Raw genomic sequence first — 57,316 nt, forward strand, 5'->3', positions numbered from 1 at the left:
CTTTTGTAACTTTAAAAATTTAAAAATGAAGAAATTTTTGCTCTTGTTTTTCGCGGTTGTCTCTCAACTCTTTTTTTCACAAATAGAAAAACACGTAAAGCTGAATTATGATATAAAATCTATTGGTGAAAACCAGTATGAAGCCATTATTACCGCCAAAATAGACAACGGTTGGCATATTTATTCCAAAGACATAGACCCTGAAGTTGGCGCTATTCCTACGGAAATAAAAATCACTTCTAAAGACATAGAATTGATAGGAAAAGCTACCGAAACTGGCAAAAAAGAAACCTCTTTTTCCGAAGCTTTTGGTGCTGATCTTACCACACTATCTGGAAATGTAATTTTTAAGCAAAAATTTAAACTCAAAAATCCTGAAAAAGGAAGTTCTGTAGCCGCAGAATTTACCTATCAAACTTGTAATGATAAGGTTTGTCTAGCGCCAGAAACTTTAGAATTTGAGAAAAAAATAGAAGGTACAGTTGCCACAACTACAGAAACAAGCACCGAAGAAACCCTTACAAAAGACAGCACCAAAACTACAGAAAATGTAAGTCTTGCAACTACATTAAAGGAAGAACAACACGACGGAATTAAGGTAAATAGTTTGGATTTCAAAAATCCATTAACAGACTGCGGAACCAAAACTACAGAAAATAGAGAAAGTAATCTTTGGATTTTTATTTTAGGCTTTATCGGTGGATTGATAGCATTACTTACACCGTGTGTTTTCCCAATGATTCCTTTAACGGTTTCGTTCTTCACCAAAGGACAAAAAGACAAAGCAAAAGGCAAAAGAGATGCCCTACTTTATGGATTTTTCATCCTTTTAATTTTTGTTTTATTAAGCGTTCCTTTTCATATCATTGATGGAATTTCAGGGAACATTTTTAATCAAATTTCCACCAATATTTGGTTAAATTTATTCTTTTTTGCTATTTTCTTATTCTTTGCATTAAGCTTTTTTGGGTACTATGATATCACATTACCAAGTTGGGTAGCCAATAAATCTGCAAAAGCCGAAGAAGCTGGCGGTTTGATTGGGATTTTCTTTATGGCACTAACTTTAGTAATTGTTTCATTTTCTTGTACCGGACCTATTTTAGGAAGTTTATTAGGTGGCGTAGCTTCTAGTTCACAAAATGTTCCATTATTGTTAACCTTTGCATTAGCAGGATTCGGTTTGAGTTGGGCTATTGTTTTTGGCTTGTTGGCATTATTTCCTCAAGCTTTACAAAGTTTGCCAAAATCTGGCGGTTGGATGAATACGGTAAAAGTAGTTCTAGGTTTCATAGAATTAGCTTTAGCACTCAAATTCTTATCAAAAGCAGATTTGGTGTCTAAAACATTCTTATTAAAAAGAGAACTTTTCATAGGAATATGGATTGTAATTGCCATAGCTTTAGCCTTGTATTTATTCGGGAAGATTAAGTTTCCTCACGATGATAAAAACGAAAAAATTTCTACGACTAGAAAAATTTTAGGAATTCTAAGTTTTGGATTTGTAGTGTACTTAGTTCAAGGATTAATACCTGCGGAAAGACCAAAATTACAATTGCTTTCTGGGATTTTGCCTCCAATTAATGTAAGTTATTTCCACGACGAAAAAGATGGAATCTTGGGAATGCATCCTGAACACGATTTCTACAAAGCGATAGAACTTGCAAAAAAAGAAAACAAACCTGTTTTGATAGATTTCACTGGTTACGGTTGTGAAAACTGTAGAAAAATGGAAGAATTTGTTTGGAGTGAACCAGATGTGCTGCCAACTCTGCAAAACGAAGTGGTTTTAGCATCACTATATGTAGATGATAAAGAAGAATTGCCAGAAACCCAGCAAACCAAAATTGATATGGGCAACGGACAAATGAAAAAGGTAAAAACCATTGGTGATAAATGGAGTATGTTTCAACAAGTGAATTTTAATAATAATTCTCAGCCGCATTATGTTTTGGTAACACCAGAAGGAAAAGTGATTAACACGCCTGTTTCTGGTTATATGCCAAAAGAAGATTTCAAAAAATTCTTAGATTGCGGAATTCAGTTTTATAAAAATCAGAAATAAAAACCTCCAAAAAAAACATAAACAAACCCTTGCAGAAATTTTGCAAGGGTTTGTTATTCTAATATTTTGGCTTTCACTTCTTTGGTAAATTTTCTTCCGATTGGGATTTTATAACCCGAAATATTCAGTAAATTTCCTTCGATAGAATTAATTTTATTGAGCGAAACAGTAAAAGATTTGTGAACTCTAGAGAACAAATTTTCTGGCAATTCTTCTGAAATAGACGTCAAAGTTCTGTGAGTAATATATGTTTTTTCTGCGGTGATGACCTTTACATATTCTTTCATTCCTTCCACAAAAATGATTTCGTCTAGTCCTAGTTTCACCATTTTTTTATCTACTTTTATGATGATATAATCATTTTTTTGAGGCGTTACTATTCCTTTTTTAAGTTCATTTTCTATTTTAGAAATTGATTTTATGAAACGTGACATCGGAATAGGTTTTACCAAATAATCTAATACATCTAGGTCATAACTTTCTGCGGCAAACTCTCTGTAAGCTGTAGTGATAATGATTTTGGTATTGTTTTTATTGCTATAAAGCTTTATCAGCTCAAAACCTGACATTAAAGGCATATTGATATCAATAAAAAGAACATCTACCACATTTTTATTGAGAAAATCTAAAGCTTGGACAGAATTATTAAAAACACCTAAGACTTCAAAGTTTGAATAATTTTTAAAATAATTAACAAGAACTTCGATAGCCAAAGGTTCATCATCTACAATTATGCATTTAATTTTCATATTTTATTGGCATTTTAAGTTCTATAATATAATAGTTAAACTTGCTTCTCTGTTTAAAACTAAAGTCATTTTGGTATAAAAGATTCAATCTATTGACCACGTTTTCTATTCCTATTCCGCTGGTAATTTTGTGATGCGGTGAATTTACAAAATTATTAATAACTTCAAAAATCAAGTATTTTTTATCTTCAACAGTACAATTTATTTTAATTCTTAACTCATCATTATATCCTCCGTGTTTCAGAGAATTTTCAATAAAATTGATGAAAATCATGGGCGGAACCATTACTTTATCAATATTTGCATTGATATTGGTAGTTACTTCTATATTTTTAAACCTTAGCTTTTCTATATCTATATAATTCTGGATATAATCAAATTCTTTTATTAGTGGAACGGACTCATTATCCTTAATATCATACAAAACATACTTCATTAATTTAGAAAGTTTGATAATGGTATTAGGCACTAAATTAGACTTAGACAATGACAAGGAATAGAGATTATTAAGTGTATTAAAAAAGAAATGTGGCTGAATTTGAATTTCAAGATTTTTGACTTTCATTTTCAGTTGTTCTTCGTTTAAGGCTCTGTTGCGTTCTCTTTCTCTCAACCATTTTAAGGTAAGATAGACAGAAGATGCCATCGCCAAAACGTATAATTCTCCTATAACAACCGCTACAATATGGTTAACATCAAAAGGATGGTACTCTCTATTGGCTTCTGGCCAAATGTACTTGGTAATCAAAACGTAAGTTAAACCTGTTTTTAGTAAATAGATAACTGCTAAACAACCTAGCAATGCCAAAACATAAGTTTTATATTTTGATTTTAAAAGAAATTTTGGGATTAAAATAAAGAGATTAACATAAACAAATGGAATATGAAGTGAAAACTCTAACAAATTTGACTTAAAAGAATACACATAGTCATTAAAATAAGCACCCCATCTCAAAAAATTTAGAAAAAAATAAGCTAACCAAAAGAAAACGTGATGTTTTGGCCTGATATCGAACTTGAGTAATCCGGTGTCCATTGTTGAATTTTTTTACAACATTACTTAAAATTTGGTTAACAAACATAATTTCTTGTTAATGTTAAATTCAAAACAAGTCATTTTAAGACGATAAAAAGCTATTTATTGAAAGAAAATTAGGCAGTTGATTTAACATAAATTGTCGTTGGTTGAAAAAACAACACTTTTTGTATAATAAATTTTTTTAAGATTTTTTTAACAAATACATTTAGACAACAAGAAAAAGATATTTCGGTTTGATAGAATTTTGTCAATTTAATAATTGCTTTTTTTTTAAACTGAATAGGAACTAATAAATAATCTAATTTATATGAAAAAACTAACAAATGCTGTCTTGATTGTAGTTTTATCTTCATCCTTTGCGCTAGTAAAAGCACAAGAAGAGAAAAGAGATAGTCTTAAGACCAAAGAAATTCAAGGTGTGGTAGTAACTGCATTAGGAATTAAGAAAGAAAAAAGAGCACTTACTTATTCAACACAAGAAATTGGCGGTGATGCATTAGTAAAAGTAAAAGATGCTAACCCAATGAACAGTCTATCTGGTAGAGTAGCGGGTGTAAACATTAGTAGAAGTTCTTCTGGTATTGGTGGTTCTGTGAAAGTAACCCTTAGAGGACAATCTTCTTCTAGAAATAACCAACCACTGTATGTAATAGATGGAGTTCCAATCACCAATTCTACTCCTTCTCAACCTGGTTCTATTTTTGGTGACGAAGGAGGAAGCAGAGATGGTGGTGATGTTCTTTCATTAATCAATCCTGACGACATTGAAAATATTAACGTATTAAGAGGTGCCGCTTCTGCTGCATTATATGGTAGCCAAGGTGCTAATGGCGTTATCTTAATCACAACTAAAAAAGGTAAATCTGGAAAAGTAAGTTTAAATTTCAACTCTAATATTACTGCAGAAAGTGCAGCTTACTATCCAAAACTACAATACGAATACCTAGCAACCAATCCTGGCCAAGGAGGAACAAGCTGGGGAGCAAAAGGAAGCACAGAAGATTATGCTAAAAAATTCTTCAAAACTGGTCTTACAAGCATCAATTCAGTTTCATTGAGTGCTAGTAACAATATTTTTTCAAGCTATTTATCTTATGCTAATACTTCTTCTAATGGTGTAATCCCAACTAGTAGAATGAATCAAAATAACTTTACCTTCAGAGAAACAGTAAACTTATTTGGTGACAAATTAAAAGTAGATGCATCTGTAAATGTATCTGAACAGAGATTTCACAACAGACCAGGGAATGGTTTATATCTAAGTCCTCTAGTAGGATTATACGCTTTCCCAAGAGGTGAAAACTATGATGATTACACCACTAATTTTGAGCGTTTAAATACACAAAATTATATCAAAGAACAGAATATTTTCAATAATGCTGCTTTTACAAGTGACATAGAGCAAAACCCATATTGGTTACTTAATAGAGCTGCAACAGACGAAAACAATAAAAGAGCATACATGAAAGGCTCTATCTCTTATGTTGCCACAGATTGGCTTACCTTCCAAGCTAGAGCTTCTTATGATTATGTAAACAGAAATTACAAAAGAAGATTATACGCTGGAACCACTCCTGTTTTGGCTCATAAATTCGGTAGATATATCAGCGAAAATAGCGTAGATACACAGTGGTACACCGATATCATTGCCACAGCCAATAAGTCTTTCGGCAAGTTTGATGTGAGTGCTGTTTTAGGAGCAAGTAGAAATGATTTTAAACTTGGAGATTTAACTTTTGCAGATTCTGGCTTTGACAAACCAGGGCAAGGTCTTAAAATTCCTAATTATTTCGTTCTTGGCAACTTCGTAGGAACAGAAGGAATAGGTAATTCTATTGGAACTGACAAAGAAACTAAGTCTGTATTTGGAAGTGCACAATTTGGTTTTGATAAAGCTATTTATTTAGATGTTTCAGCAAGAAATGACTGGTCTAGTGCCCTTTCCGAAAGTTTCTTTTATCCTTCTGTAGGTTTATCTACTATTCTTAATAAGTACATAGACTTCGGAGATACTGTAAAATTTTTAAAATTGAGAGGTGCTTATGCACAAGTTGGTAATGACATTCCTTCTTTTATTCAAGGAAATTTATCTAGTACTTATGGTAAATTAACTGGAGGAGTTATTCAGGAACCAGCTGTTTCTAGTTACCCAGGAATTGCTCTAAAACCTGAACTTAAAAAATCTTGGGAAGCAGGTCTTGAAGCTAGATTATTTAATAACAGAGTTAATTTTGATTTTACTTATTATCTATCAAACACCACCAATCAATATTTTGAAATCAATGCAGGAAGTAACATCTACGGGGTACAAAGATGGGCTGTAAATGGTGGAGATATAGAATCTAAAGGTATAGAGGCATCTCTTAACGTAATTCCTTTCAAAGATGACAATTTCGAATGGAGTTCTACCATTAACTTTGGAACCAATAAGAGTTATGTGAAATCACTTTCAGACTTCTTAAGACAAGCAGATGGTACTGTAACGGCAACCCTTACTCCACTTGATAATTCTTTCCAATACATCTTGAAAGAAGGTTCTAGATTTGGAACCATTATGGTAAAACAATTGGCAAAAGATGCTAATGGTCTTGCTATTTTTGATAACAGTTCAGGCACTCCTACTCCTGTTAGTTTAGGAATGCAAGAAGCAGGTACACCATTCCCAGATTGGAATGCTGGTTGGGTAAACACCTTTAATTACAAAAACTTTACACTGAATGTTGTAATTGATGGTAAAATGGGTGGTAAAGCGGTTAGTACCACACAAGCAATGCTAGACCAAGCAGGTGTTTCACAAGCCACTGCAGATGCTAGAAATACCAATAACGGTCAAATATTAGTAAGTGACGGAAAAGGTAACAATTACAACATTAGCGCTAAAGAATACTACAATGCTGTAGGTGGAAGAGATGGATACACTAGCGAATATGTTTATGACCTAAGCAATTTCCGTCTTGCAGAATTCTCTTTGGGTTACAATTTTATTCCTAAAAATAGTTTTATTCAAAAAGCCAATATCTCTATTGTAGGTAGAAATTTATTCTTCATCTACAAAAAAGACAAAAACATACCATTTGATCCAAACGTAGTTTCTAGTACTGGTGAAGCTTTCCAAGGAATAGAAGTATTTTCTCAGCCTTCTACCAGAAGTATTGGTGTTAATCTAAGTGTAAATTTCTAAAAAAGAAAAAGAATGAAAACAATAAAATTTAAAACAAACATATTAAAGTACGGGCTTATTTTGTCTGCTTTAGTTTCGGCTTCTTCTTGTTCTGTAGATGAAAGCAGAAACATAAATGATGAGTACGGACAAACTCCAGAGCAACTTTTACAAGATTTATCAATCGTTAAAGGACCTCTAGTAAATCTTATGTCAAATATCGTAATTGTTACTCCAGAATGGCAGTACCAATTACAACAAAACCTAATGGGTGATGTGTATTCAGGTTATATGACACCTCCTACTCCATTTGCTGGTGATTCTAACAATACCCACTATAACTTAATTGATGGTTGGAATCAATTCCCTTGGACTATTGCTTACCAAGGAGTAATGGCAAATGCTTGGAAAGTAGAGGGTAGAGCTACAGACTTAAAACTACCTCAGTATGTTGGACTTGCAAAAATCCTAAAAGTAGCAGGTATGCATAGGATAAGTGACATCTATGGTCCAATTATCTACACCCACCTAAATGAAAACCCTGGTTTTGATAAATTTGACTCTCAAAAAGATGCTTACTATGCCTTTTTTGCAGATTTAGATGCAGGAATAACTACATTAAAAGACGCCAAAGCTAAAGGATTAAAAGTAGACCCTAGTGGTGATATCACAAGTTTTGGTGGTGATTTAGACAAGTGGATCAAATTTGCAAATTCTTTAAGATTAAGATTGGCTATTAGAATTTCTAACATAGACCCTGCCAAAGCAAAAACAGAAGCAGAAAAAGCAATCGCTGATAACGGAGGTTTACTTTCTAGCAATGCTGATGATTTAATGGTTTTAAAACCTCACCCAGTTGGAGTAATTGCTAACTCTTGGGGTGATACCAGAATGGGGGCTTCTATGGAGTCTATCTTAAACGGTTACCAAGACCCAAGAACAGGTAAATATTTTCAAAAATCTGCTATTAATGGAAACTATGCAGGGATAAGACAAGGGATTGATATTGCTAATAACGGTGGAAAAGATGCTTATGCTAAATTCTCTACACTTACTACTTCAATCACAGAAAAAATTCAGATTATGACCTCTGCCGAAGTACAATTTTTATTGGCTGAAGCTAGCCTAAAAGGCTGGAACACCAATGGCGCTACAGCAGAAAATGCATACAACAAAGGTATCCAACTTTCATTTCAACAATATGGTTTAGATGCTACAGCTTACATTGCTAATTCTACCAATTTGCCAACTGATTATACAGACCCTAATAATGCTGCAAATAATACAGCAGCAGTATCAAAAGTAAACATCGCTTGGAACAATGGTGATACCAATGCTGTAAAACTAGAGAAAATCATTACTCAGAAATGGATTGCTATTTTTCCAGATGGACAAGAAGCTTGGTCAGAATTCAGAAGAACAGGCTATCCTAAACTTTTCCCAGTAAAACTAAATAAAAGTGGAGGCACCATCAGCACAGATAAATTCATCAAGAGAATTAATTTCCCTGCAAGTGAAAAAGCTGCTAACTCTGCTAATGTAGCGGCGGCTGTAGGATTACTTGGTGGCCCTGATAACGGTGGAACTAATCTTTGGTGGGATACCAATAAATAATTAAAAAAATAATTGATTATTCTAAAAATGGTATAAGTGTACTTATGCTTATACCATTTTTTTAAGAACAGAATTTATCAATTTTTATCTACAAAAAACCATTTAAAGCAGATTATCTATTAATAATTGCCGTTGGTATAAAGAATAAAGCCTTTAGATTATTTTATTTTTTTTAGACTAAAAACACCTCTAACTTTGAAATAAAATAATCACAAAAAAGTAAATGCTAAAATCTTTCTCAAGATGAAAAATAATTATACCCAAAGAGACATCACATATAAAACTGCTGGTCAGTTTGAGGAAACTCGTTTCGAAAAAATCCATAATGAAATTTTTGATAATTCTGTAGAAGCATCAAAGATTGTAGCGTGGGAAATTGCTGAATTAATCAGAACTAAACAAAAAGAAAAAAAGAATTGCGTCTTAGGCCTTGCTACCGGTTCTTCACCGATCAAAGTGTATGAAGAATTGGTAAGAATGCACAAAGAAGAAAATCTTAGCTTCAGTAATGTAATCACCTTCAATCTAGATGAATATTACCCAATGTCTAGAGACAATAAGCAGAGCTATCATTTCTTTATGCATCAGCATTTGTTTAATCATATAGACATTCATCCTGATAATATCAATATCCCAAACGGCACCATTCCATTTGACGAAATTAATCAGTACTGCATCGATTATGAAATGAAAATCAAAAATGCAGGTGGACTAGATTTTCAACTTTTAGGAATTGGTAGAACTGGGCACGTAGGCTTTAATGAACCTGGCTCACACATCAATTCCGGAACCAGAATCATCACCTTAGACCACATCACTCGTGTAGATGCTTCTTCTGATTTTAATGGTTTAGAAAATGTACCGAAAAGAGCCATCACAATGGGTGTTTCTACCATTATGCGTTCTAAGAGAATTGTACTTCTAGCTTGGGGACAAAACAAAGCGGAAATCATCAAAAGAACCATTCAAGGGGAAATAAGCAGTGATATCCCTGCTACATTTTTACAAAATCACCCTAATGCTACCTTTGTTTTAGATAAATCTGCTGCTTCTCTATTAACCAGATTCGAGACTCCTTGGTTAGTGGGAGAATGTATTTGGACCAAAGAATTAAGAAGTAAAGCGATTGTTTGGCTCTGCGAAACTACCGGAAAACCTGTTTTAAAACTTACAGACAGAGACTACAATAACAACGGAATGTCTGACTTATTGGCTCAGGAGGGTTCTGCCTATGACTTAAACATCAAAATGTTTAACCAACTGCAGCACACCATCACTGGTTGGCCCGGAGGTAAACCCAACCACGATGATTCTCATAGACCAGAAAGAGCAAATCCCGCTAAGAAAAGAGTCATTATTTTCAGTCCACACCCAGATGACGATGTAATTTCTATGGGAGGTACCTTTAATAGATTAATTAAACAAGGACATGAAGTACACGTAGTTTACCAAACTTCTGGTAATATAGCTGTTACAGATGCCGAAGCATTAAAATTTGCTGAAGTTTGCAATGACTTTGTAGGAGAAGACAATAGCAAAATTAATTTTCAGAATGTAATAGATTTCTTAAACAATAAAAATGAAAACCAGATAGATTCTTTAGATGTAAGAAAACTGAAAGGTCTTATCAGAAGAAGAGAATCTTATGCTGCGGTAAGATATTTTGGGTTAAATAATGAAAATGTTCACTTTCTAGATTTACCATTCTACGAAACAGGCTACGTGAAAAAAAATCCACCGACTGAAGTAGATGTCAACTTAGTTTCAGAAATTATCTCTAAGATTAAACCTCATCAGATTTTTGCAGCAGGTGACTTAGCAGATCCACACGGAACGCACGAAGTTTGTCTTAACGTTATATTCGCTGCTTTAAAACAACTCAAAAGCAAACCTTATATGAAGGACTGCTGGCTTTGGTTATACCGAGGAGCTTGGCACGAATGGGACATTCACGAAATAGATATGGCAGTTCCACTAAGCCCAGACGAAGTATTGGCAAAAAGACATTCTATCCTCTTCCATCAATCTCAGAAAGACAAAGTAATGTTCCAAGGAAATGACCTTAGAGAATTCTGGGTAAGAGCCGAAGATAGAAATAAAAATACTGCAAAACTTTACAACCAACTAGGGCTTGCAGAATACGAGGCCATAGAAGCCTTCAAAAAATTTGAATATTAACCTAAAAATTTTAATCAACAACCTCGAAAAGAGTTTTTCATCATATGTGTTTTTCTTTCTCGCCAGATTATGTGGTACCATCACATAATCTGCGAGATTTTAAAAAAATCTTTGTTGATTAATTAATAACCACAAATGAAATACCCAATTATCACCTTACTACTTTCTATTTTTTCTTTTGGGCAAGTTCAAAAAGAACAACTCAACTTGATGCCTTGGCCAAAGGAAATTAAAGTAAATTCTGGAAACTTCATTCTAAATAAAGATTTTAAAATCAATATTAATGGAGCTTCTAGCGATAGAGTTTATAAAGCGGCTTCTAAATTCTTAAGAAGATTAGACGGCAGAACAGGTACATTTTTTAATCAAGGATTCATTACCCAGAATAATGAATTTCCGGGTGCTAATTTTCAGATTTCGGTTAAAAATGTAGCTTCTCTAAACCTTAATCGTGATGAAAGCTATCAATTATCAGTTTCGGAAGACAAAATTAATCTTACCGCTAATACAGATATCGGGGCAATTTATGGCTTAGAAACTCTTCTCCAATTACTACAAAACAACTCCAAAACCTACTATTTCCCTTTAATTTCTATCAATGACAACCCTAGATTCAAATGGAGAGGACTGATGATAGATGCGGCAAGAAGATTTCAACCAATAGAAGTCATCAAAAGAAATCTAGATGCTATGGCTGCCGTGAAGATGAATGTTTTTCATTGGCATTTGGTAGATGACCAAGGTTGGAGAATAGAAATGAAAAACCTGAAACAACTCCACGAAAAAGCTTCTGATGGACTTTATTATACTCAAGAAGAAATAAAAAATGTGGTAAAATATGCTTCTGATTTAGGGATTATGGTAGTACCAGAAATAGACGTTCCTGGCCATGCTTCTGCTATCCTTACAGCTTTTCCAGAAATTGGAAGTACTCCAAATTTTAAATATTCTGTAGAAAGAAATGCAGGCATTTTTACCCCTACTCTAGACCCTAGCAATCCTAAAACTTATACAATACTTGAAAAAATATTCGATGAAGTCTGCCCTCTTTTCCCTAGTGATATTTTCCACATTGGTGGTGATGAAAACGAAGGTAAAGAATGGGATGCCAATCCTAAAATTCAAGAATTTAAAAAATCAAAAAACTTAAAAACTAATCACGATTTACAGACTTATTTCACCATGAAATTGGTCCCAATGCTCAAGAAACATCACAAAAAATTAATGGGTTGGGAAGAAATTATGACCAACGAAATGTCTAAAGAAGCCATCATACACGCTTGGAAAGGACCAAATGAAGGTAAACCTGCCGGAGAATCATTAGCTCAAGCTGCTAAAAATGGCTATAAAACTGTACTTTCTAATGGATTTTATATAGATTTAGTCTTAGGGGTAGAAAATCATTACCTCACAGAACCAATCAATGAAAAATTCAATCTTAATAAATCAGAAATCGAAAATATTTTGGGTGGTGAAGCTACCATGTGGAGCGAATTAGCCTCTCCTCTTACCATCGATTCTAGAATTTGGCCTAGAACAGCAGCCATTGCAGAAAGACTTTGGTCTGATGTTTCTGTTAAAGATGTTAAAGACATGAAAAGAAGACTTTCTTCTGTATCAGTAAGACTAGAAGAATTAGGGATTACACACCTAAGAAACAAAGGCGTAATTCTAAGAAACATAAGCAACAATCAAAATACATCGGCAGTAGAGGAATTTTCAAAAATCTGCGAACCTCTAAAATTATATTCTAGAAACAAAGGCGGCACAGAATATCAGATGTATTCTCCCCTCACTCTTTTTGCAGACGCCTGTACTCCAGACGCTTCAGATGCTGTTTTGTTCAATGACTTGGTTAATGAATTTACTAATAATAAAACCAATGAAACGGTAAAATCACAAATTTTAGAATTTCTAAAAAAATGGAAAAACAACCATTCTGAATTGGTAAAACTCAATGAGAATGCACCTATTATTGGTAGTTTTTTACCTCTATCAAAAAGTCTAAACGATATTTCTACTCAGTTAATTTATAAGCTAGAAAACAACTCTAATTACAATCCAGAATTGGCAAACAAACTATGGATAGAGTGTAATTCTAAGGAATATGCAGATGTAGAACTTGGCATTGCAGAAAGTTTAAAAAAACTAATTACATTCATATAATATTCTTTTTCACACAACACAACTTCTAAAAGCTTGAAACATTTCAAGCTTTTTTTATTTTCATTTATTTAACATTTTTTAACTTTCGGTATAATAATTGTATTTTGTTTAACAATTAAATAATGAATCATCATTATTTAAAACAATTCGTTTAATTTTTTAAAATTTACAATTATGGCTGAAATGACAACCCCCGAAAAACAAAACGGAAAAAGTTTTCAAAAGAAAAAAATCATTCGTGTAGACATGACACCTATGGTAGATTTAGGATTTTTGTTGATTACATTTTTTATGTTAGCAACTAGTTTTTCTAAACCCAATGTAATGAATCTTGGCTTGCCTGCTGGCGAACAAGAAAGCGGAACTGTAATAGACGTGAGAAACCAAATCACTTTTATTATTGGTAAAAACAATAGAGTTTTCTATTATCAAGGCGAGAAAAAAGACTTAAACACCAATGTACTAAAAGAAACCACTTTCTCTAGTTCTGGCATTACCAAAATCATTGAAAACGCAAAAGATAGCGCTCCTAAAAAAGAACTTTTTACAGTAATTATAAAACCAACAGATGACGCCAAATACATCAATTTTGTAGATATGCTAGACGAGATGGAAATCACCCAATCTGAAAGATACGGCATCAGCGAAATTTCTGATGTAGAAAAAACAGTATACCAAGAAAAAATAAAATAAACCAAAAAGCTTGAGAAAAGTCCTCAAGCTTTTATTTATTTCGCCAATTCGGCATTTATAGTATCGGTATTTATTCCGTTGATTACATTTTTGATACCATTACTTTCTAAAATTTTTTTGGCTTGTCCGCTGCGGTTTCCACTTCTACAGAAAACTACCACACCAGGTTTTCCTTTGAATTCATTTATTCTACTTTCTACTTCACTCAGAGGAATATTGATAGCACCATTTACAGAACCAGATGCAAATTCTTCTGGTGTTCTTACATCTACCATTAGCGCACCTTTTGCTACTTCATCTTTTACACTCAATTCCTTTTGTTCTGTTGAATTTGTTTGAATTCCAGCTGATTTAGGCGATGAGCATGAAGCCAAAACAACGATTACAAGTAATAGATTTAATATTCTTTTCATAATATACTTTTTAACAAAACTATTTTATTAAGCATTTTTCTTTTGTAACAAAAGTTACACAATAGAGTTCCATTTTTGATATTTTTGCATTCGTATAAAAAAAACGCAATGTTTCAAAATAAAATTTTCTTAAAAATTCTGTTCATCATTCTTGCTACATTGAGCTTTTTCCCTATGGTTTCACCACCTATTGCGCTTTTTTTAGGAATTATTTTCGTCAATATTTTTAGTCAGGTTTTTAATGCTGACAAAATAATAAAAATTGTCTTACAAGTCTCTATTGTAGGTTTAGGCTTCGGAATCAATCTCCAACAAGCTTTACAAGCAGGTTCAGAAGGCTTTTGGTTTACCGTTTTCAGCATTGCATTAATATTAATATTGGGAATCATTCTCGGATATTTTTTCAAAATTGACAAAATCATCACTCAACTTATTTCATTCGGCACAGCCATTTGTGGCGGTAGCGCCATTGCTGCTATTGCGCCCATATTAAAGGCAAATTCTAAACAAACTTCGGTTTCTTTGGGTATTATTTTCTTTTTAAACGCGCTTGCACTATTCATTTTCCCAGAAATTGGTCAGGCTTTTAATTTATCACAAAACCAATTCGGAATTTGGAGCGCCATTGCCATTCATGATACCAGTTCTGTAGTTGGCGCAGCCAGCAAATATGGCCACGAAGCACTGCAAACTGCCACCACCGTAAAACTTGCACGCGCACTTTGGATTATTCCTCTTTCATTTGTTTTTTCGTTACTTAATAAAAGTGATGGCAAGGTGAAAATCCCTTATTTCATCGGCTTTTTCGTCTTGGCAATTCTTGTTAATTCTTATTTTCCTGCGATTAAAGAAGTTACTAATTATATGGTAGATTTTTCTAAATCTTCGCTCAAAGTGTCATTATTTCTCATAGGAACAGGGTTGTCTTTCCAAAATCTTAAAAATATCGGCATCAAACCCTTATTTCTAGGCATTATTCTTTGGATTGTTATTTCGGTAATCAGTCTATTTGCTGTTTTAGAATTTTTAAAATAATCTAGAGCATAATCTAAATTTTGGTAAAAAATTCCAACTTTCTATTCCCGATTTTTTGAAATTTTATTCTAAATTTGTATTTAATCAAATAAAATCATAACCATGAAAAGACTTTTTTTAATTCCCTTAGCATTCGCCATTATCGCCTGCAACAAAAACGGAGAAAACAACGCAAAAAAAATAGACAGCACCAAAATTATAGACTCTATGAATGTGATTATTAAAAAACATAATGACAGCATTAGAGCACTCAATAGCAAAAATCATTTTGAAGATTTAAGCGGCACTCACCAACTTACATTCTCCGCAGACGATGGAACTACGCTCTCTGGTACAGTGAAATTCATCAAAATTATGAGTGATGGCTACGAAGTAAAAGGCCAAGCAAAATCAGGAAAAAACTCACTAATCATTGATGGCAAAGCTGACCGTGTTACTAAAAAACACATCAATTTCTACGGAGAAATAACACAAACCATCAACGGAAAAACAGAGTCAAAAAAGAAAAGCAATACCTTCCGAGACGAAGGAAAAGGAAAATTTTTTAGACTTCAACAAAAAGTTAATTCTGAAGGTTTTGTAGATTATATCGATATTCATTACTAAATTTGAAATGAATTATTTGAGATTGTGAATTTCAAATTTCAAACCTCAAATATAAAAATCAAATAATTGCTTATGTTACACTACAAAATATCAGGAAACGGCAAAAAACCATTGGTTTTACTTCACGGTTTTATGGAAAATTCTGAAATCTGGAATGATATAGAACCTTCTCTTTCTCAGGAGTTTACTTTAATCAAAATCGATTTACCAGGCCACGGAAAATCTGAAAATTACAACGCAGTAAATGCTATGGATTTTATGGCAGAAAAAGTAAAAGAAGTCATAGAAAAACTTAATTTTAAAAAAATCAATATTTTAGGGCATTCTATGGGAGGTTACGTTTCTTTGGCTTTTGCTGAGAAATTTCCTGAGTTGGTAGAAAGTATGACACTATTTTTTTCTACTACTTTGGCAGATGACGAAGAAAAAAAAGAAATTCGCAGAAGAAGCATTGGCGTGATTGATGAAAATTTTGAAACATTTGTCAATACCAGCATCCCTAATCTTTTTAGCAATAACGAAAAAGATATTTTAGAAGGTAAAATAGAACTCGCCAAAAAAATTGCAAAATCTACCAACAAAGAAGGGGTAAAAGCGGCTCAACTAGGAATGGCTGAAAGACCAGATCGCACCCAAATTTTAGAAAATTTAGATGCCAAAATCCTGATCATTGCAGGGAAATATGACAATGCTGTAAAAACCAAAAATCTTCTAAAAGTACTTCCTGATAAAACGAATATTAAAACATACGTTCTAGATTGCGGACATTGCGGACATTGGGAAAAACCTTCGATTTGTGCAGAGATTATTAACACGGAGTTGTTGCATAATTTGCCGAAGAAGTTGGTGTTTTAGAAGTTTTCGCAAAGTTTGTCTTTCCGAAGGAATCTAAATTTATTTTGTAGATTCTTTGTTGAGATTCCTTCGTAATAACAAAAATGTTGTTTTAAGATTGTTCTCAATTTTTTTTCTAATTTTCTTCGCAATGGGGATTGACTTCGTCGAACCACTTCGTTAGGTTTGCAGTCGAAACCCCGCAACCGCTGAAAGCGAGTAAGGAATTTAAACGAAAAGCCCGACCCTTTTTGCAAAATTGTTCGGGTTTAGCGCTGGGAAATTTTGCAAATTGGGGATTGCCCAAATTCTACAACATAAGATTTTCGTAAACTACTTTTCCGCCGTAAATGATGCAAAGCAATGAAGAAATAATAACCAAACTGGTTTGCAATTTTTTAGATTTTAAAAGCGATTTGGTATAGGGGATACTAAATAAATAGGCCGCCAAAAACATCCCAAAAATAGAACCTAAACCAAAAATTAAAATATAAACAAGACCTTCTAACGGGGTTTTCATCTGAGAAATCACCAAAACCACCAAAGCGCCACTGCCCGCCAAACCATGTATTAACCCTACGCCAAAAGCAGCTCTAGATGTATTGTGAGTATGCGTATGCTCTTTCGGGAAATAAAGTTTATACATTCTGTAAATTCCTAGAAAAATGAGCATAATACCCACACCTGCTTCGAAATTTTTAAAAATATTTTCACCAATATTAAATTTGAAGCCAATCATTAAAATACCTACCAAAAATATGGTGGTGGTATGCCCAATGCCCCAAAAAATTCCGTCTTTAATGGATTGTTTTAAATTTTCGCGATGAGAGACAAGCGTGTTGACCGCCAACAAATGGTCGGCTTCAAAAGCGTGTTCTAATCCTGCGTAAATGGTAAGAAATATTTTAAACATTTAATTGATTTGAGGTTTTAAATTTGAAATTTAATATGATGAGTTTCAATTTATGAATAATGATAATATGCTGCACACGCTCCTTCTGAAGAAACCATAGGTGCACCTAGTGGATTTCCGGGGTTGCACGTTTTCCCGAATCGTGGGCATTCTACAGGTTTTTTTATACCTTTTAATATTTCACCAGCGATGCAAAGATTCTCTTCTTTTTTGGCAGAATTAGAAATGTCAAATTTTCTGGAGGCATCAAATTCCGCATATTTTTCTTTCATTACCAATCCACTTTCTGGGATTTTCCCAATTCCTCTCCATTCTTGTTCGCCAATTTCAAAAATTTCGTTCACCACGTTTTGCGCAGGTAAATTTCCTTCTTCTTTTACTAATCTTTCGTAGCAATTTTCAACTTTATACTCTCCTTTTTCGAGTTGAAGAACAGCATGATATATCGCTTGAAGTAAATCTGCAGGTTCAAAACCAGAGATTACAATTGGGATTTTATACTTTTCTGCAATAGGATGATATTCTTTCAGCCCCATAATTGTGTTGACATGTCCAGCGCCTAAAAATGCATTAATTTTACAAAATTCATCGTCTAAAATAGCTTCCATAGCTGGCGGAACCAAAACGTGTGAAACCAAAAGTGAGAAATTTTTTAATCCTAATTTTTGTGCATGAACTACACTTAAAGCATTACTCGGAGCTGTAGTTTCAAAACCAACAGCAAAGAAAACCACTTCTCTATCTGGATTTTGCTCTGCTATTTTAACCGCTTCTAATGGCGAATACAAAATTCTCAAATCTCCACCATCAGCTTTGGCTTGAAGCAAAGACTTTTTGCTTCCCGGAACTCTCACCATATCCCCAAAAGAACAGAGAATCACCCCTTTTTCCATTAAAGCGACGGCTTTATCTATCAAAGAAATTGGCGTAACACAAACTGGACAGCCTGGCCCATGAATCATTCTTACATTTTCTGGCAACAATTCTAGCAAACCATTTTTGACCAAAGAATGGGTTTGTCCACCGCAAATTTCCATAATATTCCAAGGTTGGGTCACGGTTTTCTCTATTTCAGAAAGATAAAATTTTACCAATTCTGGATTGCGATACTCTGTAAGAAATTTCATTTTTAGACTTGTAATAATTGTTTAATTTCTAATTTTATCAACTATGCAATTTAATAATTTTTAAGCAATTAAGGAACGAGTAATAGATTAAAACACTAAATTTGTCTATGATTTTTTTCATTCAAGAAAAATGAATTTTTTAGACAAAAGAAAAATCCCCGTTCTACTGAGGAAGTTCAAATACAAAAACCCTCAAGCCTTTCTATACATTGCGAGCACCATTGTAGGATTGATAGGTGGTTTGGCTGCCGTCTTTCTTAAAAACCTAGTGCATTGGACTGAAGAATTTGTTTACTCAGATTACACCGAACATTATTACATTTGGACGATATTTTTACCAGCCATTGGGATTCTTTTGACGGTCCTTTATATAAAATTTTTCGTTAAAAAGAACATCAGTCATGGCGTAGGAAAAGTGCTAGCTTCCATCTCTAAACAACGCAGCGAAATTGAAAAAAGCAACACTTATACTTCTGTAGTTGCCAGTAGTTTAACCGTTGGCTTCGGGGGTTCTGTAGGTCTAGAAGCGCCAGTAGTTTACACCGGAGCGGCCATTGGAAGTAACTTTGCGCAATATTTTAATTTAAATTTCAAGCTCAGAACATTGCTTATCGCTTGTGGGTGTTCTGCTGCCATTGCAGGAATTTTTAAAGCGCCTATTGCTGCTATTATTTTTTCTTTAGAAGTTCTGATGATAGATTTAACCATGTGGTCTATCGTTCCGCTTTTGATAGCATCAGTTACGGGAGCCCTAGTTTCATTTTTTATGATGGGCGAAAACGTCACTTTTTCTTTTGCGGTATTTCAACATTTTGATAAAACTAAATTTCCAATTTATATCATTTTAGGTGTATTTTGTGGTTTGTATGCTTTATTATTTATAAAAATCACCAGATATATTGAATCTAAGTTTGAGAAATATAAAAACATTTATGTAAAGTCTATTTTAGGAGGTTTGGGCGTTGGTCTATTGATTTTTATATTTCCACCATTATTTGGTGAAGGTTATATTTCTCTTCAAAACATTCTGGGAAGGGGATTTCCTAAAGAAATAATGAATAACACCATTTTCTATTCAGAAGCGAATAGTGAAGCTTTTTTTATTCTTTTCTTAATTGGTGTACTATTCTTAAAAATAATTGCGAGTAGCTTAACAACAGCTTCTGGTGGAATTGGCGGTGTGTTTGCGCCTTCACTTTTTGCTGGGGGAATTTTAGGATTCACTTTTTCTAGAATTATCAATGCTTCTAAAATCATCAACGTTTCTGAACATAATTTTGCATTGGTTGGTATGGCTGGTGTAATGTCTGCCATAATGCACGCTCCCATGACTTCCATTTTTCTAATTGCAGAAATTACGGGTGGTTACAATTTACTTTTGCCACTTATCATCACTTCTCTTACAGCGTATGTGGTCAAAAATAAACTAGACAAACACTCTGTTTATACCTATAATCTGAGCCTAGAACACAAATTAATTACTCACAATAAAGATAAAGCAGCGCTGAGATTGCTCAACATTTCAAAATTAATCGAAAAAGATTATCAACCCATCAACGTGAATTTGTCTGTTTCTGAGTTGGTAAAATTAATTCCACTAACCGACAAAAATATTTTCGTGGTAGAAGATGACGAGCATCAATTTATAGGAATAGTTCAATTAGAAGAAAACATCAATCTCTTATTAGATAAAAACAGACATGAGAAACTATTGTTAGCTGACATTGTAACGGTTCCTCCAGCACAAATAGAACCAAACGATAGACCTACCAAAATTATTCTAAAATTTGACCAAACCAATGCTTGGTTTTTGCCAGTAATAGAAAAAGGAAAATTTATTGGGATGCTTTCTAAGTCTAAAATTTTACACAAATACAGAGAATCTATTGTGGAGTCTTCTGATGACTAAAATAGTTTAAAAAATCAATTTTAAAAGAAATAAGTAAAACTCAACTTGCTAAAAAACGGAGTTCCCGGCGTGAAATGAATTTCTGAAACTGGCGAAGTTTCGTTGTACAATCTGCTTTCAGTATCAAATTGTGTTTCTTTCCATTTTACATTAAAAATATTCTGAACAGAAACACCCAATTCCCAGTTTTTTGAGGTATAATTCACAGTTCCGTCCCAAACGAAATAACCTTTCGCCACCACAGAATTGTCTTCATTGGCTGGTCTATCGCCCATCAATCGGTAACGCAAACTTCCGTTGAAACCCGTTTCTTTTCGGTACGTGACTCCACCTGTACTCACCAATTTAGGAGCAAGTGGAATAAGGTTTTCTCCTGATGGAACGCCTAAACTTCTCGGTTTTGCCAAACTTAAATTAAAATCAGCAAACCAATTTTTATAAATTTCGTAACGAGCAGTGATGTCAATTCCCATTCTTTCGGTTTTTCCGCCTTCTTCTACCACCGCTTCATCACCCACATAGACGAATTCTTGGTCTAGCCAAAGATACCAAACCGCAGATTGAAGAATGAGTTTTTTTCCAATTTTAAAAATTCCACCAAAATCAGTTCCTAAAGCTGGCGGCAACACTTTTTTTCCATTTTCTAAAACGGCAACTCTGGTATCATTACTGTGAAATCCTTTCCCGAAGTAAGAATAAAACTGCACATTTTCATTTAAACGATAATTCATTCTTAATTTCGGACTGAAAATATTTGAATTTGATTTCAATTTTTGATTTAAAAGTTTATCGTTGTATCGATTGTTAAAATAGTCAAATCTGATGGAAGGTGTAATATCAAAATTTTGATTTAAAGCGATTTTTTGACTCCAAAAAGCACCCAAATTCACTTCATCTACATCACCAAATTTCAATTGTTCTGTTGTAATATTTCTATCTTTGGTTCTAGAAAGTTCTAAGTCATTCACATCATCATAGCGCAATTGAATTCCTGCAATAGTCTCTGACTTTAAGCCAAATAACTGGGTAGATTTTTCATAAGTAGAATTAAAACCATACAGATTTCTATCTTCTTTTTGGCGAATTTGGTCCCCGTTAATTGGGTCATTTAAGAAAAATGTAAAATTAGAATACAACTCAAATAGATATTTAGAATAGTAAATTTGATTGGTGAGTTTCCCTCCATTTTTTAAATACGATTTTAAATTCGCATTAAAATTATAGCGCGAAGTTTTACCACCTTCATTAGCATCAATAGCACCAAACCAACCAATAGTTCCGTCTTCTACTGCTCTATCAGGAATTTGCCCAGAAGCGTTCCATTTGCTGGAAAGTCCAGAAAAATAGGCGGTTAAGAAATTGTTATCATTCAATTTCCCATGGTATTTCAGCATTCCATTGAAACGATTAAATTCTTGAGGATTATCAAAATAACCATCGGTAAAATAAGCTTCTGTTGCTAAAATTAGGCTTTGATTTTTTACATCTTTTGAATTTTTTAAAAGATTTAAACCTAAAACTCCACGGTATGTTTTGAACTGCCCTACTTCTAACTTGGCAAAATTATTTTCTAAAAAATCTTTGGTTTTAAAATCTACAAAACCAGCAGTAGTGAAATTTCCCTTTTCAGCAAAATAAGGTCCTTTATCGAAATTCACCTTATCAATAAACTCAGGAATTACGAAATGCAAATCTGCATAACCTTGTCCATGAGCGTGTGAAACCATATTTACAGGAATTCCGTCTACAGAAATATTGACATCTGTGCCGTGATCTACATCAAAACCACGAATAAAAAGCTGCTCTGCTTTTCCACCACCAGCGTGTTGACCAATGAAAAGTCCAGGAACAGAACGCAGTATTTCTTGAGAATTATTAATTGGGCGAAGATGAATGTCTAAATCTGAAATCGTCTGAAAAATATTGTTTTTAGCAGAATTTTTGAGTTGAATTTCTGCAATACTTACAATTTTAGGATTGAGAAAAATGTAACCAAAATCTTTTTCTTTTTTAATGGAATCTAAGTCAAATTCTTCTTTTTCATAGCCAATTCCTGAAACGTAAATTTTTTGATTTTCTGATGTAAAATTTTGAAGATTTACAAAACCATTTTCATCTGAATTTTTCTGAAAACTATTATCTGAATTACTTATTAATACGGATGAAATAGGTGTTTTTGTATTTTCATTTAATACATAAATCCCTTTTAAATTTTGAGAAAAAATAGAATTAAATGTAAAGAAAAATAAAGAAAAAATAAAGATTTTGAGTTTCATAACGTGTTACTTTTTTATATTTTTGTGTTACTTTTTTGGTAAAAAAATTTAAATCATTTTACTCGTCACTAATTTTCCGTGAATAATTCCTTTTAAACCAATTAATTGATTCGCCAAATCAGTCAAACGATTGGCATTTCCTTTTACCGCAATGATTTCTAGGCAATTATCGTGATCAAGATGAAAATGTTGCGCAGAAAGAATTTCTTTGTAAAACTGATGTTGAATTTCGTTCATTCTCACACCAACATCCCCTTTATGATGATCAAAAAGCAACACAATAGCACCAGAAACCACATCATTTTCTTTCCATTTTTTGTCGACGGCTCGGTTTTCTACCAAATGACGAATGGCTTGAGAACGGTTTGGTAGATGATTATCTAGAACGAATTGGTCTAATTCTTTCAAAACGTCTTCGTCTAAACTCACGCCAAATCTTACTTGCGCCATTGTGTTACTTTTTAACTAATTCTTGTTACGAATATATGTAATTTTTTGATTTTGAGACATATAAATTACATGATTTTATTCAGTTCAATAATAAAAACCAAAGTTGCATTAGGCAAAATCATGGGTGGCGCTCCGTTTTCTCCATAAGCTAAATGTGACGGAATGTAAACTTTCCAGCGAGAGCCTTCCTGCATTCTAGTCAAAACTTCTTGCCAACCAAGAATCATTTCTTGAATATTAAAAACCTGTGCACCAACATCTTTTGTAGAATCAAAAACTTGAGAACTAAGCAGATAACCTTCATACTCTACTTCTACAGCATCGGTAATTGTAGGAATTCCTCCATTTCCTTCTACTAAAATTTCATATTGCAAACCGTTTTCTAGTTCTGTAATTTTTGGATTTTCTCGGTTTTTCTCTAAAAAGGCTTTACCTTCTTCTTCGTTTTTTAATGATAATTCATGGCGTAGCAACGTCACATAATTATTAAAAATATCAATAGATTTTTTGGGAGAAATTTTCGGAGTCATTTTATCGAAAATGGTTTTCATTCCTTCGGTAAAATCATCATATTTCAAGTCTTCGAAGCCCATATCTTTTAGGCTCATCGCCATTACTACACCAGCAGAATATGATACTTTATCTTGGTCTTCGGTGTGGTCTATTTTTCCTAATAAATCGTAAATATCCATGTGTGAAATTTTAAATTTTAGATTTTTATTTTAAGTTTAAATAATAATTCAATTGTCCGAAACTTATATTTTCGTCATTTGGAGAGAGTTTTTCATGGAAATAAAGCATAAATTTCTCACCTAAAACATCAATTGCCAAATCGATTAAAAGTGCATTTTGCCAAACTCCACCTGAAAAAGCGAGTTCTTTAACCTCAAATTTTTCTGCAATTTTTTCAATCGCTTTAATTAAAGTATAATGAAAATTCAAGCCGATTTCTCCAGCATTTCTTCCAGATTTTTTCTCTTCCATAATTTTTGAAAATATTTTTTTTGTAGGAATATTTTCAAAATTTTCTCCTTCTAAATAATCAGTAAATTTTATATTATTTTCAAAAGCTTGCTGCGAAATTTTCTCTAACCACATTGCAGATTCTCCTTCAAAAAAGATGGGTTTTTCATTACCTAAAACAAAGGAAACGGCATCAAAAAATCTTCCCATCGAAGAAGTTTTCACTTCTGATTTTTCTATTAAGTTGGTATAAATTTTCCATTCGTTTTCATCAAAAGCAAATTTCAAATCCTCACTATTCTCTGAAATTGAAAGGGCCGAAATCTTCGGCGACTTAGACATTTTATCACCCAATATCCAAGCGAAATTTTCGAGTTGAGCCACTCTATCCATTTTTTGATTCTTAAAAAGGAAAAACTCTCCGCCCCAAATTTCATCGGATGTTCCAAAACCGATTCCGTCCCAAACAATGCCGAGGACTTTTTCTTTATTCCAAAGTTTTTTTTCTCCTAAAATAGAAGCGAAATGTGCTTTGTGGTGTTGAATTTCTTGAGTTTGAAAATTAGAAAATTTAGAAATTATATTTTGATTTTCATATTTTGGGTGCAAATCTTTGAGGATTATTTCTGGCGAAAAATTAAAGATTTTTTGATAAGATTTCACTGTTTTTTCAAACCTTTCATAAGTTTCAAAATTCGCTAAATCACCTATATATTCAGAAATATAAACATGATTATTGGGAACTACAGTGAAAGTGTTTTTCAAATCTCCGCCTAAACTCAAAATTTTCTTTTTTTCTTGATTGAGTTCAATTAACTCTTCTGCAAAAAAATAATTCGGCGCAAAACCTCTTGAACGGCGGAAAACAATTTTCTGCTGATGTTTTGGCGAAAATTTAATCACAGAATCATCCTGAGGATGATGAATTTCTAAAGTATTGTGCAAAAAGAAATCAGCAATTTTTCCTAAAATTTGTTCAGCTTCTTCGGTGGTAGAACAAATGGGTGAGCCGTGAAAATTTCCACTGGTCGCAATAAGCGGTTTTCCGAAAGTTTTGGAAATGAGTTTCAACATTCCAGAATAGGGAAACATTGCACCAACAGAATTCATATTGGGAGAAATTTCATCGAATGCCAAATCTTTCTTATCCTTAATTTTAGTCACAATAATTGGACTTTCAGATGATTTGAAATGTTGAATTTGCAATTCTGAAATTTCTAAATATTCTTGCATTATTGAAATTCCTGAAAATAAAACTGCGAAAGGTTTTGTTGGCCTTCTTTTTCTTTTTCTTAATTCCGAAACTGCTTCAGAATTAGTTGCATCACACATCAAAAGATAACCTGCGGTGTTTTTCAGGGCAATAATTTTTCCTTTGGATAGTTCTTCAGTTAATTTCTCAAAAATATCTTTGTTAGTACCTTTGAATTCTTCTCCTTGATTGTCTTTTAACCAAATTTGAATTCCACAATTGGGACAGGAATTGGTTTGAGAATGAAATCTTACATTGTCCGGATTTCTGTATTCTGCTAAACAATTCGGACACATTTTGAAAACTTCAATTACTGTGTTTTCTCTTTCGAAAGGGAATTTTTTGGTGATAGAATATCTAGGTCCGCACTGTGTACAAGTAGTGAAAGGATAAAAATAACGCGGATTTTTCTCGTCAAAAATTTCGTTTTCACAAGATTGGCAAGTTGCAAAATCTGGCGTTAAAGGAATGTCTATTACGACGTTTTTTTCGGTTGGTTTGATATAGAAATTTTCAAAAATTTCGGTGGTTTCAATTTTTTTGATTTTAGAAAAGATAATTTCAGAAGATTTAGGATTACGGCGATGAATTTCTTTAAAAAAATCTTCAACATTTTCACCTTGGCACAAAATTACAACGCCCAATTCGTCATTAGAAACGTAGCCTTTTAGCTGAAATTCTTCAGCCAAATTGAAAACAAAAGGGCGAAAACCTACACCTTGTACTCGCCCTGAAATATGTATCTCGAATGTTTTGATAGTAATTTTAACGCAAAAAGCGCAGAGATTTTTTAATGATTAAAAATATTAAATATTTCTACAAAAATTCTAAAAATGTTTTGCCAAATACCAAAGTTAGTTTTCTTTTTTAATTTTATGAACTAAATCCAAAACCATATCTGTCACTTTTGGGATGGCAGCTGCTACTTTCGGTGAAAGCTCTAAATACATAGGTTCCATTTTAGAAATAGTAACGGTGAAAAGATAAATTTTGGGCATTTTTTCCATGAAGGTGAGAATGTCCATCATGTCTTTCAAACCGAAGTTATGACCACTCAACGAAACGGGGAAATCGTCTGAAAATTTGGGGGTAAGAAGGGTAATTGTACCTTCTTCTTTTCCGTCCATTGTGGCATCAACGATGATGACGTGCCTGTGACTTTCGATGTAAGGGACAAGAGTAAAACCTCCTGTTCCACCGTCTATAAAACTGATATTGTCGGGAAATTGTGAAGTGTCTAGATTTTGTATAAATTGTACCCCAATACCTTCGTCGCCCATCAAGTAATTCCCAATTCCTAAAACTAAAATATCGTTGCCCTGTGAATGATATTCGTCTATGGTATACTGAAAAACATCTGTATTAGTATTATTCATATTTTAAAAATATATGATAAATTTAAAAATTCCCTGAAAATTCAGGGAATTCAGATTAATTAAAATTATTGCTTTTCTTGTTCTTCTTTGTTTTCATCAAATCTTTCTGTTCGGCAAAATTTATAACCGCTAACCATTGCGGAAGATTCTCCTCTCCCCTCTAGCCAATCGTGAAATAGCACTAAATAAAAATGCACAGCTATAAATAATATAAATGCCCACATTAAAACATGATGTACCATTCTTACTTTTATTTCGTCACCACCAAATAAATCTGTAACCCAAGTAAACATTTTTGGGAAAAACCAAGTAGATGTAGGTGCATATAGTGCAAACCCTGTACACATCATCACGACTGCAAGTATGAACATTACCAAATAAGAAGCTGCAGCTACGGCATTGTGACCAACTGGAATATTTTTAAAATTATATTCTTTTTCGTTGAATAGGAAAATATCATACTTAATGACATGCCAAATTTTCTCTCTACCTTCTTTATTAAAAGGTATAAATTGTTTCCAATTGGCGAATCTATTTCCAGCAAAAGCCCAATACAATCTCATAAACATAGCAGCTACCATAGCATATGCACTTATGAAATGAATTTGACGTATAAATCCCATCCAAAATTGCCCTGAAGCTTCTTTGGCAGTCATAATGGCTGGTGGATTTGCAATTAAAAAACCTGTAATAATTAAAAATGTAATTGCCAAAGCATTAATCCAATGAAAAAAACGCACGGGTAACTGCCAAATGTAGGCACGCCTAAAGGTGACTGTTTTTATTTTGAGATCTGAAATATCCATGATAATTTTTTTTTAAAAATTAAATTGTACAAATAGATACATCATTCACTTCCTTGATAATATTTCCTTTTTCATCATATAAATGTACCGCACAAGCAATACAAGGGTCAAATGAATGGATTGTCCTAATGATTTCTAGTGGCAATTCAGGATTAGCAACAGGCGTATTAAGTAAAGTACTTTCATACGGAGAGCGCTGACCTTTAGGATCACGTGGAGAAGCGTTCCATGTGGAAGGTACAATCTGTTGATAGTTATCTGTTTTACCATCTTTTATAACGATCCAATGACTTAAACCACCTCTTGGAGCTTCTACTCTACCCACACCTTTGGCTTCAGCTGGCCAAGAAGTAACGTCCCATTTTTCCATATTAGCCATTCTTTCGTCTCCTCCTTTGATATTATTGATTAAAGTATCATAGAATTCTAAATTCCACTGAGCTACCAATTGAGTTTCTAGACCTCTGGCAGCAGTTCTTCCTAATGTAGAGAATAATGCTTCTGCTGGAACCTGCAATTTAGACAAAGCAGAATCTACAACTTCTTTGAAATCTTCTCTTCCAGAAGCGTAACCTACTAGCATTCTTGCTAATGGGCCTACTTCCATGGCTTGCCCCTTCCAGCGTGGAGTTTTAATAAAACTATATTTATTGTCAACATCTAAGAATTCATACGGTGGTTTTGGGCCAGTATAATTAATTTTTGTTTCTCCACTCCAAGGTTGTTTACCACCTTTCGGGTCACCTTCATAATCATACCAAGAATTGTTAACATATTCTTCTACAGTTTTCAAATCTTCTAAATCAAGACTGTGAACTTTAGACAAATCTTTATTGAGAATTACTCCTGATGGGAATTTATAAGTACTCATGTCTTTATTTCCATATCCTGCCATTGGGAAATCTCCGAATGCCATAAAATTATGGAAACCACCTATAGCGCCCCAATCTTTATAAAAACTTGCTATTGTTAATAAATCTGGCAGATAAACTTGTTCTATAAATTCTTTTCCTTGAATTAAAAGTTTTTGAACTAATGCCAATCTTTCTGCATTTAATCCACTAGCATCATCTGTATTAATGGCACAAGCCATACCACCGACTAAGAAATTCGGGTGAGGATTTTTACCACCAAAAATAGCATGTACTTTTACGATTTCTTTTTGCCATTCTAATGCTTCTAGATAGTGAGCTGTAGCCATTAAATTTGCTTCTGGCGGAAGTTTCATGGCAGGATGCCCCCAATAACCATTAGCGAAAATCCCTAGCTGACCACTTTCTACAAATTTTTTCAATCTTTTTTGTAAATCTGCGAAATATCCTGGAGAAGACTTTGGCCAATTTGAAATAGATTGTGCTAGTTCAGAGGTTTTTTTAGGGTCTGCACTCAATCCATTCACTACGTCTACCCAATCAAAAGCATGCAGATGATAAAAATGCACCACATGGTCATGAATGTACAATGCACCCAACATAATGTTTCTTACCATTTCTGCATTGGGTGGAACATTAATTTTAAGAGCATCTTCTACTGCTCTAATAGATGCAATTGCATGAACGGTAGTACAAACACCACAGGTTCTTTGTACAAAAGCCCATACGTCTTTCGGATTTCTACCTTTTACTATATTTTCCAAACCGCGAACCATACCTGATGAAAGAAATGCTTCTTTTATAGTACCGTCTGTAATTTCTACTTCTGCTCTTAAATGACCTTCAATCCTTGTAATTGGATCTACTACTATTCTGTTTGCCATTATATTTTTTTTTAAATATTATCTTTAGCTAATTTTTTTTCACCATCTTCCGCTTCTTTTATTCTTCTTTCAAGATCTTTTCTTTTAGATATATTAGAAGCTACAGCATGTATAGCAGCTCCTGCTACTACGCCTCCTAAAGCTACTTTACCTATGGTATCTGCATTATGCTCTGCTTCACCTCCAATAATATTCAAATCTCTAGAATAGAAACTGTCTGCAGCATCCCAGAAATCTGGTGCACTACATCCTAAACATCCGTGACCAGATTGTATTGGATAAGAAATACCTCCATTCCATCTCATGTTTCCACATGTATTATAGGTAGATGGTCCTTTACAACCTACTTTATAGAGACAATATCCTTTTTTAGCATTTTCATCATCAAAACTTTCTACAAATAAACCAGCATCAAAATACGGTCTTCTATAGCAACTATCATGTACACGCTTAGAATAAAAAGCTTTAGGTCTACCTTGAGAATCTAATTCAGGAAGTTTTCCAAAAGCTACTACATGTACTATAACCCCTGCCATTACCTCACCAATCGGAGGACAGCCTGGCACATTTATAATAGGTTTATCTGTAATGATTTTATTGATTGGAACAGCATTGGTAGGATTAGGCTTCGCAGCTTGTACGCAACCTGTAGTTGCACAACTACCCCAAGCAATAATTGCTTTAGCCCCAGCTGCAGATTCTTTTAGAATATCAATGGCAGTTCTACCAGCTATTACACAATAGTTACCATCATCACCAATAGGAACAGAACCTTCTACACAAAGAATATATTCGCCTTTATACTTCTCCATTGTAGATTTTTTAGCAGCTTCTGCTTGGTGACCACTAGCAGCCATTAAAGTAAGGGTATAATCCAAAGAAATTTTGTCTAAAATAATATCCGCTACAATAGGATGATCTGAACGAATAAAAGACTCACTACAACAGGTACATTCTTGAAAATGTTCCCAGATTACAGGCAATCTTGGGGTAGTAGCCAATGATTTTGCCACTTGTCCCAACGCAGTACTTTCTACCCCCATATAAGCACTAATAAAAGCCACGAATTTCATGAAATCTCTACGTGAATAACCTTTTCTTTCAATGCTTTGAAGATAAGTTTCATTTTGTTTCTTAGTCTGTTCCATTTTTTAGGAAATTTTATCTTATAAATATAAATAAATACTTGAATACACAAAATACAATTCAATAATTTATAATTAATTAAAATAATTTTTACGTAAAACTCAGTAATAACGGCTAGTTTTTGAATATATGTAACATTTGTTACTGAGTAAAATCATAAATTTATCCTAATTAAGTAACTTTTTTTACATATAATTTCAACAAAAAAATGTAGATTTGTTACCAAAGAATTAACTAAAATATGCACGAACTTTCTATTGCAACCTCAATTCTTAAAACTTCTGAAAACGAAGTACAAAAAATTAACGGTAAAAATGTGACCGAAATCTTCTTAGAAATAGGTAAAATTTCGGGCGTAGAAATACCATCTTTAGAATTTGTTTGGGAGCAATGCATGAAAAACAGTGTTTTAGACGGCGCAAAAGTTCACATTGCCGAACCAGAAGGCTATGCAAGATGCGCAGAATGTAATCACGAATTCAAAATTTCTAAAATTTATGACTCTTGTGAGCGTTGCGGAAGCCCTTTTAAAGAAATTATTACAGGGCAAGAAATGAAAATTAAAAAATTAATTATCTGCTAAAATTTACAACTTAAAATCTCAAAAATATGTGCTCAACTTGCGGATGCAGTTCCAACGAAAACGGAATTACTTTAACAAAAATGGGAGAAAACCATCATACGCACCATCACCATGATGGTCACATTCACTCTCATGAACATCATCACGGTGAACACTCTCATACTCACGAACATCACCACGAACATGGACATGAACACCATCATGACCACGACCACGAACATCATCACCATCATTCTCACAATGTAAATATTGTAGAATTAGAAAAAGATATTCTTCATCAAAATCAATTGGGAGCAGAAAGAAATCGTGGATTTTTTGAAGCTTTAAATATTTTCGCGATGAATTTGGTGAGTTCACCTGGTTCTGGCAAAACCTCTCTTTTAGAAAAAACAATTGCCGATTTGAAAGGCGAAATAGAATTTTCCGTAATTGAAGGAGACCAACAAACCACCAATGACGCCGAGAGAATTCACGCTCTTAATGTGCCCGTTCTTCAAATCAACACTGGTAAAGGTTGCCATCTCGACTCTGAAATGATTGCCAAATCTTTGAAAGAACTAAAACCGAAGCAAAACTCGATTTTAATGATTGAAAATGTAGGAAATTTAGTTTGCCCTGCAATGTTTGACTTAGGCGAGAACCAACGAGTTGTCATTATTTCAACAACAGAAGGCGAAGATAAACCGTTGAAATATCCCGACATGTTTTTCAGTTCAAATATCTGTATCATCAACAAGATTGACTTGTTACCTTATCTAAAATTTGATGTAGAAAAATTGAAAGAAAACGCCAAAAAAGTCAATCCTAACATCCAGTTTTTTGAAGTTTCGGCCACTTCTGGAGAAGGTATGGAAGCGTGGTACGGATTTTTGAGAGGTAAAATTTGATGGAAGTCAGAAGATGGAAGCTGGAAGTTAATAGCAACCGAAAAACTTGAAACTTGAAACCCTAAACTTGAAACAAAAATTATGTGTTTAGCAATCCCAGGAAAATTAGAAAGCATTACTTCAGAATTAGACGAAGTGTTCAGAATAGGAAGTGTAGATTTTGAAGGAATTAAAAAAGAGGTAAATCTCGCACTCGTTCCCGAAGCTAAAATTGGCAATTATGTTTTGGTGCACGTTGGTGCTGCCATCGGAATCATTGACGAAGAGGAAGCAAAAAAAACAATGGACGCACTGAAATTAATGGGCGAAGATTTAGAATTAGAACCTGAAAACCCTTCTTAATTACAAAATGGAAAGCATCAACCTGCAACACGGAAGCGGCGGCGAAAAACAAACCGAACTTCTCAATAATCTGATTTTCAAAAATTTAGGAAATGAATTTTTAGACAAAAAACACGACGGCGCTTTTCTCAATATTTCTGGGAAATTGGCGTTTTCTACCGATAGTTTTGTGGTTTCACCGATATTTTTTAAAGGTGGAAATATTGGAGAATTGGCGGTTTTCGGTACTGTGAATGATGTTTCGATGTGTGGTGCAGAACCGAAATATCTCTCGCTTTCTTTCATCATTGAAGAAGGTTTTTCGATGGAAGATTTTCAGAAAATTATTAATTCTATAAAAATTGCCTCCGAAAAAGCTGGAGTACAAATTGTAACCGGCGATACGAAAGTTGTGGAGCGTGGAAAAGGCGATAAAATCTACATCAACACTTCGGGAATTGGTGTAATTTACGAAAATGCAAAAATTGGGATTGAATACATAAAACCGAAACAAAGCATCATCATCAACAGAGATATCGCTTCTCACGGAATGGCGATTATGAGCGAAAGAGAAGGCTTGAAATTTGATTCTGAAATTTTGAGTGACACCAAAAATCTGAATTTTGAAGTCAAAAAACTCATTGAAAATTTTGGAGAAAAAATTCATTTTCTACGAGATGCGACGAGAGGAGGATTGGCTTCTGTTCTTAATGAAATTACTTCTGAAAGCAACTTGGGAATTCATCTTTTTGAAGATAAAATTTTGGTAGAAAAACAAGTGAAAAGTGCTTGTGAACTTTTGGGATTAGATCCGATGTATGTTGCAAATGAAGGAACATTTCTTTGTGTTTGCGACGATGAAATAGCCGATGAAGTTTTAGAAATTTTACAAAGAGTAAATCATCATGCTTCTAAAATTGGTTTCATTACCGAAGAACACGCAGGAAAAGTAATTATGGAAAGTGCTTTTGGCGGAAAACGCGTGGTAAATCCTTTAATTGGAGAGCAATTACCGAGGATTTGTTAGGTTTTTCCTGCCACGAATGCACGAATTAAATATAAAAAAGCATTAGTGTATACGTGGCAAATAATTTAAAACTCCTCTCCTTCAATTTTTTCTTTAAAATCGTCAATCGTTTCGTAGATACTTTTGAAATATTTACCACCTGAAGCATTGATATGTCCACCTCCGTTGAAATGCGCTCTCGCAAAAGCATTGGTGTCAACATCGTCTTTGCTTCGGAAAGAAATTTTAATAAAATCTTCGTATAAATCTTCCATGAAAAAAGCCGCCATTTTAGTTCCTGCAATACTCAAACCGTAATTTACAAAACCTTCAGTATCACCTTTTTCAAATCCAAATTCTTTCAGTTCGTCACGTTTTAGATAGAGAATCGCTACTTTTCCTTCTTTTACAATTTCTATCCTTCCTAAAATCAAAGACAAAAGATGCAGTCTAGAAACCGAATTGGTATCCCAAGTATTGCTGGTAATCATCGCAGGATCCGCTCCTTTTTCAATTAAATTAGCCACAATTCTGTGTGTAGTGGCAGAAGTAGAACGAAAACGGAAACCACCAGTATCTGTCATAATTCCTGTGTAAAGACATTCTGCTACGTTTTGATCTACCAAATCTTCTCTACCAAGCGCTTCTATGAAATGATACACCATTTGGCACGTAGCAGGAATTGTAACATCTGAATATACAAAATCAAAATTTTCAGGTTGCTGATGGTGGTCTATCAAGATTTTTTTAGCCCAAGATTTCATTAACCAATCTCCTAAAATGCCAATTCTGTTATGAGCATTAAAGTCTAAACAAAAAATAACATCTGCGTTATAGATAGCTTCACCAGCTGTCTTGCGTTTGTATTCTGCAATCACCACTTTTTTAGCATCTGGCATCCATTTCAGAAATTTAGGGAAATCATTAGGCACCAAAACAGTAGGTTCTACACCCATATTATTAAGAAAATGTTTTAATCCCAATGCGCTACCAATAGCATCTCCGTCTGGATTATAATGAGTGATGATAACTACTTTTTTCTCCGGTGAGAGAAGCTTTTTAATTTCGGAAAGTTGATTGCCTGTAAACATTTTCTTTAAAAAAATTAAGGTTACAAATATACGTTTTTGAAAATGTTTAAAATATACTTATCTCACTAAAACTTTTAAAACCATCAATAAAGCCATTTAAAATTAACAATCAATGAGGATTAACACCAATAGAAAAAGAAAAACAATAAAAAACAAAAATAAATTTGTAGAAAATAAAAAAATCCATATCTTTGCAACCTGAAAATTAAAAATAACGTATTACCGATTTAAAGATATAAGTAATGAGCAAGAGAACATTCCAACCATCAGAGAGAAAGAAAAGAAACAAACACGGTTTCAGAGAAAGAATGTCTACTCCAAACGGTAGAAGAGTATTAGCTGCTAGAAGAGCAAAAGGCAGAAAGAGATTAACTGTTAGCGACGTAAGAGCTAAGAGATAATAATTTCTTTTAAATTATTATAAAAAATCATGCTTGGAAATTTACTTTCCGAGCATTTTTTGTTTGTTAAAATTTTGCTAAAATTTAGGTTAAAAAAAAAGAATTCTGTATTTTTGAATTTCGTTTTAGGATAATTTTCCTTAATTACCAATTATATCAAAACAAGATTATGCCACATAAAAACTTTGTAGGAGACGATATCATCACTCTAAACAATGCAAAGATTGTACAGAAAAATTTCACTGTACTTTCTAAAGTTAATCTTAACATAAAAAGAGGAACTTTTTGCTACATCATCGGGAAAACAGGTTCTGGTAAAAGTTCTTTACTAAAAGTTCTTTACGGGCAACTTCCTCTAAAAGAGGGCGAAGGCGAAGTAGTAGGTTTTGATTTGCAAAAATTAAGAGCTTCTGACGTACCTAACCTTAGAAGAAGATTGGGAATTGTTTTTCAAGATTTCCAACTTTTAACCGATAGAAGCATCGAAAAAAACCTTCAATTTGTACTAGAAGCTACAGGCTGGAGAGACAAGGGATTGATGAACGACAGAATAGACGAAGTACTTACCAGCGTAGGAATGCAAACTAAAAAGCATAAAATGCCTCACGAATTATCTGGCGGCGAACAACAGCGTATTGCCATTGCAAGAGCATTACTGAATCACCCAGAATTGATTCTTGCAGACGAACCTACAGGAAATCTAGACCCTGAAACATCTAATGACATTATGACTTTACTAAAGTCTATTTCCACCGAAAGACAATGCGCAGTTCTAATGGCAACTCACGATTATCATATGATACAAAACTTCCCAGGAGAAGCTATAAAATGTGAAGACGGAGGCGTAGTAGTAATGAGCACTGCTGAACTTTTCGAATAATAATTTTGAAAAAACTATAAATATAATCTCTTGCTATTTGTGAGAGATTTTTTATTTTCCAAAAACATGAAAATCTTTGGTCAAATTTAAATATTGGTCAGAATATTTTCTTGGGCTTTTCTCTATAACAAAATCTAAAACTTCTATTTGCTTTTGCTCATAAGAAAATTCTAAAATATTTCTTTTTAAAACTCCACCTTCAATGCCGAAAATATCAATTTTTCTAATAAGATTCAATTTGAAACTTTGAGCCAAACGGATAAATTCTTCAGCACAAAACGAAGGAATAATCACAGAAAAAACACCTTTTTCAGATAAATTTTCTGATGCTTTTTTAATTAAATCATCAAACTCAAGCTCTATTTTTTGCCTCGCCAAAACATCTTTAACAGAAGTGTTTTCTTCAAAAAAAGGAGGATTAGATACTATTAATTCAAATTTTTCTTGACTGCTAAACTTTTTAAAATCCATCAATTCTACCTTTAATCTTTCTGAAAAAATAGAATTTTTAAAATTAAGATGAGCAAGTTCTACTGCATCAGCACTGAAATCAATCGCAAGAATGTTACTCCTTGAATTTCTTTGTGCCAACATTAGAGAAATAAGTCCGGTTCCCGTGCCAACTTCCAAAATTTTTTGGGCATGCAGCACAGTGCACATTGCCCCAAGCAAGACACCATCTGTCCCTACTCTGAAAACATTTTTGTTTTGCTGGATTGAAAATTGCTGAAAACGAAAAGGTTTCATTAATTATTTGATTTGGCTAAAAATTAAATAATGCAGTTTAAGCGACTTTCACAAAAATTACACATTAGTAGGTAAAATTATGGTAAACTTAGTTCCTCTGCCCTCTTCAGATTTTACAGAAATTTCACCTTTGTATTCTTCTATCATTTTTTTTACCATGGTTAAGCCAAGCCCCATTCCAGAACTTTTTGTGGTAAAATTAGGCTCAAAAATCTGTTCTAATTTATCCTTCGGAATTCCCGAGCCATTATCCTGAATGGCAATTATCACTTTTTTATTGAGCAGTTCTACATCTAGATTAATCACAGATTTCACGCCCTCTCTTTCTGCTTGTTTTGCATTGGTAATAAGGTTGGTGAAAATTCTAGAAAGATAAACCCTGTCCATATTGATAGGAATTTCTTTTCTGTTTGAGTGCAGATAAATGTTTCCACCTTCATTAAAAACCCTCACCAAGTTTTCTAATTCTTCTTTTAAGTCGAAATTTTCATCATTTTTTGGGGGAAGCTTCGCAAACTCAGAAAAAGCACTAGCTACGGTAGCCACTAAATCTATTTGATCTACCAAACTTTTGCTAAGCTTTTTAATTTTAGATTCTATTTCAGGGTCATTTTTATCAAATTTTCTTACAAAATTTTGTATCAAAAGCTTCATGGGCGTCAGCGGATTTTTTACTTCATGCGCTACTTGTTTGGCCATTTCTCTCCACGCTTCTTCTCTTTGTTTATTGGCTAATAGCAATTTTTGGTCTTCAATTTGGTACACCATTTTATTGTATGATTTCACCAAACCGCTCAGTTCATCATTATTGAAATATTTAATAGGCCTTAATTCTTTACCTAAAAGTGTGGTTCTTGTAATTAAATCAGATATTTTAGTTATGGCTTTGGTAAGGTTTTTAGAAATTACCCAACTAATCCAGACGCTTAATAGAATTAGAAACAAATTGACTAAAATAATATATTGTACATATTTATGAAAAGCTTCATAATATTCATCTTCACTATGATAAACTGGAAAATAAACTATTGCTATAGGTTCTAATCTATTATTCCTCATGATAATATAAGATGAAGTAAGAGTGCTGCCTAAGTTTTCATCATATGTTTTTACATCATATCTATTATCTGAACTTTTTACTTTATTTAAAATATTATTAGGTAATTTTTTTTCATTTACAAGGGCTTTATCTTTATTTGAAACCAAATAATTTCCATCTAAATCGTAAATAATAACATCATGTTTATTAATGTCTGCTATCTGATATATTTCGTCTTGAAGAATTTTAGCAAGATTATTCTCTGTGACATTGGTATGGCTTAAGGCATAGTCTAAGGATTTCATTAATGCTTCAAACCTATTTTGCATATCTGTTTTACTATGTCCTTCTATAGATTTTTTAATGATTAGATAAGACATAGCGGTAGAACCTATGATACTGAGAAAACACACTACCATAAACCCTATAAAAACTTTAGTCCGGAGACTATACCCCCTATATCTATTAAAAGCCATTATTTTTTGAGCAATTTGGCTATATACTTGCCAATAATATCAAATTCTAAATTGACCTTGCTTCCTACTTTTAGGTTTTTCATATTGGTATGCTCCCAAGTATAAGGAATTAAAGCTACAGAAAATTGATTTTCTTTACTTTCTGCAACTGTAAGACTGATTCCGTTTACGGTGATAGAACCTTGTGGAACTGTAGTAAATGCACCATCTTCTTGAAAACTAAAGGTCAAAAAATAACTACCATCTATATTTTCAATAGAAACCACTTCGCCCGTTTTGTCTACATGCCCTTGAACAATGTGCCCGTCTAATCTTCCGTTCATCACCATACACCTTTCTAGATTGACCAAGCTACCGACTTCTAAAAGGCCGAGATTAGTTTTTTCTAAAGTCTCATTTATCGCTGTTACCACATACTTATCTTCAGAAATTTCTACCACTGTAAGACAACACCCATTGTGCGCCATACTTTGGTCTATTTTTAACTCATTCGTAAAAGGACAACTAAATGTAAAATGCACATTAGTACCCTCTTTTACGATTTTCTCTAATTTTCCTGTTGCTTCTATAATTCCTGTAAACATATCAATATTAATTTAAGGCAAAAACTGTAATTTTTAAATCAACTAATCACTATTGTCGTATCAGACCTCATTTCTTTAGAAAATAACAAATTTAATCTGCAAATATTTTCCTAAATTTGTAAAAACTTATTTTTAAACTTCAAAGATAATTAAAAATGAATTCTAAACACCACAAAATTAAGGTAGGAATTTCTGTTGGAGATTTTAACGGTATCGGCGTAGAGATTATACTCAAAGCCTTAAATGATAAAAACATCACAGATTTTTTTACACCCATCATTTTTGGTTCTGGAAAACTATTCTCTTACCAAAAAAATGTGTTTAAAATTCAAACCAATTTTAATTATATCCAGCATCCTAAAGAAGCCAGCAACGGAAAACTAAACATTGTGAACCTCTGGAAGGACAATGTAAATGTAGACTTCGGGACACCAACTGAAGAATCTACCAAAATGGCCATAGATTCTCTAGAAGCAGCTACAGAAGCATTAATGAATGAAGACATAGATGTACTAGTTACCGCTCCTATCAATAAAGATGAAATGATGAAGCAAGGCTTCAAACACGCAGGTCATACAGGTTACTTTGAAGAAAAATTCAACAAAAAAGGACTTATGTTTTTAGTTACCGAAGGATTGAAAGTAGCCGTTTCTACACACCATATCCCTGTTTCGGAAATTACTAAAAATATTTCTAAAGAAAAAATAAAAGAACAAGTGAAAATCTTAAATCAATGTTTGATTGAGGATTTTTGCATACAAAAACCAAAAATTGCAGTTCTAGGCCTTAATCCTCACGCAGGAGACGGTGGCGCAATAGGAAATGAAGAAATAGAAATTATAGAACCTGCCATCAAAGAACTATTCAACGAAGGAATTTTGGCATTCGGCCCATATCCAGCTGATAGTTTTTTCCAAGCGGATAAATACTGTAGTTTTGATGGAGTTTTAGCAATGTATCATGACCAAGGTCTAGCACCATTCAAAACCATTGCTTATGAAGAAGGTGTAAACTACACTGCAGGCCTTCCTTATATTAGAACTTCGCCAGATCATGGCACAGCCTACGACATTGCGGGTAAAAATTTAGCTGATGCACAGTCATTTTCCGAAGCTATTTTCACTGCAATTAAAATTTACAGGAATAGAGCTGAGTATCAAGAACTAACGAAAAACCCTTTGAAATCAAAGGTTTTAGCAAACGACAACGGCATAGATGAAGATTTACCAGAAGAAAATGAATAATTCTTTTGTAATTTAAAAAATTTACCTTATTTTTGCAAACCGTTTTTATGGACAAATTAAGAAACTACGAAGTAGCATTTTCCGGACTTAAAAACGGAAAACACAATTTTAAGTTTAAAGTAGAACAACCGTTCTTTGATTTATTCGAGACTGAGCAAGAATTTACCAATGCTCATATAGATGTAGATGTGGAATTAGAAAAACACACTACATTTTTAGAATTTGATATTAATACTAGTGGAACAGTTACTCTAGTTTGTGACATTAGCAATGAAGACTTTTCTCACCCAATAAGTAATAACATCAAAGTTTTGGTAAAATTCGGTGAGGAATACGATGATAGTAACGAAGAGGTAATTACCATCCCAAGTGGCGACAGCTCTTTCAACATTTCACAGATTATATATGAGGCAGTAGTTCTTTCAATTCCGATGAAGAAAATATCGCCTAATGTAAATGAAGAAGATGAATATCATAAAATTCTCGAAAAATTCAGTCCGAAAAGCAAAGAAATAGAGGAAAAAACTGAAAAAGTAGACCCTCGATGGGAAGTTTTAAAAAAATTAAAAGACAAAAATTAGAATTTTACATAAAATTTAAAGAACAAGAAAATGGCACATCCTAAAAGAAGACAGTCATCTACAAGAAGAGATAAAAGAAGAACACACTACAAAGCTGTGGCTCCTCAATTAGCAAAAGATGCAACTACAGGTGAATTACACCTTTATCACAGAGCTCACTGGCATGAAGGTAAACTTTACTACAGAGGTAAAGTAGTATTAGAAAAAGAAGTATCTTCTACTGAAGAATAATAAGAAAAAATCATTTTTTTTCTTTTTGATAAAAAAACCATTCAATTTTTATAAAAAATTGAATGGTTTTTTGTTGTAATATTTACTATATTTGAGCCGTATAAAAATTATATTATATATGGATTCTAAAGAATTACTTAATCTAATAAGATTTGTAGCCAAAGCAGGTGTTTCTGAAGTGAAATACAAAACAAAAGATTTTGAAATCAACATCAAAACTCCTTTAGCGGGAAGCGAAATCCCATTGAATTTTGCGCCACAGCCAGTAGCTTACCAAGCACCTGTAGTCTCTTCGCCCGTAGCTACATCTCCAACATCTTCACCTGCAAGTGAAGCTAAGACCGAAACTAGCTCAGACGAAAGCAAATACATCACTATTAAATCTCCAATGATAGGCACCTTCTACAGAAAGCCTTCACCCGACAAAGACGTTTTTGTGAACGTAGGAAGTGAAGTAAAAAACGACACTGTAGTATGCGTAATAGAAGCTATGAAACTTTTCAATCAAATTGAAGCTGAAGTTTCTGGTAAAATTGTGAAAATTTTAGTAGATGATGCTACTCCTGTAGAATACGACCAACCTCTATTCTTGGTAGACCCATCTTAATAATTGATGATTGATAATTGATGATTGATATAATCAACAAAGACTTTCAAATTATTAAATTTTCAAATTTCAAATTATTTTAAGATGTTCAAAAAAATATTAATTGCCAATAGAGGCGAAATTGCTATGAGGATTCTCCGAACCTGTAAAGAAATGGGGATTAAAACCGTAGCAGTATATTCTACCGCAGACAAAGATAGTTTGCATGTAAGATTTGCAGACGAAGCGGTATGCATAGGCCCACCTATGAGTAAAGACTCTTACCTAAGAATTACCAACATTATAGCCGCAGCAGAAATCACCAATGCAGATGCAATACATCCTGGTTACGGATTTCTTTCAGAGAATGCTAACTTTTCTAGAATTTGTGAAAAAAATGGCATCAAATTTATTGGCGCTACCCCAGAACAAATAGAAAAAATGGGTGACAAAGCAACTGCAAAAGCTACCATGAAAGCAGCTGGAGTACCTTGCATTCCAGGTTCAGATGGGCTTATAGCTTCTTATGAAGTAGCTGCTAAAACCGCTGAAGAAATTGGTTATCCTGTAATGATTAAAGCTACCGCAGGTGGTGGTGGAAAAGGGATGCGCGCCGTTTGGAAAGCTGAAGACCTAAAAGGACATTGGGATTCTGCCATACAAGAAGCTGTAGCCGCATTTGGCAATGGAGGAATGTACATGGAAAAACTGATTGAAGAACCTAGACATATTGAAATTCAAATTGCTGGTGACCAATACGGTAAAGCTTGTCATCTCTCTGAAAGAGATTGCTCTGTACAAAGAAGAAATCAAAAGTTAACAGAAGAAACTCCTTCTCCTTTTATGACAGAGGAGTTAAGACATAAGATGGGGGAAGCTGCCGTAAAAGCTGCAGAATCTATTGGCTATGAAGGTGTAGGAACGATAGAATTTTTAGTAGACAAACATAGAAATTTTTATTTCATGGAAATGAACACTAGAATTCAGGTAGAGCATCCTATTACAGAACAAGTTGTAGATTTTGACCTCATCAGAGAACAAATTTTATTGGCTTCTGGACAACCAATTTCTGGCAAAAATTATCTTCCAAAATTACATTCTATAGAATGTAGAATAAATGCCGAAGATCCTTTTAATGATTTTAGACCTAGTCCAGGGAAAATTACAGAATTAAACATTCCAGGAGGACACGGTGTGAGAGTAGACACCCATGTATACAAAGGCTACACCATTCCTTCTAACTATGATTCTATGATTGCAAAACTAATAACTACTGCACAAACTAGAGAAGAAGCTATCGCTAAAATGAAGCGTGCGTTAGAAGAATTTTATATTGAAGGTATTAAAACTACCATTCCTTTCCATAGACAATTGATGGAACATCCAGATTATTTAGCTGGCAACTACACTACCAAGTTTATGGAAGATTTTGTGATGGATAAAAAATTTGAAAACATCATATAAATCAAGTAATAATATTTAATAAATCAAGTTGTCTTGCAAAAGACAACTTTTTTTGTTTATGCTTAATATCTTTTAAAAAAACATTTTTTACTTTTATCAAAAATTTAAAAAAAATGACAGTAAAAACGAAAAACTCTCAACACTATATCGATTTAGAAAACCAATATGGCGCACATAATTATCATCCGCTTCCTGTAGTATTGGCAAAAGGAGAAGGGGTTTATGTTTGGGATGTAGAAGAAAAAAAATATTTTGACTTTTTATCAGCATATTCAGCAGTAAACCAAGGCCATTCTCACCCAAAAATTGTAAAAGCACTTACAGAACAAGCTCAAACGCTTGCCTTAACATCTAGAGCATTTTACAATTCTAAATTAGGGGAATACGAGAAAAAAATTACTTCTCTATTTGGTTTCGAAAAAGTTTTACCCATGAATTCTGGTGCAGAAGCCGTAGAAACCGCCATTAAATTAGCAAGAAAATGGAGCTATGAAGTAAAAGGTATAAAAGATGGTTACGCAAAAATCATTGTTTGCGAGAATAATTTTCACGGAAGAACGACTACCATTGTATCATTTTCTAATGACAAGGATGCTAACCAAAACTTCGGACCTTTCACACCAGGGTTCATCAGAATACCTTATAACGACTTAGAATCTTTAGAAAAAATTTTAGAAGACGAAGCTCAGCACATTGCTGCATTTATGGTAGAACCTATACAAGGCGAAGCTGGCGTATATGTCCCAAATGAAGGATTTCTAAAAAAAGCTTCAGAACTTTGCAAAAAATACAATGTACTTTTTGTAGCAGACGAGGTACAGACAGGAATTGCTAGAACTGGAAAATTGATTGCCTGCCATCACGAAGACGTACAACCAGACATTCTAATTCTCGGAAAAGCACTTTCTGGTGGCATGTATCCTGTCTCGGCAGTCTTGGCCAATGATCAAATTATGAAAGTGATACATCCTGGGCAGCACGGTTCTACATTTGGAGGAAATCCTATCGCTTGTGCTGTTGCAATGGCAGCATTAGATGTAGTTATTGATGAAAAATTATCTGAAAGAGCAGAAAAACTAGGTGAAATTTTCAGAAGTGAAATCAATAAAATTATTGAAAAAACAGATTTAATCTACAAAGTAAGAGGAAAAGGTCTTTTGAATGCTATTTTAGTAAATGACTCTCCGGAAAGTTCTACTGCATGGAATATTTGTTTAAAATTAGCAGAAAACGGACTTCTTGCAAAACCTACCCACGGGAACATCATAAGGCTAGCTCCACCATTGGTAATTACAGAAGAACAATTAATGGAGTGTGTCTCTATAATTGAAAAAACTATTCTAGAATTTGAAAAACAATAAATTTTAGTGTCTATAAATTATGAAAGAGATTTATTTTGTATAAATCTCTTTTTTAGTGCCAAAAAAATAAGTCCAATTAATTTTAAAACTCAACAAACAATTTTATAAATAAATGTTAAAATTTTTATAAATTGCGATACGATGACAGTAAAAATAAAATGAAAAAACTGGCAATAGTTGTACAGAGATATGGCATTGAGGTAAATGGTGGCGCAGAATACCATGCAAGGGTTTTAGCCGAAAAATTAGCCGAAAAATATTCAGTGGAAGTTCTTACTACCACCGCTATTGATTATAAAAATTGGGAAAATCATTATCCTGAAGGATTAGAGATTATCAACAATATACTAGTTAAAAGATTTTCTACGATTAACAAAAAAACAAAAGCTACTAAAATTGCCCGAACAAAACTTGTTTTAAATTTAAAATTATCTAGATTATTGCCTTCTTCCAAAATATTTAATTTCATCGTAAAAAATTTAAATATTGCCAACGTATGTGATAAAGATATAGATAATTGGATTGAGGGACAAGGCCCATACTGTCCAGATTTAATTCAATTTATAGGAAAGAATAAAAACAATTATGATGTTTTTATTTTTTTTACTTATCTGTACTATCCTACGGTAAAAGGAATGCCGCTAGTTGCCGAAAAAAGTATTTTTATCCCTACCGCTCACCACGAAAAAATACTCTTCACAAAGGCTTATGAGAAAATCTTTAGCCTACCAAAGTTTATTATGTACAATACAAAACCTGAAAAAAGCTTAATTGAAAACCATTTTAAAAATATATGTGAAAATTCAGATTTTGCAGGGGTTGGTATAGAAAAATACAGTGGTGAGATTGACCAACTGCCTAATGGATTGATCCCTAAAAAATATTTTTTGTACATCGGCAGAATAGATGCCGCTAAAGGATGCGAACAATTGCTAAAATACTTCATCAATTTCATAAAAAACCATCCTAATTATAATGATTATGTACTGGTTTTAGTAGGAAAAAACTACATGAAAAAAGTAAATCACCCCAATATAATATATACTGGATTTGTAAGTGAAAGTTTAAAATATTCTATCTTAAAAAGTGCTAAAGCATTATTAATGCCTTCTTTCTATGAAAGCCTTTCTTTGGTTACACTAGAAGCTATGAACGAAGGAATACCTGTAATTGTAAATAAAAAATGTGAAGTTCTTTACGAACATATTTTAGCTAGTCTAACAGGTGCTGCATATGAATCTGAACAATCTTTCTCTGTGATTTTAGAAAATTACATCAATAAATCTTTTGAAGATTTGACAAATGAAGGCAACCTTGCTCAGAAATATGTCGAGAAAAACTACAGTTGGAAGTTTATTTTAGAGAAGTTTGATAAAGCTATCAATCTAATTCTTCAAAAAAACTAGCTTAAAATTCTTTGATATAGTTCTAGATAATTTTTTGCCATCACTTTATAATCAAATCTTTTTGCCCGATTTTTTATTTCGTTTTTCTTTTCTGGGGAAGCTTTATAATCCAAAATTCCACTTTTTATAGTTTCTGCCATAGATTCTGATTGAAAATCATCAAAATAGTAAGCAACATCACCACCTATTTCTGGCAAACTGGTAAAGCGAGACAAAAACACTGGTTTACCAAATCCCATGGCTTCTACTGGTGGCATACCAAAACCTTCAGCTATAGACGGATGACAAAGTGCTTCACAATGATACAAAAGTGAATTTTTGTCTTCATCACTGATATTTTTGTAGATATGAACTCTGTCTGACAATTGATTGGCTTTTATTTCGCTTAGAATTTTTTCTTCATAATCACTCTTAGACTCAGAAGTTACAAAGACCAATTTATAATCAGTATACTTCAAGGCTTTTACTAAAGAAAGTTGATTTTTTTTATCAAAAAAAACGCCTATATTCAAAAGAAATGGAGTTTTTTCTAGCTCTGTGAATTTTTTTAAATCATATTTTTTGTCTTCGGGAAACACTATCCCATTGTGAACTACAAAAGTGTCTTTAAGCTTACTGAGTGTGAATAGGTGTTTATGTTTTTCAAAATCTTTTTTAACAAAATCAGAAATACAAACAATATAATCTGCGTATTTTAAACTTTTAGAAACTTTTCGAAGCATTTTATTCTTTTTGGCTTCAGAGAGATTTTCGTGCAAAAAGTTCAAATCATGTAGTGTTACAATTTTAACTGCTTTTTTATAATTTTTCGTAAAAAAAGGAGAAAGCTGATGGCTCACATGTATGAGGTCATATGTAGAACTGAAATGCTCAAAAATCTTATGAATTGGTTTTCTATTAATAATCTTGTGCCTAATTTTACTTTTTTCAATTTCAGAATTTGGTCCAAAAACATGAATCAAATAATTGTGACTTATTTTTTGTAATCCAACGGCTAGATTAGCAAAAACCTTAGCAATGCCAGAATTAGGGTAACGAAGTCTTTCTAAATCTAAAAGAATTTTTTTCATTAATTTTTATTTCTAAAATTAAGGCTGTTTTCTAAAACCTCTCTTTCATGCTCTAAGGTATGGTTTTCTAAGAAATATTTTTTGGCCATCGTTCTTGATTCTTCATAAAAAGTTTCATCTGATAGAAGCTTTAAAATCTTATTTGCAAAAGCTTTACCATTATCTTCAACTATGCATCCATTATTAGCTTTACTTATCAATCCATCTACGCCTCTTCTAGTAGTAACTATCGGCAAACCATAGGATAGAGCTTCTAATACTTTAATTTTAATACCAGTACCGGTCAGCATCGGACAAATTGTAATTTTTGAATTTCTATAAAATTGGTCTATGTCTTCTACCAAATAGTGCTTTTCTACCAACGGATGGTCTTCTACTTCGTAACAAATTTTACCTATCATATGAATTTTACAATTTTTCAAATGTGGCAAAACTTCGTCATAAAGCCATCTAGCACCGTTTACATTATGAGAATTTTGACTTGCAATATAGATAATGTCGTACTTATATTCGTTTTTTGTTTCTTTTATATTATTAGAAAAAGAAACAGGTAAAAGCACTACTTTTTTATTAGTAAACTGCTGATAGATATACTCTTCTTCTACAGAGTATGTCCAGATTTCATCATATTTATTTAGAATTCCGAGTTCTGTTTGAAAGAGTCTTCCGATCCAAAATTTCATATGCCTTTTCTGTGCCGTTATAAAATCATGAGTGTCAATAATTTTATGGGTCTTTTTATTTTTGATTTCATCCACAATTTTACCCCAAGATGCATAGCTGATGATGACAATATCATATTCATTTTTATTAAAAATTTCTCTAGCTCCTCTTCTTATCATAAAACTGGTAATATCTACAGAAAAACCTCTTCTTAGTTTAGTAAATAAATTAGGAATTTTGTAGAAAAAGAAACTTTTGATTGGGTATTTTAGCGAAATTTTTCTTGGTTTCAAAAGCAATCTGATGCTGGGATATCTATCTGTAAAGAGTTTTAAATTATCTGCATCCCAATCTCCCCAATCTTTTACAGAAAAAAAATCCACCTCATATTTATCATCATTATCTTTCAAATAATCAAGCAATTGCCTAGCTCTAGTAAGATTACCAGCACCACTAGACAATGGATTATCTGGCATAAAATACAAAACTCTAACTTTCATAAATTTTTATCATTAAACAAACTAGCAACTTGAAATTTCACTATTAAATTTTTGTTGCTACTCGTTCTAAACTTACAAAGTTAAAATATATTCTATCAATTATGTTAAAAAATATATAAAATGAAATATCCTAACCGGATTAAACAATATAAAAACAAAGTATAAAATTGTTTTTATATTAAAAAAAATCAGCAAAAGAAACTTTCCTTTTTAATTTTAACTAATTTTGAACGTATCAAAACCTTTAGCATCATTTATGGAAAAAATAGTATTATATATTAAAACCTACGAGCCAGATTTTGAAAGAGTTTATCAATTAATAGACTCTATAGAGAAATTTAATAAAGACAAAATACCGTTGGTGATTTCTGTAAATGATGAACATTTCGAAAAATTACCTTCTGAGTACCATCAAAAATACAAAGTCTACAAAGATTCTGACATTACCACCACTACTATAAAAGAAGGATGGAGATATCAACAAATTATAAAAGCAAGTTTTTATAAGCTAAAAATTAGTAAAAATTATGTAGCGCTAGATTCTGATTCTTTATTTATTCGTGATTTTTACATTTCAGATTTTTTGTATGATGATGATACGCCATACACTACAATGCACGAATCTAAGGATTTGATGGAGATTTCAGAAAAAATAGGCTTAGACTCACAAGAAATATTTTTCCAAAAAACATTGAGAGACACCCGTCCTTTTTTTGGAAATCATGGTAAAAAATGGGACTATGGGCCATCTCCATACTCCTGGAGTTGTAAAGTGTGGGAACATCTACACGAAGTTTATTTGAAAGAAATAAACCTCACCTTTGATGAATTTTTTAATCAGATTGACCAAAAAAGTCACTCTCCTGGAGAATGCTCTATTTATGGAGAATATTTATTAAAAACAAAATTGATAGACATTTATCCCATAGAAGGATATTTCAAAGTGTATCATTACAAAAAACAATACCAAAAAGAAAAAAATGAACTCAGCATAGAACAACTCAAAAAAATCTATCTCGGTATCATTTATCAAAGCAATTGGGATAAAAAAAGAAAACATTTTTGGCAAATTTGGAGGAGAAAATGAAAAACTCAAAAAAAATAACACTCGTTTTTCTAAACGGAATTTCTAATGCTGGTGGTGCAGAAAGAATGACTTTTTATCTCTATCAGTATTTCAATTTTAAAGGATATGATGTCGAGATTCTAGATGAAAAGAAATTGAAAAACACTTTTCTAGGAAAATTATATTGGAAGCTTTTTAAAATCAAGCGTTTTGAAAAAAGAAGATTGAAATATATCGCTAGGTTTGCTACCGCTTACCTATGGTTAACCTCAGCAAACAGAATGATAATAAGCAACGGAGAACCTACTGCATATTACCCTACAGATGTAGTAATTTCTCATGGTTGTAACCATAAGATGGAGCTAGACTACGGCAAAACAGACAATCAATTTACACGTACTTCTAAACTGCAAAAAAAAGCCTGCGAAAACGCCAAAAAAATTATTACTGTAGCTGAGTCTGTTAAGAATGACTTAATCAATTTTTATAAAATTAATGATACAAAAATCACAGTAATTCCTAATTGTATTGACACACAATACTTCTACCCCATTTCTAGGGAAAAACCCAACTTTAAAACAATAGTTTATATAGGAAGATTAGAAATAGGAAAAGGCATAAAAGAATTAGTAGAACTTTCAAAAATGGTAGAATCAAAAGTTGATTGGAAATTAATCATCGTTTCTAACAATTCGATTAACACAGAAATTTTTGATCATTTACAAAACACAGAAATATTGGTAGATATAGATGTAGATAAAATCAATGAATTAGGCTATTCTAAAGCAGACATGGTGTATTACCCTTCCCATTCGGAAAGCTTTGGGATGGTTACCATAGAAGCTCTCTCATGCGGCAGACCAATTTTAGGAAATTCTGTAGGAGTTCTGCCAGAATTAGTTTATCAAAAATTTCCTGGCACCTATTTACTTCCAAATGATGGTAATGCTGATTTATTAGATATTATAGAACAATGCATCGTAGATTCTAAAAAATTTACACCGGAAGAAATCCATCAAAAAGCAAAAGAAAAATTCAGTATTGAAGCATACTACAAAGATTTAGATAGATTTTTTGCATAAAAAAAGTGCTCAGAACACTGAACACTTTTTTATGAAGATTGATAATATTATTTTTGAGATTGAGATGCCCAAAGTGGTCTATTCCCACTTGTATAGATTACAAGATTACCATCATCTTGCATTCTAAGCTCACTAGCTCCTTTTCCATTCGTTTTGGTATCATAAATTGGTCTGCCAGAATAATCATAAACAACTAGATTACCATCTCTCTGAAATTCTGCTCTAGCACCTCTATTTTCGGTTTTTGTTGACCAATAAACGTTTTTATTTCTATCATAAACTACCAAATTACCATCTTCTTGGAAAACCAAGTGATACTCACGATTTGGAGAATGAAGTTTAGTGTTTTTGGTAAATTTATATCCTTTATAAACACTGTCTTTGTCATTCCAGTTATTATTGTTATTCCAGTTGTTATTGTTATTATTATTCCAATTATTGTTATTATTCCAATTATCTCCATTTCCATTACTAGAATCATTACCGCCAAAGTAGCTAGATTGCCATAACGTGTTATTGTTTCTTCCAAAAATTACAATTTTTCCGTTATTATCAACATGTAATCTAGTAGCTCCTCTATCATTCGTTTTGGTATCAAAAATTGGATTTCCTGAATAATCATAAACCACTAGGTTTCCATCTCTCTGAAACTCAGCTCTATCACCTCTATTCTGAGTATTAGCAGCCCACTTTACACTATTACTTCCTCTGTACAAAACCAAGTTACCATCATTTTGAAAAATTAGGTTGTACTGTCCATTAGAAGAATAATATCTTCTGTCTTTTCTCAAAGTGGTTCCTAAATATAAGTTTTGTGCCAATAGATTAAGGCTTAATAATAAACCTAGAATCATAAAAAAATACTTTTTCATAAAATTTGTTGTTTTAATAATTTATTTCATCAAATTTACTAAAAAACTTATTATTAAAAGCATTATGTTAAGTTTTTTTAGTCTCTTTGATAGCTATTTCCATTTCGGACAAAATCATCTTTTACAAAATGCATGCCACTTGTTACTTTCTAAAAAACACAAAAGCTCTATTTTAACATTTTTACAATTATACGTTGTAAATAAAATGAAATAAAACCCTTTTCTGATTATCAATAAATTTCAACTAAAACATTTTTACCATCTATTTCATTACTTTATTTTTAACTTCAATAATATTTACAAACTCATCTTCATTAATAAAAAATCTAATCTCTCTACTCTAAAATTACAATAGCCTCACTCTAAATATTATTTATCATTAGGCCTTCCATTAATCTCTAAAACAAATTTAGTTTTTATCATTATGAATTATAAAATTAAGATTACTTATATCTAAATTTATTTATCCCTCAAAAATTCCGTAAATTTGCCGCTTAAATTTCACAGAAAATGAGTAAAGTAAGAGTGCGTTTTGCACCAAGTCCTACTGGCCCATTGCATTTAGGCGGAGTAAGAACTGCTTTGTATGATTATCTTTTCGCAAAAAAACAAGGTGGCGATTTTGTTCTTAGAATAGAAGACACAGATACTGCAAGATATGTAGAAGGTGCAGAAGAGTACATTATGCAAGCACTAGAATGGTGCGGAATAATCCCAGACGAAAGCCCAAAACATGGCGGAAACTACGGACCATACAGACAATCTGAAAGAAGAGATATTTACGATAAATATACCGAGCAAATTCTAAAAACAGATTTTGCTTATTTAGCTTTTGATACACCAGAAGAACTAGACGCTGCAAGAGCTGAAGCTGAGGCTAATGGAGATGTTTTTTCGTACAACTACTTCACCAGAAATAGAATGAGAAATAGTATATCTCTTTCTGCAGAAGAAGTTCAGAAATTATTAGACGAAAAAACGCCTTATGTAGTAAGATTCAAAATGCCATTAGACAGAATTATCAATCTGGAAGACATTATTAGAGGTAAATTTTCTGTAAATACCAATACTTTAGACGATAAGGTTTTGGTAAAGAATGACGGAATGCCAACCTATCATTTCGCCAATATTATTGATGACCACGAAATGGAAATCACCCACGTAATTCGTGGTGAAGAATGGTTACCATCTATGCCTCTACACGTTCTTCTCTACGAAGCAATGGGATGGCAAGCACCAGAATTTGCACATCTTTCTCTAATTTTGAAGCCTGAGGGAAAAGGTAAATTAAGCAAAAGAGACGGCGCTAAATTTGGTTTTCCAGTTTTTCCTATGAATTTCTATGATGCAACTACTGACGAAACATACAAAGGTTACAAAGAGGAAGGTTATTTGCCAGAAGCTTTTGTCAATTTCTTAGCACTTCTTGGTTGGAGTCCTTCTGATGACAAAGAAATTCTAAGCTTAGAAGAAATGGCAAAAGAATTTGATTTACATAAAGTTCACAAAGCTGGAGCTAGATTTTCTAAAGAAAAAGCAGAATGGTTCAACCACCAATATCTTCAAAGAAAATCTAATGAAGAAGTTTTAGAAATTTTTAAAAATTTAGAAGAAACAAAAAACATTTCTCTTTCTGATGACACCTTATTGAAAATCATTAGTTTAATGAAAGAAAGAGCCACTTTTGTAAAAGATATTTACAATGATGGTAAATTTTTCTTTGAAGCACCTACCTCTTTTGACGAAAAAGCCATTAAAAAAGCTTGGAACGAAGAAACTTCTACCATTTTAAAAGAGCTGATTATAAAATTAGAATCGTTAGAAAACTTTGTTTCAGAGAAAATAAAAGAAGAAATTCATCATTTTGTTGAAGAAAAAGGATTAGGCTTTGGTAAAGTAATGATGCCTTTAAGACTAACTTTGGTTGGAGAACTGAAAGGACCAGACGTGCCAGATTTGGTAGAAATCTTAGGAAAAGCTGAAACCATTGGCAGAATAAAGACTGCCATCGAAATTTTAAAATAAATTTCGGTAAATAGAAATAATTATTAAATTTGAAGGATTAATTCTAAACAATAAAATGGAATATTTAGATTTTGAATTGCCAATTAAAGAATTGATGGAACAATACCAAACTTGTTCTCTAGTTGGCGAAGAAAGTGGTGTAGATATGAAATTGGCTTGTAGCCAGATCGAAGATAAAATCATCGAAAAAAAGAAAGAAATCTACGGAAATCTTACCCCTTGGCAAAGAGTGCAATTATCTCGTCATCCAGACAGACCTTATACCCTTGATTTCATCAATGGAATTGTAGATAAAGACAGCTTTGTAGAATTACACGGTGATAGAAATTTTGCAGACGACCCTGCTATGGTAGGCGGTATGGCAAAAATAGACGGACAAAGTGTAATGATTATAGGTACCCAAAAGGGAAGAACTACCAAAGAAAGACAGCGCAGAAGATTCGGGATGAGTAATCCTGAAGGTTACAGAAAAGCGTTGAGATTAATGAAATTGGCGGAAAAATTTCACCTTCCTATCATTACCTTAATTGACACACCTGGAGCATATCCTGGCCTAGAAGCTGAAGAAAGAGGACAAGGCGAAGCTATCGCTAGAAATATCTACGAAATGTGCCAAATGAAAACACCTATTATTACCATTATCATTGGTGAAGGAGCAAGTGGTGGAGCGCTAGGAATTGGCGTAGGAAACAAGGTGTATATGATGGAGAATACTTGGTATTCTGTAATTGCGCCTGAAAGTTGCTCTTCTATCTTATGGAGAAGCTGGGAGCACAAAGAAACCGCAGCAAATGCATTGAAACTAACTCCTCAAAATATGCTGAAAGAAAAATTGATAGACGGTATCATAGAAGAACCACTTGGTGGAGCTCATTACGAGCCTGAAACAGCTTATCTAAATGTTAAGAAAACTATTTTATCTAACATTAAATCTCTTAAAAATTTCAGTGAAGAAGAACTGATGCATCATAGACAAGAGAAATTTATAGAAATGGGTAGATTTACAGGATAATATATCAAAAAAGGCAAGAAAATTATTTTTTGCCTTTTTCTTTTATACCCAAAACAATTTGAGTGTCTTCAGTTAGGTTTTTAGTAGATTGATAACTAGCTTCACATATCTGCGTGGTTATTTTATAAGTCCCTTTGGGAACTAACACATAGTTATCCCCCTTCTTCGGAACGTCTAGATTGTAGAACTTTTTACCATCTATTTTAACAATTAAATTACAACTAGAATTGTTTTTAATCATTACAAAAACCTCCTTTTTGTTTCTATCAGTACTAAAAAGATTATTTAAAAGATTTACTGTTTTATCAGTATTGGCATCAGCCTTACCACTTTCTACTTTTTTCTCCACTTCTTTGCTCAATTTATTAGCATTTAATGGTTGAATTACTGGTTTTGCTTTAGAAGATTGGGCTGCCGATAAATTTTTCAATCTATTGTTAAGAAAATTAGCATTCGGGTTACTAGGATACTTTTTCACAAAAGCACTAATCTCTTTAGGGTCTTGACTTCTCATTATTTTGTCCGTTTCTTCCTTGGTCTGAGAAAAAACAAAACCCACTGAAAACAAAATCAATAGAGAGAAAAACTTGTGTTTTTTATAATTCATAATTATTTAAAAAATTGACATTAAAAATTTAAACTATAACGTAAAAACCCGCTTTTTAGTTTAAGTGAAATTTCATATCTTTGCAACTCAAAAATTTATACCACAATTATAATTAAAATTTTTCAATTATGTATACACCAGTTGCTGCAGATGTAGCTAAACTAAGAAACACAACAGGAGCAGGAATGATGGACTGCAAAAAAGCTTTAACAGAAGCTGAAGGAGATTTTGAAAAAGCTATCGAAATCCTTAGAAAAAAAGGACAAAAAGTAGCTGCTAACAGAGCTGACAGAGAATCTACTGAAGGTGCTGTAATTGCAAAAGTAAATGCAGATCACACTGCAGGTGTAGTTATCGCTCTTAACTGTGAAACTGATTTCGTTGCTAAAAACGAAGATTTCGTAAAATTAGCTCACGATTTTGCTGAAAGAGCTCTTGCTTTTTCTACCAAAGAAGAATTTTTAGCTTCTGATTTTAATGGAATTTCTGTTTCAGAAAAATTAATCGAACAAACAGGTGTTATTGGTGAGAAAATTGAAATAGGTTCTTTCGAAAAACTAGAAGGAACTTTCGTAGGTTCTTACATCCACGCTGGTAACAAAATTGCTTCTCTTACTTCTCTTTCTGCTAACGTAGAAGGTGCTGAAGACGCTGCTAAAGCTGTTTCTATGCAAGTTGCTGCTATGAACCCAATTGCTCTAGACGAAACTCAAGTTTCTCAAGAAGTTATTGACAGAGAATTAGAAATCGAAAGAGATATCTTAACTAAAGAAGGAAAACCTGCTAATATTATCGACAATATCCTGAAAGGTAAAATGCAAAAATTCTACAAAGAAAACACATTGGTACACCAAGCTTTCATTAAAGATGGTGGTATTTCTGTTGCTGATTACGTAAAATCTGTTAATGCTGACCTTAAAGTTACAGGATTTAAGAGAGTAGCTCTTTCTTAAGAAAAATTTACATTAAAATATTTAAAAGAGACAGTCTGTATAAAGATTTGTCTCTTTTTTATTTAATTATGTTTAAATTTGCAATCCATTTGTCTGGAAATCAATGGTGAAAAATTGGACTAAATATGTTTTGTTGCTACTCACGCTGCTTATTACTAACATAAGAGCACAATACATTAATGTAAATACCACCTATTCTGAAACAGATTTAGTCAATAAACTTATAGGAAGTAACAATACTTGTATTTCTGTTTCTAATGTTACGATATATGGCTATAATTCTGGTGGAATTTTCAGCTATGGATATATCAATGAAAACGGAAGCGGTTTTGAAATCAATGAAGGAATTCTTTTAACCTCTGGTAATGCAAACAACTCTCCTGGCTCATTTACAGGAATCCAAAGTTTCGGCAATAATTCTGGCTGGAATGGTGACCAAGACTTAGAAAATGCAGCCCAAATTTCCAATACTACCAATGCAACAATTTTAGAATTTGATTTCGTTCCCAATACCAATAAAATCAGTTTTGATTATATGTTTCTTTCTGAGCAATATCTAAGACAAGGCGACCCTGGCACTTGTGGCTATACAGATGCTTTTGCCTTTCTAATTAAAAAATCAGGAGACCCTAATTATAAAAATTTAGCATTAATTCCTAATACGAATACTCCTATAACCTCCGAAACCGTACGAGGGCCAGGCGGAAGATGTCAAGAAAGTAACTCCCAATATTTTGGGCACTACAACCCAAACGGAAGCCCGACTAGTTTTAACGGACAAACCGCAATTCTCACTGCACAAACAGATGTAATTCCCGGAACTACCTATCACATAAAATTGGTAATTGCCGACCAAGGAAACGGATTGTATGATTCTGGTGTCATCCTAAAAGCTGGGAGTTTCTTGGGCAGTAAAGATATTGGTCCAGACAGACTAATTTCTACAAATAATGCCATTTGCCATGGAGATACACTTACTTTAGATGCTACTACCTCTGGCGCTACTTACCAATGGTACAAAGACGGAACTCCTATTTCTGGAGCTACTGGAGCTACTTTTAACGTTTCTAGCGCTGGAAAATACGAAGTAATGATTAATTCTTCGTCTTGTAATTTAAAAGGTTCTATCATTATTGAATACATTGACAAAGCAGATGTTTTAACTAAAACTTTCATTAATTGTGACAATGATTTTGATGGAAAAATTTCTGTAAAATTACAAGATTTAAATCCTTCAATCATCAGCAATTATCAGCAAGAATTTGTAGTAAAATATTATCAGAATCAAGCAGATGCAATTGCTGGAAACGCCAATACTCTACCTAATGATTGGCTCTACAGTACAGACACTACTATATATGTAAGAGTCGAAAACGGAACTTGTCCACCAGAAATACATCCTATTAATTTTAAAATAGGAAATAAATTATCTGTCTCTTCTGCCACTTTTCAAGTTTGTGACGGCGATTTCAGCAATTCTGAAACCTTAAATCTAGCCAGTTATTTGCCTCAATTAACCTCGGAAACGGGTTATACTTATCAATTCTACGCCACTCAAAACGATGCTAATTTAGAACAAAATCCTATCCCTGATTCTCAAAATATTTCTGCTAACGCTACTTTCTTTGTCAGAATAAAAAAATCTGGAATTTGTGACAATATTGCTTCACTTACACTCAATTTCGGTCAGCCTTCCACATCTACTACTCTTCCTGCTGCAGTTACAGTCTGTGAAGGAAGCACTACCACTCTAGATGCAGGAACTGGTTTCACATCTTACCTTTGGAGCAATGGCGCAACTACTCAAACCATTACGGTTGGTAAAGGTGATTATTCTGTGGTTTTAACTTCTAATAACTCTTGTTCTTATACCCAAAAAGTGAGTGTTGTAGAATCACCAAAAGCAATTGTAGATATTTCTAAATTTAATACGACTATTTGTGATGATAATCTAGATGGAACTATCGAAATTAATCTCAATAATGTAACCTCTGCCATTCTTATCAACCCTGGGATTTATCGTGTAAAATACTATTTAAACGCTACAGATGC

The 57,316-nt window shown here is 33.1% G+C and carries 50 protein-coding genes; 29 read left to right on the top strand and 21 right to left on the bottom strand.

Annotation, left to right across the window (positions count from 1 at the left end):
• Positions 1-25 precede the first annotated feature (25 nt).
• Positions 26-2,065, top strand: a complete 2,040-nt coding sequence (locus IEW40_RS04200) for a protein-disulfide reductase DsbD family protein (protein ID WP_188616841.1) — start codon at positions 26-28, stop codon at positions 2,063-2,065.
• A gap of 53 nt (positions 2,066-2,118) precedes the next feature.
• On the opposite strand, the gene IEW40_RS04205 is transcribed toward IEW40_RS04200, so the two are convergent.
• The gene (locus tag IEW40_RS04205) at positions 2,119-2,814 is read right to left on the bottom strand and encodes a LytR/AlgR family response regulator transcription factor (protein WP_188616842.1); all 696 of its coding nucleotides are present in this window, start codon (positions 2,812-2,814) and stop codon (positions 2,119-2,121) included.
• Positions 2,804-3,850 (bottom strand): sensor histidine kinase, encoded by a 1,047-nt coding sequence (locus IEW40_RS04210; RefSeq protein WP_188616843.1) that lies wholly within the window; start codon positions 3,848-3,850, stop codon positions 2,804-2,806. Before IEW40_RS04210 ends, IEW40_RS04205 begins: the two co-directional genes overlap by 11 nt.
• 310 nt (positions 3,851-4,160) lie before the next feature.
• Here IEW40_RS04210 and IEW40_RS04215 point away from each other — a divergent pair, with 310 nt between their 5' ends.
• The 5 genes from IEW40_RS04215 to IEW40_RS04235 all read left to right on the top strand — a co-directional run bounded on the left by IEW40_RS04215 (position 4,161) and on the right by IEW40_RS04235 (position 13,664).
• On the top strand, positions 4,161-7,034 hold the full coding sequence (locus tag IEW40_RS04215; protein ID WP_188616844.1) for a SusC/RagA family TonB-linked outer membrane protein: 2,874 nt from the start codon (positions 4,161-4,163) through the stop codon (positions 7,032-7,034).
• A gap of 12 nt (positions 7,035-7,046) precedes the next feature.
• Positions 7,047-8,627 (top strand): SusD/RagB family nutrient-binding outer membrane lipoprotein, encoded by a 1,581-nt coding sequence (locus IEW40_RS04220; RefSeq protein ID WP_188616845.1) that lies wholly within the window; start codon positions 7,047-7,049, stop codon positions 8,625-8,627.
• 243 nt (positions 8,628-8,870) lie between these two features.
• Entirely contained in the window at positions 8,871-10,805 is a 1,935-nt protein-coding gene (gene nagB / locus IEW40_RS04225) for a glucosamine-6-phosphate deaminase (protein WP_188616846.1), read from the top strand.
• 135 nt (positions 10,806-10,940) lie between these two features.
• A complete protein-coding gene (locus IEW40_RS04230; protein ID WP_188616847.1) occupies positions 10,941-12,971 on the top strand; it encodes a beta-N-acetylhexosaminidase in 2,031 nt (676 codons plus the stop codon).
• A gap of 174 nt (positions 12,972-13,145) precedes the next feature.
• Complete coding sequence (locus IEW40_RS04235) at positions 13,146-13,664, top strand: ExbD/TolR family protein (RefSeq protein ID WP_188616848.1); 519 nt, start codon at positions 13,146-13,148, stop codon at positions 13,662-13,664.
• A 35-nt stretch (positions 13,665-13,699) separates the two neighbouring features.
• On the opposite strand, the gene IEW40_RS04240 is transcribed toward IEW40_RS04235, so the two are convergent.
• Entirely contained in the window at positions 13,700-14,077 is a 378-nt protein-coding gene (locus IEW40_RS04240) for a rhodanese-like domain-containing protein (protein WP_188616849.1), read from the bottom strand.
• Between the two features lie 108 nt (positions 14,078-14,185).
• Between IEW40_RS04240 and IEW40_RS04245 the strand changes: the two genes are divergently transcribed.
• The 3 genes from IEW40_RS04245 (at position 14,186) to IEW40_RS04255 (ending at position 16,573) form a co-directional block, all read left to right on the top strand.
• Positions 14,186-15,112, top strand: a complete 927-nt coding sequence (locus IEW40_RS04245) for a YeiH family protein (protein ID WP_188616850.1) — start codon at positions 14,186-14,188, stop codon at positions 15,110-15,112.
• Between the two features lie 102 nt (positions 15,113-15,214).
• Complete coding sequence (locus IEW40_RS04250; protein ID WP_188616851.1) at positions 15,215-15,718, top strand: hypothetical protein; 504 nt, start codon at positions 15,215-15,217, stop codon at positions 15,716-15,718.
• A 72-nt stretch (positions 15,719-15,790) separates the two neighbouring features.
• The gene (locus IEW40_RS04255) at positions 15,791-16,573 is read left to right on the top strand and encodes an alpha/beta fold hydrolase (protein WP_188616852.1); all 783 of its coding nucleotides are present in this window, start codon (positions 15,791-15,793) and stop codon (positions 16,571-16,573) included.
• Positions 16,574-16,862: 289 nt separating this feature from the next.
• On the opposite strand, the gene IEW40_RS04260 is transcribed toward IEW40_RS04255, so the two are convergent.
• Positions 16,863-17,465 (bottom strand): HoxN/HupN/NixA family nickel/cobalt transporter, encoded by a 603-nt coding sequence (locus IEW40_RS04260; protein WP_188616853.1) that lies wholly within the window; start codon positions 17,463-17,465, stop codon positions 16,863-16,865.
• A 50-nt stretch (positions 17,466-17,515) separates the two neighbouring features.
• On the bottom strand, positions 17,516-18,592 hold the full coding sequence (gene hypD, locus IEW40_RS04265; protein WP_188616854.1) for a hydrogenase formation protein HypD: 1,077 nt from the start codon (positions 18,590-18,592) through the stop codon (positions 17,516-17,518).
• A 130-nt stretch (positions 18,593-18,722) separates the two neighbouring features.
• Here hypD and IEW40_RS04270 point away from each other — a divergent pair, with 130 nt between their 5' ends.
• On the top strand, positions 18,723-20,501 hold the full coding sequence (locus IEW40_RS04270) for a chloride channel protein (protein ID WP_188616855.1): 1,779 nt from the start codon (positions 18,723-18,725) through the stop codon (positions 20,499-20,501).
• Between the two features lie 20 nt (positions 20,502-20,521).
• Here the strand turns inward: IEW40_RS04270 and IEW40_RS04275 are convergent, their stop codons facing one another.
• From IEW40_RS04275 to IEW40_RS04310, 8 genes are all read right to left on the bottom strand, one after another.
• Positions 20,522-22,777, bottom strand: a complete 2,256-nt coding sequence (locus tag IEW40_RS04275) for a TonB-dependent receptor (RefSeq protein ID WP_188616856.1) — start codon at positions 22,775-22,777, stop codon at positions 20,522-20,524.
• A 48-nt stretch (positions 22,778-22,825) separates the two neighbouring features.
• Complete coding sequence (gene nikR / locus IEW40_RS04280; RefSeq protein WP_188616857.1) at positions 22,826-23,227, bottom strand: nickel-responsive transcriptional regulator NikR; 402 nt, start codon at positions 23,225-23,227, stop codon at positions 22,826-22,828.
• A 65-nt stretch (positions 23,228-23,292) separates the two neighbouring features.
• Positions 23,293-23,919, bottom strand: coding sequence for an FKBP-type peptidyl-prolyl cis-trans isomerase (locus IEW40_RS04285; protein WP_188616858.1), 627 nt, complete (start codon positions 23,917-23,919; stop codon positions 23,293-23,295).
• A gap of 25 nt (positions 23,920-23,944) precedes the next feature.
• Positions 23,945-26,206, bottom strand: coding sequence for a carbamoyltransferase HypF (hypF, locus tag IEW40_RS04290; protein WP_188617479.1), 2,262 nt, complete (start codon positions 26,204-26,206; stop codon positions 23,945-23,947).
• A 90-nt stretch (positions 26,207-26,296) separates the two neighbouring features.
• Positions 26,297-26,818, bottom strand: a complete 522-nt coding sequence (locus IEW40_RS04295) for a HyaD/HybD family hydrogenase maturation endopeptidase (protein ID WP_188616859.1) — start codon at positions 26,816-26,818, stop codon at positions 26,297-26,299.
• Positions 26,819-26,883: 65 nt separating this feature from the next.
• Positions 26,884-27,624 carry a Ni/Fe-hydrogenase, b-type cytochrome subunit gene (cybH, locus tag IEW40_RS04300; RefSeq protein ID WP_188616860.1) on the bottom strand — a complete coding sequence of 247 codons (741 nt, stop codon included), beginning with the start codon at positions 27,622-27,624 and terminating at the stop codon, positions 26,884-26,886.
• Positions 27,625-27,643: 19 nt separating this feature from the next.
• A complete protein-coding gene (locus IEW40_RS04305) occupies positions 27,644-29,380 on the bottom strand; it encodes a nickel-dependent hydrogenase large subunit (protein ID WP_188616861.1) in 1,737 nt (578 codons plus the stop codon).
• Between the two features lie 11 nt (positions 29,381-29,391).
• Entirely contained in the window at positions 29,392-30,528 is a 1,137-nt protein-coding gene (locus tag IEW40_RS04310; RefSeq protein ID WP_188616862.1) for a hydrogenase small subunit, read from the bottom strand.
• 239 nt (positions 30,529-30,767) lie between these two features.
• Here IEW40_RS04310 and IEW40_RS04315 point away from each other — a divergent pair, with 239 nt between their 5' ends.
• From IEW40_RS04315 to hypE, 4 genes are all read left to right on the top strand, one after another.
• Positions 30,768-31,109, top strand: a complete 342-nt coding sequence (locus tag IEW40_RS04315) for a hydrogenase maturation nickel metallochaperone HypA/HybF (RefSeq protein ID WP_188616863.1) — start codon at positions 30,768-30,770, stop codon at positions 31,107-31,109.
• Between the two features lie 26 nt (positions 31,110-31,135).
• Entirely contained in the window at positions 31,136-31,996 is an 861-nt protein-coding gene (gene hypB / locus IEW40_RS04320) for a hydrogenase nickel incorporation protein HypB (RefSeq protein WP_188616864.1), read from the top strand.
• Between the two features lie 81 nt (positions 31,997-32,077).
• Positions 32,078-32,338: a HypC/HybG/HupF family hydrogenase formation chaperone gene (locus IEW40_RS04325; RefSeq protein ID WP_188616865.1), complete on the top strand. Its 261-nt coding sequence runs from the start codon at positions 32,078-32,080 to the stop codon at positions 32,336-32,338.
• Between the two features lie 7 nt (positions 32,339-32,345).
• Positions 32,346-33,344 carry a hydrogenase expression/formation protein HypE gene (hypE, locus tag IEW40_RS04330; RefSeq protein WP_188616866.1) on the top strand — a complete coding sequence of 333 codons (999 nt, stop codon included), beginning with the start codon at positions 32,346-32,348 and terminating at the stop codon, positions 33,342-33,344.
• Positions 33,345-33,409: 65 nt separating this feature from the next.
• Here hypE and IEW40_RS04335 read toward each other — a convergent pair whose 3' ends face one another.
• Positions 33,410-34,414, bottom strand: coding sequence for a DHH family phosphoesterase (locus IEW40_RS04335; RefSeq protein ID WP_188616867.1), 1,005 nt, complete (start codon positions 34,412-34,414; stop codon positions 33,410-33,412).
• A gap of 242 nt (positions 34,415-34,656) precedes the next feature.
• On the opposite strand from IEW40_RS04335, the gene rpmH reads away from it, so the two are divergent.
• Positions 34,657-34,815: a 50S ribosomal protein L34 gene (rpmH, locus tag IEW40_RS04340; RefSeq protein ID WP_188616868.1), complete on the top strand. Its 159-nt coding sequence runs from the start codon at positions 34,657-34,659 to the stop codon at positions 34,813-34,815.
• Between the two features lie 169 nt (positions 34,816-34,984).
• A complete protein-coding gene (locus IEW40_RS04345) occupies positions 34,985-35,695 on the top strand; it encodes a cell division ATP-binding protein FtsE (protein WP_188616869.1) in 711 nt (236 codons plus the stop codon).
• Positions 35,696-35,746: 51 nt separating this feature from the next.
• On the opposite strand, the gene IEW40_RS04350 is transcribed toward IEW40_RS04345, so the two are convergent.
• Genes IEW40_RS04350 through IEW40_RS04360 form a run of 3 tightly spaced genes read right to left on the bottom strand, consistent with a single transcriptional unit; the run spans position 35,747 to position 38,541 of the window.
• Positions 35,747-36,442: a tRNA1(Val) (adenine(37)-N6)-methyltransferase gene (locus IEW40_RS04350; protein ID WP_188616870.1), complete on the bottom strand. Its 696-nt coding sequence runs from the start codon at positions 36,440-36,442 to the stop codon at positions 35,747-35,749.
• 57 nt (positions 36,443-36,499) lie between these two features.
• Positions 36,500-37,900, bottom strand: a complete 1,401-nt coding sequence (locus IEW40_RS04355) for a sensor histidine kinase (RefSeq protein ID WP_229663377.1) — start codon at positions 37,898-37,900, stop codon at positions 36,500-36,502.
• Positions 37,901-37,956: 56 nt separating this feature from the next.
• Positions 37,957-38,541: a riboflavin synthase gene (locus IEW40_RS04360; protein ID WP_188616872.1), complete on the bottom strand. Its 585-nt coding sequence runs from the start codon at positions 38,539-38,541 to the stop codon at positions 37,957-37,959.
• 155 nt (positions 38,542-38,696) lie between these two features.
• Between IEW40_RS04360 and pdxA the strand changes: the two genes are divergently transcribed.
• From pdxA to IEW40_RS04395, 7 genes are all read left to right on the top strand, one after another.
• A complete protein-coding gene (gene pdxA, locus IEW40_RS04365) occupies positions 38,697-39,785 on the top strand; it encodes a 4-hydroxythreonine-4-phosphate dehydrogenase PdxA (RefSeq protein WP_188616873.1) in 1,089 nt (362 codons plus the stop codon).
• 47 nt (positions 39,786-39,832) lie between these two features.
• Positions 39,833-40,366 carry a YceD family protein gene (locus IEW40_RS04370; protein ID WP_188616874.1) on the top strand — a complete coding sequence of 178 codons (534 nt, stop codon included), beginning with the start codon at positions 39,833-39,835 and terminating at the stop codon, positions 40,364-40,366.
• Between the two features lie 30 nt (positions 40,367-40,396).
• The gene (gene rpmF, locus IEW40_RS04375; RefSeq protein ID WP_188616875.1) at positions 40,397-40,597 is read left to right on the top strand and encodes a 50S ribosomal protein L32; all 201 of its coding nucleotides are present in this window, start codon (positions 40,397-40,399) and stop codon (positions 40,595-40,597) included.
• 118 nt (positions 40,598-40,715) lie between these two features.
• Positions 40,716-41,204, top strand: coding sequence for an acetyl-CoA carboxylase biotin carboxyl carrier protein (accB, locus tag IEW40_RS04380; protein ID WP_188616876.1), 489 nt, complete (start codon positions 40,716-40,718; stop codon positions 41,202-41,204).
• Between the two features lie 84 nt (positions 41,205-41,288).
• Positions 41,289-42,647, top strand: a complete 1,359-nt coding sequence (gene accC / locus IEW40_RS04385) for an acetyl-CoA carboxylase biotin carboxylase subunit (protein ID WP_188616877.1) — start codon at positions 41,289-41,291, stop codon at positions 42,645-42,647.
• Positions 42,648-42,760: 113 nt separating this feature from the next.
• Positions 42,761-44,008: an ornithine--oxo-acid transaminase gene (rocD, locus tag IEW40_RS04390; RefSeq protein WP_188616878.1), complete on the top strand. Its 1,248-nt coding sequence runs from the start codon at positions 42,761-42,763 to the stop codon at positions 44,006-44,008.
• A gap of 158 nt (positions 44,009-44,166) precedes the next feature.
• On the top strand, positions 44,167-45,414 hold the full coding sequence (locus IEW40_RS04395) for a glycosyltransferase family 4 protein (RefSeq protein ID WP_188616879.1): 1,248 nt from the start codon (positions 44,167-44,169) through the stop codon (positions 45,412-45,414).
• Here the strand turns inward: IEW40_RS04395 and IEW40_RS04400 are convergent.
• Both IEW40_RS04400 and IEW40_RS04405 read right to left on the bottom strand, forming a co-directional pair.
• On the bottom strand, positions 45,411-46,484 hold the full coding sequence (locus tag IEW40_RS04400) for a glycosyltransferase family 4 protein (protein ID WP_188616880.1): 1,074 nt from the start codon (positions 46,482-46,484) through the stop codon (positions 45,411-45,413). The genes IEW40_RS04395 and IEW40_RS04400 overlap by 4 nt on opposite strands.
• Positions 46,484-47,647, bottom strand: coding sequence for a glycosyltransferase family 4 protein (locus IEW40_RS04405; RefSeq protein ID WP_188616881.1), 1,164 nt, complete (start codon positions 47,645-47,647; stop codon positions 46,484-46,486). The genes IEW40_RS04400 and IEW40_RS04405 overlap by 1 nt, the downstream gene beginning before the upstream one ends.
• Positions 47,648-47,903: 256 nt before the next feature.
• On the opposite strand from IEW40_RS04405, the gene IEW40_RS04410 reads away from it, so the two are divergent.
• Together IEW40_RS04410 and IEW40_RS04415 are read left to right on the top strand one after the other, a co-directional pair.
• Entirely contained in the window at positions 47,904-48,734 is an 831-nt protein-coding gene (locus IEW40_RS04410) for a DUF6492 family protein (protein WP_188616882.1), read from the top strand.
• Entirely contained in the window at positions 48,731-49,795 is a 1,065-nt protein-coding gene (locus IEW40_RS04415) for a glycosyltransferase family 4 protein (RefSeq protein ID WP_188616883.1), read from the top strand. The genes IEW40_RS04410 and IEW40_RS04415 overlap by 4 nt, the downstream gene beginning before the upstream one ends.
• A 47-nt stretch (positions 49,796-49,842) precedes the next feature.
• Here the strand turns inward: IEW40_RS04415 and IEW40_RS04420 are convergent, their stop codons facing one another.
• Positions 49,843-50,667 (bottom strand): hypothetical protein, encoded by an 825-nt coding sequence (locus IEW40_RS04420; RefSeq protein ID WP_188616884.1) that lies wholly within the window; start codon positions 50,665-50,667, stop codon positions 49,843-49,845.
• A 510-nt stretch (positions 50,668-51,177) separates the two neighbouring features.
• Between IEW40_RS04420 and gltX the strand changes: the two genes are divergently transcribed.
• Positions 51,178-52,692: a glutamate--tRNA ligase gene (gene gltX / locus IEW40_RS04425; protein ID WP_188616885.1), complete on the top strand. Its 1,515-nt coding sequence runs from the start codon at positions 51,178-51,180 to the stop codon at positions 52,690-52,692.
• A gap of 55 nt (positions 52,693-52,747) precedes the next feature.
• The gene (locus IEW40_RS04430) at positions 52,748-53,704 is read left to right on the top strand and encodes an acetyl-CoA carboxylase carboxyltransferase subunit alpha (RefSeq protein WP_188616886.1); all 957 of its coding nucleotides are present in this window, start codon (positions 52,748-52,750) and stop codon (positions 53,702-53,704) included.
• A 22-nt stretch (positions 53,705-53,726) separates the two neighbouring features.
• Here IEW40_RS04430 and IEW40_RS04435 read toward each other — a convergent pair whose 3' ends face one another.
• Positions 53,727-54,311: a DUF6759 domain-containing protein gene (locus IEW40_RS04435; protein ID WP_188616887.1), complete on the bottom strand. Its 585-nt coding sequence runs from the start codon at positions 54,309-54,311 to the stop codon at positions 53,727-53,729.
• 128 nt (positions 54,312-54,439) lie between these two features.
• Between IEW40_RS04435 and tsf the strand changes: the two genes are divergently transcribed.
• Complete coding sequence (gene tsf, locus IEW40_RS04440) at positions 54,440-55,264, top strand: translation elongation factor Ts (RefSeq protein WP_188616888.1); 825 nt, start codon at positions 54,440-54,442, stop codon at positions 55,262-55,264.
• A 103-nt stretch (positions 55,265-55,367) separates the two neighbouring features.
• On the top strand, positions 55,368-57,316 hold a 1,949-nt coding region (locus tag IEW40_RS04445; protein WP_188616889.1), incomplete at its 3' end, for a choice-of-anchor L domain-containing protein.

Source organism: Cloacibacterium rupense (genome assembly GCF_014645495.1).
Lineage (GTDB): Bacteria > Bacteroidota > Bacteroidia > Flavobacteriales > Weeksellaceae > Cloacibacterium > Cloacibacterium rupense.

Coding starts and splice junctions, on each gene's coding strand:
- IEW40_RS04305 (WP_188616861.1), bottom strand. CDS start 29,380: ATGGCAAACAGAATAGTAGTAGATCCAATTACAAGGATTGAAGGTCAT.
- rpmF (WP_188616875.1), top strand. CDS start 40,397: ATGGCACATCCTAAAAGAAGACAGTCATCTACAAGAAGAGATAAAAGA.
- IEW40_RS04235 (WP_188616848.1), top strand. CDS start 13,146: ATGGCTGAAATGACAACCCCCGAAAAACAAAACGGAAAAAGTTTTCAA.
- pdxA (WP_188616873.1), top strand. CDS start 38,697: ATGAATTCTAAACACCACAAAATTAAGGTAGGAATTTCTGTTGGAGAT.
- IEW40_RS04220 (WP_188616845.1), top strand. CDS start 7,047: ATGAAAACAATAAAATTTAAAACAAACATATTAAAGTACGGGCTTATT.
- cybH (WP_188616860.1), bottom strand. CDS start 27,624: ATGGATATTTCAGATCTCAAAATAAAAACAGTCACCTTTAGGCGTGCC.
- tsf (WP_188616888.1), top strand. CDS start 54,440: ATGTATACACCAGTTGCTGCAGATGTAGCTAAACTAAGAAACACAACA.
- nagB (WP_188616846.1), top strand. CDS start 8,871: ATGAAAAATAATTATACCCAAAGAGACATCACATATAAAACTGCTGGT.
- IEW40_RS04315 (WP_188616863.1), top strand. CDS start 30,768: ATGCACGAACTTTCTATTGCAACCTCAATTCTTAAAACTTCTGAAAAC.
- IEW40_RS04415 (WP_188616883.1), top strand. CDS start 48,731: ATGAAAAACTCAAAAAAAATAACACTCGTTTTTCTAAACGGAATTTCT.
- IEW40_RS04310 (WP_188616862.1), bottom strand. CDS start 30,528: ATGGAACAGACTAAGAAACAAAATGAAACTTATCTTCAAAGCATTGAA.
- IEW40_RS04215 (WP_188616844.1), top strand. CDS start 4,161: ATGAAAAAACTAACAAATGCTGTCTTGATTGTAGTTTTATCTTCATCC.
- IEW40_RS04410 (WP_188616882.1), top strand. CDS start 47,904: ATGGAAAAAATAGTATTATATATTAAAACCTACGAGCCAGATTTTGAA.
- IEW40_RS04250 (WP_188616851.1), top strand. CDS start 15,215: ATGAAAAGACTTTTTTTAATTCCCTTAGCATTCGCCATTATCGCCTGC.
- IEW40_RS04435 (WP_188616887.1), bottom strand. CDS start 54,311: ATGAATTATAAAAAACACAAGTTTTTCTCTCTATTGATTTTGTTTTCA.
- hypB (WP_188616864.1), top strand. CDS start 31,136: ATGTGCTCAACTTGCGGATGCAGTTCCAACGAAAACGGAATTACTTTA.
- IEW40_RS04355 (WP_229663377.1), bottom strand. CDS start 37,900: ATGGTAGTGTGTTTTCTCAGTATCATAGGTTCTACCGCTATGTCTTAT.
- gltX (WP_188616885.1), top strand. CDS start 51,178: ATGAGTAAAGTAAGAGTGCGTTTTGCACCAAGTCCTACTGGCCCATTG.
- IEW40_RS04350 (WP_188616870.1), bottom strand. CDS start 36,442: ATGAAACCTTTTCGTTTTCAGCAATTTTCAATCCAGCAAAACAAAAAT.
- IEW40_RS04370 (WP_188616874.1), top strand. CDS start 39,833: ATGGACAAATTAAGAAACTACGAAGTAGCATTTTCCGGACTTAAAAAC.
- IEW40_RS04245 (WP_188616850.1), top strand. CDS start 14,186: ATGTTTCAAAATAAAATTTTCTTAAAAATTCTGTTCATCATTCTTGCT.
- IEW40_RS04285 (WP_188616858.1), bottom strand. CDS start 23,919: ATGGATATTTACGATTTATTAGGAAAAATAGACCACACCGAAGACCAA.
- IEW40_RS04255 (WP_188616852.1), top strand. CDS start 15,791: ATGTTACACTACAAAATATCAGGAAACGGCAAAAAACCATTGGTTTTA.
- IEW40_RS04260 (WP_188616853.1), bottom strand. CDS start 17,465: ATGTTTAAAATATTTCTTACCATTTACGCAGGATTAGAACACGCTTTT.
- IEW40_RS04395 (WP_188616879.1), top strand. CDS start 44,167: ATGAAAAAACTGGCAATAGTTGTACAGAGATATGGCATTGAGGTAAAT.
- IEW40_RS04345 (WP_188616869.1), top strand. CDS start 34,985: ATGCCACATAAAAACTTTGTAGGAGACGATATCATCACTCTAAACAAT.
- hypD (WP_188616854.1), bottom strand. CDS start 18,592: ATGAAATTTCTTACAGAGTATCGCAATCCAGAATTGGTAAAATTTTAT.
- hypE (WP_188616866.1), top strand. CDS start 32,346: ATGGAAAGCATCAACCTGCAACACGGAAGCGGCGGCGAAAAACAAACC.
- accB (WP_188616876.1), top strand. CDS start 40,716: ATGGATTCTAAAGAATTACTTAATCTAATAAGATTTGTAGCCAAAGCA.
- IEW40_RS04430 (WP_188616886.1), top strand. CDS start 52,748: ATGGAATATTTAGATTTTGAATTGCCAATTAAAGAATTGATGGAACAA.
- accC (WP_188616877.1), top strand. CDS start 41,289: ATGTTCAAAAAAATATTAATTGCCAATAGAGGCGAAATTGCTATGAGG.
- IEW40_RS04325 (WP_188616865.1), top strand. CDS start 32,078: ATGTGTTTAGCAATCCCAGGAAAATTAGAAAGCATTACTTCAGAATTA.
- rocD (WP_188616878.1), top strand. CDS start 42,761: ATGACAGTAAAAACGAAAAACTCTCAACACTATATCGATTTAGAAAAC.
- IEW40_RS04405 (WP_188616881.1), bottom strand. CDS start 47,647: ATGAAAGTTAGAGTTTTGTATTTTATGCCAGATAATCCATTGTCTAGT.
- IEW40_RS04400 (WP_188616880.1), bottom strand. CDS start 46,484: ATGAAAAAAATTCTTTTAGATTTAGAAAGACTTCGTTACCCTAATTCT.
- IEW40_RS04275 (WP_188616856.1), bottom strand. CDS start 22,777: ATGAAACTCAAAATCTTTATTTTTTCTTTATTTTTCTTTACATTTAAT.
- IEW40_RS04230 (WP_188616847.1), top strand. CDS start 10,941: ATGAAATACCCAATTATCACCTTACTACTTTCTATTTTTTCTTTTGGG.
- IEW40_RS04335 (WP_188616867.1), bottom strand. CDS start 34,414: ATGTTTACAGGCAATCAACTTTCCGAAATTAAAAAGCTTCTCTCACCG.
- rpmH (WP_188616868.1), top strand. CDS start 34,657: ATGAGCAAGAGAACATTCCAACCATCAGAGAGAAAGAAAAGAAACAAA.
- nikR (WP_188616857.1), bottom strand. CDS start 23,227: ATGGCGCAAGTAAGATTTGGCGTGAGTTTAGACGAAGACGTTTTGAAA.
- IEW40_RS04295 (WP_188616859.1), bottom strand. CDS start 26,818: ATGAATAATACTAATACAGATGTTTTTCAGTATACCATAGACGAATAT.
- IEW40_RS04205 (WP_188616842.1), bottom strand. CDS start 2,814: ATGAAAATTAAATGCATAATTGTAGATGATGAACCTTTGGCTATCGAA.
- IEW40_RS04360 (WP_188616872.1), bottom strand. CDS start 38,541: ATGTTTACAGGAATTATAGAAGCAACAGGAAAATTAGAGAAAATCGTA.
- IEW40_RS04270 (WP_188616855.1), top strand. CDS start 18,723: ATGAATTTTTTAGACAAAAGAAAAATCCCCGTTCTACTGAGGAAGTTC.
- IEW40_RS04210 (WP_188616843.1), bottom strand. CDS start 3,850: ATGGACACCGGATTACTCAAGTTCGATATCAGGCCAAAACATCACGTT.
- IEW40_RS04240 (WP_188616849.1), bottom strand. CDS start 14,077: ATGAAAAGAATATTAAATCTATTACTTGTAATCGTTGTTTTGGCTTCA.
- IEW40_RS04420 (WP_188616884.1), bottom strand. CDS start 50,667: ATGAAAAAGTATTTTTTTATGATTCTAGGTTTATTATTAAGCCTTAAT.
- IEW40_RS04200 (WP_188616841.1), top strand. CDS start 26: ATGAAGAAATTTTTGCTCTTGTTTTTCGCGGTTGTCTCTCAACTCTTT.